Annotated in this window: 44 protein-coding genes (1 of these 44 cut by a window edge); 22 read left to right on the plus strand and 22 right to left on the minus strand. The window is 69.8% G+C overall.

What is annotated here, in order from left to right; translation table 11 throughout:
• Positions 1-150: 150 nt before the first annotated feature.
• Complete coding sequence (locus FRCN3DRAFT_RS46685) at positions 151-1,281, minus strand: ComEA family DNA-binding protein (RefSeq protein WP_007514867.1); 1,131 nt, start codon at positions 1,279-1,281, stop codon at positions 151-153.
• A 280-nt stretch (positions 1,282-1,561) separates the two neighbouring features.
• Here FRCN3DRAFT_RS46685 and FRCN3DRAFT_RS0227935 point away from each other — a divergent pair, with 280 nt between their 5' ends.
• Entirely contained in the window at positions 1,562-2,128 is a 567-nt protein-coding gene (locus FRCN3DRAFT_RS0227935) for a YceI family protein (RefSeq protein WP_007514868.1), read from the plus strand.
• Between the two features lie 300 nt (positions 2,129-2,428).
• On the opposite strand, the gene FRCN3DRAFT_RS0227940 is transcribed toward FRCN3DRAFT_RS0227935, so the two are convergent.
• The gene (locus tag FRCN3DRAFT_RS0227940) at positions 2,429-2,989 is read right to left on the minus strand and encodes a hypothetical protein (protein ID WP_051466388.1); all 561 of its coding nucleotides are present in this window, start codon (positions 2,987-2,989) and stop codon (positions 2,429-2,431) included.
• Between the two features lie 762 nt (positions 2,990-3,751).
• On the opposite strand from FRCN3DRAFT_RS0227940, the gene FRCN3DRAFT_RS46690 reads away from it, so the two are divergent.
• Positions 3,752-8,770 (plus strand): diguanylate cyclase, encoded by a 5,019-nt coding sequence (locus tag FRCN3DRAFT_RS46690; protein WP_007514871.1) that lies wholly within the window; start codon positions 3,752-3,754, stop codon positions 8,768-8,770.
• Positions 8,771-8,832: 62 nt separating this feature from the next.
• On the opposite strand, the gene FRCN3DRAFT_RS46695 is transcribed toward FRCN3DRAFT_RS46690, so the two are convergent.
• Positions 8,833-9,501, minus strand: coding sequence for an effector-associated domain EAD1-containing protein (locus FRCN3DRAFT_RS46695; protein ID WP_007514872.1), 669 nt, complete (start codon positions 9,499-9,501; stop codon positions 8,833-8,835).
• A 175-nt stretch (positions 9,502-9,676) separates the two neighbouring features.
• Here FRCN3DRAFT_RS46695 and FRCN3DRAFT_RS46700 point away from each other — a divergent pair, with 175 nt between their 5' ends.
• The gene (locus FRCN3DRAFT_RS46700) at positions 9,677-11,620 is read left to right on the plus strand and encodes an effector-associated domain EAD1-containing protein (RefSeq protein ID WP_007514873.1); all 1,944 of its coding nucleotides are present in this window, start codon (positions 9,677-9,679) and stop codon (positions 11,618-11,620) included.
• Positions 11,621-11,688: 68 nt separating this feature from the next.
• Here the strand turns inward: FRCN3DRAFT_RS46700 and FRCN3DRAFT_RS0227965 are convergent, their stop codons facing one another.
• Together FRCN3DRAFT_RS0227965 and FRCN3DRAFT_RS0227970 are read right to left on the minus strand one after the other, a co-directional pair.
• Positions 11,689-12,594, minus strand: a complete 906-nt coding sequence (locus FRCN3DRAFT_RS0227965) for an SOS response-associated peptidase (RefSeq protein ID WP_007514874.1) — start codon at positions 12,592-12,594, stop codon at positions 11,689-11,691.
• A gap of 44 nt (positions 12,595-12,638) precedes the next feature.
• Positions 12,639-13,286 (minus strand): M50 family metallopeptidase, encoded by a 648-nt coding sequence (locus FRCN3DRAFT_RS0227970; protein ID WP_007514876.1) that lies wholly within the window; start codon positions 13,284-13,286, stop codon positions 12,639-12,641.
• Between the two features lie 377 nt (positions 13,287-13,663).
• Here FRCN3DRAFT_RS0227970 and FRCN3DRAFT_RS46705 point away from each other — a divergent pair, with 377 nt between their 5' ends.
• Together FRCN3DRAFT_RS46705 and add are read left to right on the plus strand one after the other, a co-directional pair.
• Complete coding sequence (locus FRCN3DRAFT_RS46705; RefSeq protein WP_007514877.1) at positions 13,664-14,581, plus strand: lysophospholipid acyltransferase family protein; 918 nt, start codon at positions 13,664-13,666, stop codon at positions 14,579-14,581.
• A 197-nt stretch (positions 14,582-14,778) separates the two neighbouring features.
• On the plus strand, positions 14,779-15,924 hold the full coding sequence (gene add, locus FRCN3DRAFT_RS0227980; RefSeq protein WP_007514878.1) for an adenosine deaminase: 1,146 nt from the start codon (positions 14,779-14,781) through the stop codon (positions 15,922-15,924).
• A 211-nt stretch (positions 15,925-16,135) separates the two neighbouring features.
• Here add and FRCN3DRAFT_RS49910 read toward each other — a convergent pair whose 3' ends face one another.
• Entirely contained in the window at positions 16,136-16,456 is a 321-nt protein-coding gene (locus FRCN3DRAFT_RS49910) for a hypothetical protein (protein ID WP_007514879.1), read from the minus strand.
• A gap of 240 nt (positions 16,457-16,696) precedes the next feature.
• Between FRCN3DRAFT_RS49910 and FRCN3DRAFT_RS0227990 the strand changes: the two genes are divergently transcribed.
• From FRCN3DRAFT_RS0227990 to FRCN3DRAFT_RS0228010, 5 genes are all read left to right on the plus strand, one after another.
• Entirely contained in the window at positions 16,697-17,887 is a 1,191-nt protein-coding gene (locus FRCN3DRAFT_RS0227990) for an alkane 1-monooxygenase (protein WP_007514880.1), read from the plus strand.
• A complete protein-coding gene (locus FRCN3DRAFT_RS0227995; RefSeq protein ID WP_007514881.1) occupies positions 17,884-18,582 on the plus strand; it encodes a TetR/AcrR family transcriptional regulator in 699 nt (232 codons plus the stop codon). Before FRCN3DRAFT_RS0227990 ends, FRCN3DRAFT_RS0227995 begins: the two co-directional genes overlap by 4 nt.
• Before the next feature lie 214 nt (positions 18,583-18,796).
• Positions 18,797-19,699 carry a hypothetical protein gene (locus tag FRCN3DRAFT_RS0228000; RefSeq protein WP_007514882.1) on the plus strand — a complete coding sequence of 301 codons (903 nt, stop codon included), beginning with the start codon at positions 18,797-18,799 and terminating at the stop codon, positions 19,697-19,699.
• Between the two features lie 265 nt (positions 19,700-19,964).
• Complete coding sequence (locus tag FRCN3DRAFT_RS0228005) at positions 19,965-22,205, plus strand: MFS transporter (protein ID WP_007514883.1); 2,241 nt, start codon at positions 19,965-19,967, stop codon at positions 22,203-22,205.
• Positions 22,206-22,691: 486 nt separating this feature from the next.
• Entirely contained in the window at positions 22,692-23,513 is an 822-nt protein-coding gene (locus FRCN3DRAFT_RS0228010) for a polysaccharide deacetylase family protein (RefSeq protein ID WP_007514884.1), read from the plus strand.
• An 11-nt stretch (positions 23,514-23,524) separates the two neighbouring features.
• Here FRCN3DRAFT_RS0228010 and FRCN3DRAFT_RS0228015 read toward each other — a convergent pair whose 3' ends face one another.
• Complete coding sequence (locus tag FRCN3DRAFT_RS0228015; protein WP_007514886.1) at positions 23,525-24,109, minus strand: dihydrofolate reductase family protein; 585 nt, start codon at positions 24,107-24,109, stop codon at positions 23,525-23,527.
• Positions 24,110-24,236: 127 nt separating this feature from the next.
• Between FRCN3DRAFT_RS0228015 and FRCN3DRAFT_RS46715 the strand changes: the two genes are divergently transcribed.
• On the plus strand, positions 24,237-25,322 hold the full coding sequence (locus FRCN3DRAFT_RS46715; protein WP_007514888.1) for a sigma-70 family RNA polymerase sigma factor: 1,086 nt from the start codon (positions 24,237-24,239) through the stop codon (positions 25,320-25,322).
• Positions 25,323-25,537: 215 nt separating this feature from the next.
• Here FRCN3DRAFT_RS46715 and FRCN3DRAFT_RS46720 read toward each other — a convergent pair whose 3' ends face one another.
• The 4 genes from FRCN3DRAFT_RS46720 to FRCN3DRAFT_RS56595 all read right to left on the minus strand — a co-directional run bounded on the left by FRCN3DRAFT_RS46720 (position 25,538) and on the right by FRCN3DRAFT_RS56595 (position 30,064).
• A complete protein-coding gene (locus FRCN3DRAFT_RS46720) occupies positions 25,538-26,437 on the minus strand; it encodes a carbohydrate kinase family protein (protein ID WP_063630180.1) in 900 nt (299 codons plus the stop codon).
• A gap of 376 nt (positions 26,438-26,813) precedes the next feature.
• Positions 26,814-28,190, minus strand: a complete 1,377-nt coding sequence (locus tag FRCN3DRAFT_RS46725) for an IS630 family transposase (protein ID WP_007509700.1) — start codon at positions 28,188-28,190, stop codon at positions 26,814-26,816.
• Between the two features lie 589 nt (positions 28,191-28,779).
• Positions 28,780-29,892, minus strand: coding sequence for an alpha/beta fold hydrolase (locus FRCN3DRAFT_RS0228040; protein ID WP_007514893.1), 1,113 nt, complete (start codon positions 29,890-29,892; stop codon positions 28,780-28,782).
• Positions 29,893-29,923: 31 nt separating this feature from the next.
• A complete protein-coding gene (locus FRCN3DRAFT_RS56595) occupies positions 29,924-30,064 on the minus strand; it encodes a hypothetical protein (protein WP_157845267.1) in 141 nt (46 codons plus the stop codon).
• Between the two features lie 636 nt (positions 30,065-30,700).
• Between FRCN3DRAFT_RS56595 and FRCN3DRAFT_RS51955 the strand changes: the two genes are divergently transcribed.
• Entirely contained in the window at positions 30,701-32,410 is a 1,710-nt protein-coding gene (locus FRCN3DRAFT_RS51955; RefSeq protein WP_106410292.1) for an ATP-dependent nuclease, read from the plus strand.
• 374 nt (positions 32,411-32,784) lie between these two features.
• On the opposite strand, the gene FRCN3DRAFT_RS57930 is transcribed toward FRCN3DRAFT_RS51955, so the two are convergent.
• A complete protein-coding gene (locus tag FRCN3DRAFT_RS57930) occupies positions 32,785-34,467 on the minus strand; it encodes a restriction endonuclease (protein WP_007514897.1) in 1,683 nt (560 codons plus the stop codon).
• 334 nt (positions 34,468-34,801) lie between these two features.
• On the opposite strand from FRCN3DRAFT_RS57930, the gene mobF reads away from it, so the two are divergent.
• Positions 34,802-39,598: a MobF family relaxase gene (gene mobF / locus FRCN3DRAFT_RS0228050; protein ID WP_007514898.1), complete on the plus strand. Its 4,797-nt coding sequence runs from the start codon at positions 34,802-34,804 to the stop codon at positions 39,596-39,598.
• A gap of 402 nt (positions 39,599-40,000) precedes the next feature.
• On the opposite strand, the gene FRCN3DRAFT_RS57495 is transcribed toward mobF, so the two are convergent.
• Both FRCN3DRAFT_RS57495 and FRCN3DRAFT_RS56605 read right to left on the minus strand, forming a co-directional pair.
• Complete coding sequence (locus FRCN3DRAFT_RS57495; RefSeq protein WP_007514899.1) at positions 40,001-40,561, minus strand: helix-turn-helix domain-containing protein; 561 nt, start codon at positions 40,559-40,561, stop codon at positions 40,001-40,003.
• Positions 40,558-41,046: a hypothetical protein gene (locus FRCN3DRAFT_RS56605; RefSeq protein WP_232794177.1), complete on the minus strand. Its 489-nt coding sequence runs from the start codon at positions 41,044-41,046 to the stop codon at positions 40,558-40,560. Before FRCN3DRAFT_RS56605 ends, FRCN3DRAFT_RS57495 begins: the two co-directional genes overlap by 4 nt.
• A 351-nt stretch (positions 41,047-41,397) precedes the next feature.
• Here FRCN3DRAFT_RS56605 and FRCN3DRAFT_RS46740 point away from each other — a divergent pair, with 351 nt between their 5' ends.
• Positions 41,398-42,762, plus strand: coding sequence for an NsdA family TPR-like regulatory protein (locus FRCN3DRAFT_RS46740; protein ID WP_007514901.1), 1,365 nt, complete (start codon positions 41,398-41,400; stop codon positions 42,760-42,762).
• Positions 42,763-43,095: 333 nt separating this feature from the next.
• Entirely contained in the window at positions 43,096-44,670 is a 1,575-nt protein-coding gene (locus FRCN3DRAFT_RS51965) for a restriction endonuclease (protein WP_007514902.1), read from the plus strand.
• Positions 44,671-44,789: 119 nt separating this feature from the next.
• Here FRCN3DRAFT_RS51965 and FRCN3DRAFT_RS0228075 read toward each other — a convergent pair whose 3' ends face one another.
• The 4 genes from FRCN3DRAFT_RS0228075 to fxlM all read right to left on the minus strand — a co-directional run bounded on the left by FRCN3DRAFT_RS0228075 (position 44,790) and on the right by fxlM (position 48,178).
• Entirely contained in the window at positions 44,790-45,590 is an 801-nt protein-coding gene (locus FRCN3DRAFT_RS0228075; protein WP_232794319.1) for a phosphotransferase, read from the minus strand.
• 89 nt (positions 45,591-45,679) lie between these two features.
• On the minus strand, positions 45,680-45,823 hold the full coding sequence (locus tag FRCN3DRAFT_RS55420) for a hypothetical protein (protein ID WP_007514905.1): 144 nt from the start codon (positions 45,821-45,823) through the stop codon (positions 45,680-45,682).
• 4 nt (positions 45,824-45,827) lie between these two features.
• Positions 45,828-46,940 carry a radical SAM protein gene (locus tag FRCN3DRAFT_RS0228085; RefSeq protein WP_007514906.1) on the minus strand — a complete coding sequence of 371 codons (1,113 nt, stop codon included), beginning with the start codon at positions 46,938-46,940 and terminating at the stop codon, positions 45,828-45,830.
• A 14-nt stretch (positions 46,941-46,954) separates the two neighbouring features.
• Positions 46,955-48,178 (minus strand): methyltransferase, FxLD system, encoded by a 1,224-nt coding sequence (gene fxlM / locus FRCN3DRAFT_RS0228090; protein ID WP_007514908.1) that lies wholly within the window; start codon positions 48,176-48,178, stop codon positions 46,955-46,957.
• 137 nt (positions 48,179-48,315) lie between these two features.
• Between fxlM and FRCN3DRAFT_RS57235 the strand changes: the two genes are divergently transcribed.
• Positions 48,316-49,479 carry a helix-turn-helix domain-containing protein gene (locus FRCN3DRAFT_RS57235; RefSeq protein WP_158072960.1) on the plus strand — a complete coding sequence of 388 codons (1,164 nt, stop codon included), beginning with the start codon at positions 48,316-48,318 and terminating at the stop codon, positions 49,477-49,479.
• Positions 49,480-49,481: 2 nt separating this feature from the next.
• Positions 49,482-49,796: a 4a-hydroxytetrahydrobiopterin dehydratase gene (locus tag FRCN3DRAFT_RS0228100; protein WP_007514910.1), complete on the plus strand. Its 315-nt coding sequence runs from the start codon at positions 49,482-49,484 to the stop codon at positions 49,794-49,796.
• A 102-nt stretch (positions 49,797-49,898) separates the two neighbouring features.
• On the opposite strand, the gene FRCN3DRAFT_RS0228105 is transcribed toward FRCN3DRAFT_RS0228100, so the two are convergent.
• Positions 49,899-50,639, minus strand: coding sequence for a 2'-5' RNA ligase family protein (locus tag FRCN3DRAFT_RS0228105; protein WP_007514911.1), 741 nt, complete (start codon positions 50,637-50,639; stop codon positions 49,899-49,901).
• 62 nt (positions 50,640-50,701) lie between these two features.
• Between FRCN3DRAFT_RS0228105 and FRCN3DRAFT_RS0228110 the strand changes: the two genes are divergently transcribed.
• Positions 50,702-51,052 carry a MazG nucleotide pyrophosphohydrolase domain-containing protein gene (locus FRCN3DRAFT_RS0228110; protein ID WP_007514912.1) on the plus strand — a complete coding sequence of 117 codons (351 nt, stop codon included), beginning with the start codon at positions 50,702-50,704 and terminating at the stop codon, positions 51,050-51,052.
• Between the two features lie 126 nt (positions 51,053-51,178).
• Complete coding sequence (locus FRCN3DRAFT_RS0228115) at positions 51,179-51,733, plus strand: non-canonical purine NTP pyrophosphatase (protein ID WP_007514913.1); 555 nt, start codon at positions 51,179-51,181, stop codon at positions 51,731-51,733.
• A gap of 235 nt (positions 51,734-51,968) precedes the next feature.
• Here FRCN3DRAFT_RS0228115 and FRCN3DRAFT_RS0228120 read toward each other — a convergent pair whose 3' ends face one another.
• Complete coding sequence (locus FRCN3DRAFT_RS0228120) at positions 51,969-53,069, minus strand: coiled-coil domain-containing protein (protein ID WP_198536045.1); 1,101 nt, start codon at positions 53,067-53,069, stop codon at positions 51,969-51,971.
• Positions 53,070-53,442: 373 nt separating this feature from the next.
• Here FRCN3DRAFT_RS0228120 and FRCN3DRAFT_RS0228125 point away from each other — a divergent pair, with 373 nt between their 5' ends.
• The 3 genes from FRCN3DRAFT_RS0228125 to FRCN3DRAFT_RS0228135 all read left to right on the plus strand — a co-directional run bounded on the left by FRCN3DRAFT_RS0228125 (position 53,443) and on the right by FRCN3DRAFT_RS0228135 (position 55,986).
• Positions 53,443-53,733, plus strand: a complete 291-nt coding sequence (locus FRCN3DRAFT_RS0228125) for a helix-turn-helix transcriptional regulator (RefSeq protein ID WP_007514915.1) — start codon at positions 53,443-53,445, stop codon at positions 53,731-53,733.
• Positions 53,730-55,376 carry a tyrosine-type recombinase/integrase gene (locus FRCN3DRAFT_RS0228130; RefSeq protein WP_007514916.1) on the plus strand — a complete coding sequence of 549 codons (1,647 nt, stop codon included), beginning with the start codon at positions 53,730-53,732 and terminating at the stop codon, positions 55,374-55,376. The genes FRCN3DRAFT_RS0228125 and FRCN3DRAFT_RS0228130 overlap by 4 nt, the downstream gene beginning before the upstream one ends.
• Before the next feature lie 328 nt (positions 55,377-55,704).
• Entirely contained in the window at positions 55,705-55,986 is a 282-nt protein-coding gene (locus tag FRCN3DRAFT_RS0228135) for a hypothetical protein (protein WP_007514917.1), read from the plus strand.
• A gap of 163 nt (positions 55,987-56,149) precedes the next feature.
• Here the strand turns inward: FRCN3DRAFT_RS0228135 and FRCN3DRAFT_RS54365 are convergent, their stop codons facing one another.
• Positions 56,150-56,407 carry a hypothetical protein gene (locus FRCN3DRAFT_RS54365; protein WP_007514919.1) on the minus strand — a complete coding sequence of 86 codons (258 nt, stop codon included), beginning with the start codon at positions 56,405-56,407 and terminating at the stop codon, positions 56,150-56,152.
• 693 nt (positions 56,408-57,100) lie between these two features.
• On the minus strand, positions 57,101-57,671 hold the 3' end of the coding sequence (locus FRCN3DRAFT_RS0228145) for a 3'-5' exonuclease (protein WP_007514920.1). 1,820 nt of this gene lie beyond the right edge of the window; only the last 571 of its 2,391 coding nucleotides appear in the window; the start codon falls outside the window, past its right edge; the stop codon is at positions 57,101-57,103.

The raw sequence follows: 57,671 nt of genomic DNA on the forward strand, positions 1-57,671 counted from the left end.
CCCACACCGCCACGGCCGGCACCGCGAGCCGCAGGTCGAGCGGCGGCCGCGCCGCGTCGTCCCGACTGCCGCCTCCCGCCGCGGGCTCTCGATCGGGTGCTCCCTGACCGGGCGGCGCCTGGGCCGCCGGGTCCCGGTTGGGCCGCCGGCTCACAGCGCGATCAACGGGAGCAGCTCGGCCAGCCGCCGGTCCCCGACGCCGGGGACCTCGGCGAGCTGTTCCGGGGAGGCGAAGGGACCGTTCTCGTCCCGATACCGCACGATCCGCTCGGCGAGCACCGGGCCGATGCCGGGCAACGTGTCGAGCTGCTCGGCCGTCGCCGTGTTCAGGTGGACCGGCCCCGCCGCCGTCCCCGCTCCCCCGCCGGACCCGCCGCCGGCGTCGCCGGTCCCCGCCTCTGCCGCCGGCCCGGCGGGCGCGGGACCCGGCTTGCCGTCGACGAGGATCTGCTCGCCGTCGACGAGCTGGCGGGCGAGCGCGAGGCCGGTGGTGTCGGTGCCCGGCAGCACTCCCCCGGCGCGTTCGATCGCGTCGACGACCCGTGCTCCGGCCGGCAGGCGTACCACCCCGGGCTCGCGGACCAGCCCGGCGACGTCGACGACCACCTCGGCGGCCGGGCTGGGGCTTTGGCTCATGCCGCCGGGCACGCTCGCCTCGGTGGACGGCGGGTCGGCCCGCGTGGTGCCGCCCGTGGACGCGCCGGTCCCCGCCGTCACGCGCGCCGTCGCGCCGCTAGCCGCCGTGTCGATCCGGACCGGCCGTCCATGCCAGGCGAAGAAGGCGGCGACTGCCGCCGCCGCGAGGGCGACGAGCGCGAGCACCAGCGCGCCGCGCGCCGCCGGGTCCCACACGGCGCCCCGCAGCACCGCTGGCAGCCGAGCGCCCAGCTCGGCCCCCCGCCGGCGCCGCGGCGGCTGCGGCTCCAGCTCCGAGTCCGGCTCGAACGGGATGCCGCCGTCCAGCGCGTTCAGGCCGGCGCCGCCGAGCCCGCCGGTCAGGTCCCCGTCCGCCTCCGCCGACTCCCAGCCCGCCTGGCCGCCGCCCGTCCAGTCATGATCATCCTCCGGGCCGAACCCAGGTCCCGCGCCCGTCCCCCAGGCCGTCGGGCGCCGGCCGAGCAGGGCGTCGATGTCAGGCGGAACCACCCGCCCAGGGACGGATCGGCCGGGCAGCGTCCGGTCCGCCGGGTTGTCGATCGGGTTGTCGATCAGGCCACGCGCGCGGTCAATCGCCGCGGCGCGACCGGCAAGGTCAGGGCGGTCGAGATGCTGATCGGTCATGGGCCCGGACCGTAGGCCGGCGCGGCGCCACCGTGGGCCGGGCGGCGAGCGGCTGTGGACAGTGACGCCCCCGTCCACAGGTCCGTCGTTCCAGGCCAGAGCCTCGCTGGCGCGGGGAGGGTGGACGGGACGAGCGATCCACCGTCCAACGCGGAGCGGGAGCGGGAATACGCAGGCCACTCGCTATAGTTGCGAAGGCAACGATCGGTGGTAGCCAGCGCCGGTCGACGCCTCCACCGCCACCGGCGGCGGTGGAGATCCGCGCTATTGGGAGGACCAGATGTCCGAAGCCACTGTCACCACGACCGAGCTGTCCGCGCTGACCGGCACCTGGACCATCGACGCCGCGCACTCGCGCATCGGTTTCTCGGCCAAGCACGCGATGGTCACGACCGTACGTGGCTACTTCAACGAGTTCGAGGGCACCCTCGAGCTGGACGGCTCCGCCCCGGTCAAGTCGGCCGCCAACGTGACGATCCAGACGGCCAGCTTCGACACCGGCGTCCCGGACCGTGACGGCCACGTCCGCTCGGCCGACTTCCTCGACGTCGAGAACTTCCCAACGCTCACCTTCGTCAGCACCGGCGTCAGCCAGGACGGCGACGAATACACGATGGCTGGCGACCTGACCATCAAGGGCGTCACCAAGCCGGTCGAGCTCGCGATAGAGCTCGAGGGCAGCTCGCAGGACCCGTTCGGCAACACGCGCGCCGGCTTCACGGGCACCACCACCATCAGCCGCAAGGACTTCGGCCTGACCTGGAACGCCGTCCTGGAGACCGGCGGCGTCCTCGTCAGCGACAAGGTCAAGATCCAGCTCGACATCTCCGCCATCAAGCAGGCCTGACCCAACCCGGCGGGCCCACGATCCACCACCCGCTACTGGCCCGCGCCCGCGGCACCGGCGACCACACCCTCACCGCCGGGTCATGGTCTGGTGGCTTCCTCCGCCCTGCGCGGCGTGGAGGAACCCACCAGACCATGGGTGCGGGCCAGGCGGGCGCCGGGCCGCGCGCACTAGGGCCGCGAAGCCGACCTCCGCACAGTCAGCGACCTCCGGCGCCGGCGCCGCGACCGGCTCCGACCGTCATCGGCCCCAAGGCCCGCGCCTTGCGCCGCTCCGCGAGCGGGCCTCACCAGCCCGTCGCTACACGCACGCCACCCGGTCACTGCGCCGGGTTGGCACGGCCTCTCCCTGCACCGCGCTGGTGCACTGCGTAAAGATGATCAGAACACCGGTGTCCGCGACAACCAGGACGCTCTGATTGTGTCCGGTATAGGTGACCTTCGTCCTGCCCGGCTCAACGGACTGCTGGAAGTACGTATAACCGGCAGTGGGCAGTGCCTGCCGGTAATACGCCACAGCGCCCGCCGGAGTAACACCCTTGAGGACGACTGTCGCGTCGGTACGTTTGTTGACGGAGAGAACCCAAGTCGCTCCCTCGGGGAACGGGAAGCTCTCAGGAATGATCGTTCCAGTCAGCGACTCCGCGCTGGCCGATGCCGACGCCGCCACAGTCCCCGGCGCGCCGCTTGCGCCAAGATCCGTGTGCAGATTGTTGAACATGTCGGGAAGCGGCTCGGTGCGCACCGCGCTAGGCGGGTCGGTAGGCGCGACCGAGGTGGCCTCGCCCGACGCGGCCGACGTCTCGTCACCGGTCCCGCCGCAGGCTGCGACCAGGAACACCAGCCCCAAGCCGATACCCACGGTCAAAAGCCGGAATTTCGGCCTCCCAGCCCCCATCAAATCCCCCGCCCGGTCGCGCGGTAATCGCGCGCCTCGTTTACCGTTCAGATTCCTTCATTTACCCGACCATGCTGGCCCGAAATTCCATCCATGCCGCCGACCCGAACATGACGCAGACGGACGATTCCGGCGACTCTACGTGTCCCGGGCAGCAAGCCCGTTTCCCGATCATTGGATTAAATCATCACGTTCTTTACGGGGCGGCACTGGGGCCGGGGCCGCGCCATGGTCGCCCGCCGCACCCCGAGGTGCAGGATGATCAGAAAGACCTCCGTGGACGTCATGTCTTATCCGGTACGGAGGCGGGCGCCGGATCGGAATCGGGCCGGCGTCCAGGGCAGTTCGGCGGCACAGATCGAGGACTGAGCCCAAAGCACTGAGCCAGATCCGCTGAGTGCGGGCCGTATGGCACCGCCGGTCCACAAGCGGCCCGACCCGCCGCGACCCGACGCCGCGTCCAGCACCCCTCGCGGTACCCCGCGACGCCCACGCCGTCTCCACACCAGACATCACCGCTGCCATCACCACCTGCGACCAAACCGTTTCGGTACACCGCCGGCCGGGGCACGCTGTGGTGGTGGGCTGTACGCGGCGTCAGCCGGCGGCTGACCGAACGGATCTAGGGGCATGAGGCCCGGCCAGCGCGTGTCGCCAGCGGCGGCGGCATCGGCGCACCTTCCGGGGACGGCACCGCCGGAACTGCCTCATGAGGCTCATGGGACGGTGCCACTCCACGACCCGCGGTCACTCCAGGAGCCGGAGCTGCTCCACGAGACGGAACGCACCCGGGTTACCCGCCTGGTGTCCGGATCCGGCGGAGTGATCCGCAAGGAGCCGCTGGGGCCCGGAGCATCGCACCGGCTACATCGGGAGCGCTCGACCCTCGCGACGCTGTCCGGGCTCGAGGGGATCGCGCAACTGGCGGAGGGCGCGCCGTCGGCGCCTGGGTCGCTCCTGCTGGTCGACGTGGGCGGCGTCGCGCTGTCCGAGCTCCCGACGCCGCTGGACCCGGCCGAGCTCATCGCCCTCGCCGTGCGGCTCGCCCGCGCGGTCGCGGGCATGCACGGCCGCGGGGTGGTGCATCGGGACATCAACCCGGCGAACGTCATCGTCGCCGGCGACGTCCCGTATCTGATCGACTTCGGGCTCGCGACGACCGCTGCGGCGACGAAGCCGTCCCTCGCCCGGTTCGACGACATCGTGGGGACGTTGCCCTACCTGGCTCCGGAGCTGACCGGCCGGACCGGCCGGCCGGTCGACGCGCGGACCGACCTCTACGCCCTTGGCGCCACCCTGTACGAGCTAGCGACCGGAGGGCCGCCGTTCGGCGTGGGTGACCCCGTCCGGATCCTGCACGACCTGCTCACCCGGGCGCCACCACCGCCGACCACGGTGAACCCCGCGGTGCCGCCCGGGTTCTGCACGATCGTCATGCATCTGCTCGAAAAGGATCCCGACGACCGCTACCAGAGTGCCGACGCCCTTCTGCACGATCTCGATCGCCTGCGGCGCGGCCACCCCGTGACCCGCCCAGGCGAGCGGGACCTCGCCGCCCGGCCGCTGGTGCCCTCCCGGCTCGCGGGCCGCGACCAGGAGATCGCCGACCTGCGCGCCGTGTTCGACGATGCGCTGGCCGGTCGCTGCAGCGGGCTCGCGATCTCGGGCCCACCGGGAGTGGGCAAGACGTCCCTGGTCGCGCAGCTTCGGCCGATCGTGGCCGCGCACGGCGGCTGGTTCGTCTCCGGCAAGTACGACGAGTACCGCCGCGACCAGGACTACGACGGGGTCCGGCAGGCGCTGCGGGCGGCCGGGCGGATGTTGCTGGCCGAGCCGGAGGAGTCCCTGGTCGAGGTCCGGGAACGGCTGGTACGCGGGCTGGGCCCCGGCGCGGGCCTGGCGGCCGCGGTCCTTCCGGAGGTGGGCACGCTGGTGGGCGTTCCGCCGGATCCCGGGGACCCGCTGACGGCGCCGACTCGGGCGAAACACGCCGTGATCGAGGTCCTGCGCGCCATCGCCTGCCGGCGTCGGCCGATGGTGTTCTTCGTCGACGACCTGCAGTGGGCCGCGCGGACCCCGTTGAGCATCGTCGACGCGGTCTTCAGCTGCGAGGCGACGATCGAGGGGCTGCTACTCGTCTGCGCCTACCGGGACGGTGAGGTAGACGCCACCCACCCCCTCACGCCGATGCTCGCCCGCTGGGGCGCCCAGCCCATCGGTCCGCGCCAGCTGCGGGTGGGTGACCTGCCGGAACGGGCACAGGCCGACCTGGTAGCCGACCTGCTGGGCCTGGACGCCGCGCCCGCCGCCGAGCTGGCCGGCTTGATCGCGCCCACCACCCGGGGCAATCCCTACGACACGTTGGAACTGCTCGCCGCGCTGCGCCACGACGGCCTGCTGGTCCTCGGCGACGACGGCTGGCGCTGGGACCGGGCCGCGGTGCACGCCCGGCTCGACCGGGTGGACGTCACCGGGCTGCTCGCCGCCCATGTGGCCGCGTTGCCGCCTGCGACCAGGGAGCTGCTGGCCGTGATGGCGTGCCTCGCCGGCCAGGTGGCGCTGGACCTGCTGTCGGCCGCGACCGGGCTCGCGGCGACGGAGGTCGAGCGGCGGCTCGCCCCCGCGCTCGCCGCCGGCCTGGCCAACCTCGCGCCGAGCGGCCAGCGCGCCGTGTCGTTCCATCACGACCGGGTGCGCGAGTCGGTCCTGACGGCCCTGTCCGAGCCGGATCGACGGGCCACCCGGCTACGGCTGGCGCGGTGCCTGGCCACCCGTCCGGAGTACGCCACCGCGGCGGCCCAGCAATACCTGCCGGTCGCCGACGACGTGCACGACTCCGACGAACGGCGGCGGATGGGCCGGTTCTTCCGGCGCGCCGCCGACGAGGCACGGCTCTTAGGTACCTACCCGCTGGTGGAGCGGTTCCTCACCGCCGCCGTACCCCTCGTCGACCCGGCGGACCTCGACGAGGTGATCGCGGTCCATACCGAGCGGCACGCCGCGCTGCACTGCCTCGGCCGGCTGGAGGAGGCGGACGAGGAGTTCGAGGTCATCGGCCGGCTGTGCGCCTGCCCGGCGCAGCGCACGGCCGCCGTCGTGACGCAGATCGTCAGCCTCACCAGCCGTAGCCGCGGCGCCGAGGCGATGCGGCTCGGCCTCGACCAGCTGCGCGGACTCGGCATCGCCGTGCCGGACCGCGACCGCCTCGACGAGGAGATCGACCGCGGCCTGGACGCGCTCGGCCGCTGGCTCGACACAACCGCGGACAAGAACTCCGACGAGTCCTCCCGCGACACCGCCGATGGGACCTCCGACGAGACCCCCGACGACCCCGTCGTCGACGACAACGACGGCGAGCCTGGTGCGCTGGGGCCGCTCGGACCCGCTGGGAGCGCGCGGCTCGGCGCCGCCCGGATCGTCAACCGGCTCATGCCGGCCGCGTTCTTCGACGACCAGCGGATGATGGCCTGGCTGACCGTCCAGACGCTGCAGCTGTGGGCCCGCGACGGCCCGGACCCGGACCTGCTCGGCCCAGCGAGCCACATCCCCTATGTGATCATCAACCGTCGGCGCGACTATGCGACCGCGTACCGCATGATGCGCCGGCTCCTGGCCGCCGCCGAGGCGGGCAGCCGTGACCTGCCCGGCTTCGAGCGCGAGATCTGGGAGGCGCGGTTCATCTACGTCGTCAGCACCGGCCACTGGTTCGACACCCTGGAGGAGAACGTCGCCGAGGCGCGGCGCGTGCTGGAGGGCCTGACCCAGATCAGCAACCTGCAGAACGCCTGCTGGACCCACTACGTGCTGCTGTTCAACCTGCTGGACTGCGCGCCCACGCTCACGGAGTTCGCCGCCGAGGTCGACGAGGCGATGGCGATCGCCACCCGTACCGGCAACCGCCACGCCGAGGAGACGTTCCGGTCCTGCGCGCAGCTCGTGCGTGTCCTCGCCGGCGAGGCGGCCGAGCCGGCACCCGGCGAGGCCACCCAGTTACGGCTGCTCGCCGCCAACCCGCACGCCGCGGCCCACCTGCACATCACCCGGGCGCTCGCCGCGGCTCTGCTGGGTCGCCCGGCGGACCTCGCCCGGCACACGGCGGCGGTGTTCCCGTACGCGCCGGCCATCGAGGCGAACTACACGATGGCGGTCACCCGGGTGCTGCACGCCCTGGTGCTGGCCGGGCAGGCGCGCGCCGCGGCCGAGCACGAGCGCGCCCGGCCGCTGGCCGAGCTGGACGAGCTGATCGCCTGGCTGTGCGCGCGCTCGGCCGACGCGCCGACCAACTTCCGCCACCTACTGCACCTGGCGGCGGCGGAGCGGGCCTGGGCGGTGGACGACTTCCGCGAGGCGGCGTATCTGTTCGACCTGGCGCTGCGCGAGTGCCCGCCGCGGACGCGGCCCTGGCACCGCGGGCTGATCCTGGAACGCACCGCGCGGTTCTACCTTGCTCATGGCATGGAGATCGCGGGCTCCGTGCTGCTCGCCGCCGCCCGCCGCCAGTACCGGGACTGGGGTGCGACCGCGAAGCTGAGACAGCTCGACTGGGCCCATCCGTCGCTGCCCGTCGGGACCGCCCCCGCGACGCGGCCGCCCCGGGAGCCCGCGAACCGCCGGTCCACGGTCACCGCCGGCGCGATCGACCTGCTCGGGATCGTCGCCGCCTCCCAGGCGCTCAGCTCGGAGACCAGCTTCGAGGGCCTGCGCCTGCGCCTGACGGCGATCCTGCTGGAGATGACCGGCGCGACCGGCGTGCGCGTCCTCGTGCTCGGCCAGGAGCGGCCCGGCTGGCTGGTGCCGGTCGGCGCCGGCGCCGTGATCTCGCTGCGCGCGGCTGGCCGGCGACGCCTGACGCCCTCCTCGGTCGTCCGCTACGTGGAACGCACCCGGGAACCGCTCGTCGTCGCCGACGCCACCCGGGACGACCGGTTCCACCGCGACCCGTATTTCGCCGGCCTGGACCGCTGCTCGCTGCTCGCCGTGCCCATCCTGATCCGCGGCGAGCTGCGGGCGATGCTGCTGTTGGAGAACCGGATGATCCGCGAGGCGTTCTCCGTCGAGCATCTCGAAGGGATCATGCTTATCGCCGGGCAGCTGACGGTCTCGCTCGACAACGCCCTGGTCTACGCGTCACTGGAGCAGAAGGTGGCCGAGCGGACCCAGCAGCTCGCCGAAGCCAACAAGCGCCTCGAACAGCTCTCGATCACCGACCCGCTGACGGGTCTCGCCAACCGGCGCCGTCTTGAGGACGTCCTCGGCTCCCACTGGGAACGCGCCACCGACCAGTCCGCGCCGCTCGCCGTCGCCATGATCGATATTGACCATTTCAAGCGCTACAACGACCGCTACGGTCACTCCGCCGGTGACCGGTGCCTCCAGCGGGTCGCCGCCTGCCTCACCGACACCATCGATGACACCCAGCTGGCCGCCCGCTACGGCGGTGAGGAGTTCGCCATCGTCATGCCGAACACCGATACCGGCGCCGCCGCCAGGCTCGCCTGCCGCCTCCGCGCCGCCATCATGGACCTCGCCGAGCCCAATCCGTCGGCGCGGGAGCAGGTCGTCACCGCGAGCATCGGCGTCGCGGCGGCCGTTCCCGGGACGGGAAACAGCCCGGCGGACCTCGTCGAGCGCGCCGACGCCGCCCTCTACCGCGCCAAGCGTGCCGGTCGCGACCGCGTCGAGGTGGCCGGCCCCGACAGGGCACCGCGCGTACCTCCTCACGGCACAGCCGGCCGACACCACTGACCAGCACTCCTGCCGGGCGCGGGGCCCGGCCGAGCAAGCCTCCGCGGACCGCGGCGCACAGATCAGGCGGTCACGCCGGCGGCCGCCGCCGCCGCGGCGATCACCGCGTTGCCCGGCCGTTCGGCCATCGCCTCGCGCAGCACGTTCGGCCATCCGCCGACGACGGCGCCGTTCACCATCATGCGGTGGACCTCCCACCAGTACGCCTCCGCGGTGCGCGCCTGCCATCCCGGCTGAAGCCCACGCCGCAGGCCCGCCCGCTCGACGACCGGCCCGGCCGACGCGGGGTCCGGGAACTCGTCGGCCAGCGTGCCGATGAGCTCGCGGTCCGACGGAGGCGGCCCAGCAGGCCGCGCTTGCGGGGGAACTCCGACTCCGACGTTCGCGGCGGCCTCGACCTGCGACGTGGCCGCCGAACCGCGTGGCGGGCCAGAGGTGCCGCGGTACCGGTCGACCACGGCAGCCAGCTGGCCATTGCCAGGGTTCATCGCGGCGGCCTCGGCCATCAGCCGCGCCAGCCAACCCTCGGCAAGCGCGACCTTGACCACGGCGAGCACGACGTCCCGCAGTGGAACGGACTCGGCCGCGTAGAGCTCCACCTGCCGGTCGATGCGGTCGAGCAGCTCCTCCAGCCGCGCCCGGGCGGGGAAGGCCGCGAGCAGCGCGGCACGCAACGCCTGGCGCTCCCCGCCACCCATCGCGGCGACCTGTGCCTCGTCCAGCCCTGTCACGGCCGCTTCCTCATCCCGTCACCGTCCATACCGCCCCCGCGGGCCCACGCCACTGAGTAACGCCACTGGGCCACGACCTGAGTCTGCCGTGCTCGGGGGCTGCCGGCGTGGGTGACATGCTGTTCGGTAGCGTGACAAGTCGTGTCGTTCGAGTCACTCAGGGCTGGAGGGACGGATGGCGGATGGGCTGTCGGCCGCGGAGGTGCGGGCGCTCGCCGAGCAGTTCTCGGACCCGCTCTCCGCCACCCAGCTTCTGGAGTGGGCGGGGCTGCCACGAGCGCTTCATCCATGGGGCGGACGCTCCGCCGAGCAGTTCTGGCATGAGGTATCCCGGCTGCTCCAGGGGGGCGTGCCACGCCTGAGCCGGGTCAGCCTGCTGGTGGCCGCGGCCACGCGGTTTCCCGACCACGAGGTCTTCGCCTCGGCCGTAGCGCGGGAGTCCGCCACCCGGGACGACGACCGGGCCGGCCATCCGTTCGGTTTCGTCCCCAGGCCGCGCACGGCCGAGACCCCGCCGAGCCTGTTGCTCCGCCCCGAGTACGCGGTCGTTCCCTTCGTCGAGCTCGCTGGTGACCGGGCCGCGCTGCGTTCCTGGGTGGCCCGGCCGGAAGCCTGCTCGGTGCGCCTGTTGGCGGGCCAGGCCGGGTCGGGCAAGACCCGGCTGGGCATGGGGATCTGCGAGGACCTGGCCGATCGAGGTTGGCTGACGCTCCTGGTGGACGCGGTGCTGAGCCCGACCCAGCTGCACCGCCTCGGCGAGGAGCCGACTCCGGTGCTCGTAGCCGTCGACAACGCCGAGCTGCGCCTCGACGAGGTGACGGCGATCGCCACGGCCCTCGCCAACCGTGCCGCCATCGGCGGTCCGCCAAGCCGGCTGCTCCTTCTCACCCGCTCGACCGAGCGGGTGCTGCGGGAGCTGCGCGACCTCCCTGACAGTCGCGTCGCCAAGCTGTTCCGGTCAGCGGAGGCCCAGCTGACGACGCCACTCGCGGCCGGGGCAGACGCGCGGCACATGCACTTCAACGCCGCGTACGCGGCGTTCCGGGCCGAACTGCGGCAGACCGGTCCCGTCGCGGGGCCTCCCCTCCCTCTCGACGGCTGTCAGTCCGTGCTGGACGTGCACGCGGCGGCGCTGAACGTCGTGCTCGACGAGACCCGGCCCTCCCGCGCCGACGAGGCCCCGTTGGTCACGCTCAGCCGGCACGACCGGCGGCGATGGGGGTCGCTGGGCCGCGAAGGGGACGGCGATCTCCACACAGGTCTCGCCGCCCGGATCCGCACCCTCACCACGCTGCTGCGACCCGGCTCGCTCGACGACGCCGAGGCGCTGTCGACCGCGCTGCCGGGTCTGCTCGGCCTCGACGCCGACGCGGAGCGCGTCCGGGACTGTCAGCGGGCGCTCGGCGGGTTCTATCTCGCCCGATGGGCGGGCGACCCGATCCGACCCGACGCCTACGGCGAGCATCTCGCCGCCGCCGCGCTGGCCGCCGATCCGTCGGCCGCACTCGCGGTGGCGGCCACCGGCACCATCGATCAGGTCACGACCGCGCTGACCGTGCTCGGCCGCGCGCTGCCCCGCCATCCAGCCCTCACCGCGGTGATCGCGGGCATGATCCGCAGGGATCCCAACCGGCTCGTCCTCGTCGCCGCCGATGTCGCCGCGCGTCTGCCCGACCCCGAGCTGTTCACCCGCACGGTCAGCGATGCCGTGGACGACTCCGTGCTCGATCCTGGGGCGGTGTTCGGGCTGTCCGACCGCGCGCAACACGGCGGCGCCGAGCAGGACCCGCTACTTGGCCTGTTCTTCCGGTCCATGGTCGGCCTTTCGGAGCGGATGCGTCCCGAGCCCCCTGTGGACGTCAAACAGGACCCCGGCCTCGCGGCCCTGACGGACAAGATCGGAAAAATCACCAAATCGCTGACCGATCTCGGCGTAGCGGTCGTCGACCCGACGTCCGGACGCATGCCGGCGAACCCGGACGGCACGCCGGTCATACCACCCGAGAACGTGGAGATGTTGCGCGCGTTGCGGCGCATCTGGGCGGACAACCGGCGGGCGGACGATCAGCGCTCGGAGGACGACCAACCAGGCTCAGGCCGCTCCTGGAAATGGCCGTAGGCCGACGACCACGCCGGTGTCCGACCATCCGGTGTCCGGCCCCATCTGGCATCCGGCGATCCGGTTGGTCAGCGCAGGTCGTCGGTGAACAGCGACAGCTCGAGCGGGGCCCCGGCGGATGCCGAGGCCGTGGGGTCCGGGGCTTCGAAAAGGTCGGTCGGCTCGCCCGCCACCGGGGCGGGGGCGGCCGCCTGGGGGTCGGGGGCGCCAGGCGGGAGCTCGATGCGCTCGACCAGCGTGGGGCCCTGATTGTGGACGTCGCCGACGGCCGCGTCGACCGGATAGGCCTCGAACACGCCCGCGGGCGCCGGCACGAGCAGCGCGCGCAGGGCGTCGGTGTCGGCGTAGTCCGGGTCGAGCCACCGGTCCCAGGCGGCGGCCGGCAGCACGACCGGTGAGCGGTCGTGCAGGAACTCCAAGCCTACGCCCGGGCCAGTCGTAAGGATCGTGTAGGTCGTCAGAGGCTCGTCGCCGCCGCGCCACACCTCGTACAGGCCGGCGAAGGCGAGCAGCGGGCCGGCCGGGCCGATGCCCTGGTGCGGGCCGCGGTGGATGTAGTACGGCTGGCCGCGCTTCTTCTTCTCGGGCCGGTGCCACTCGTAGAAGCCGGTGACGGGGACGAGGCAGCGCCGCGCGGCGAACGGCTTGCGGAACACCGGCTTCTCGGCGACCGTCTCCGACCGCGCGTTGATCATCCGCGAGCCGATGGAGACGTCCTTCGCCCAGGACGGCACGAGCCCCCAGCGGGCAAGCCGCAGCACCCGGGAGACCGCCGCGGGGGCCGCGGGAGGGGCGCCCGCCGCGTCCTCCTTCGGGTGTCTGTCCTCCTGCGGGCGCTCGGCCGTCACGATCGGCTGGGTGGTGGTCGGGGCGACGTTGTAGCGCTCGCGCACCGCGCCGCCGGTGTCGTCACGGGCCGACATCGCGTCCGCGAGGTCGTCCGCGCTCAGCGTCTGGGTGTACCTGCCACACATGTGCTCAGCGTAGAACCGCCCTACGACGATGTGGACCGCGTGCGCTACCAGACGCCGGCGAGCAACGCGGTGCCGCCCGCCAGGCAGGCGACGCTGGCCACGGCGAAGATCGCGACCCACAGACCCGCGGGCAGTCTGGTGAGGCGAGCGAGTTGGTCGGGGTCGGAGCCGCCGCCTCGCCTCCGGCGACGGGACCGCGACACCTCGTACACGGGCCGCACGCCGCCGATCAGGAGGAACCAGGTGACATAGGCAGCGAACCCACCGCGCAGTGCGTCTGGGGCGACAATCGAGACCGCGAGCACCACCAGGATGCTCACCACCACCGACAGCAGCCCGAACCCGTTGCGGATCACCACCAGCACACCGACGAGCAGCACGACGAACAGCTGCAGCAGCAGCGCGGTGCGCCCGGTCGACACCAGCGCCGCCGCGGCGAGGCCGAGCAGCGCCGGCGCCGGGTAGCCGGCGGCGACCGTGCAGACCACCCCGGGGCCGGTCGGCCGGCCCGACGAGACCGTCACCCCGGAGGTGTCCGAGTGCAGCCGGATCCCGGCGAGGCGACGCCCGGCGCACAGCGCGACCAGGGCGTGCCCCGCCTCATGGACGATCGTGACGACGTGCCGGGCGACGGGCCAGGTGCGGCCGCCCGCGACGGTCAGCAGCGCGAGCAGGCCGGCGGCGGCGAGCACCAGGCGGCTCGGCGCCGGCTGGACGACGAGTGCGCGGTGCAGCAGGTCGGACAGGGCCGTCTCCTCGGTGGGGAGCCTCGTGGCCGGCGACGGCGCGGTGGCGTCACCGTGGCGAGCCGTCCCGATGACGGGCCATCGCGGTGATCACACGGTCGTCGGCCGCATTCCCCTACGGCCCGTTCATACCGGTTTCCGGGCAGAAGGTGCACCCCCGGCCGTCACCGCCCGGCCGGCACGGGCCGAAAGCGCCCGCCGGTGGCGGTAATGTTGGCCGGCCGACGGGCGTCGGGCGTCGGGCGGGCCGGAGTGTTCCGGCCGGTCGGAGTGCCCGGGCAGCGGAGTCTTCCGGGCGGACGGCTGACAGGAGGAGGGCACAGGTGGCGGAGTACGTGTACCGGCCGGTCATCAGCGTCGCGCTTGGGCTGTTCCGGGCTCTCGACCTGAAGCTCGACGTGCGCGGGCAGGAGAACATCCCGGCGACCGGCGGTGCCGTGGTGCTCATCAACCACATCTCCTACCTGGACTTCGCGCTCGCCGGCGTGCCGTTCTGGCGCGAGCGGGGGCGCATGGTCCGGTTCATGGCGAAGAAGTCGACCTTCGAGAGCAAGGTGACCGGCCCGCTGATGCGCGGCATGCACCACATCCCGGTCGACCGGGCCGCCGGCGCCGGGTCGCTGCGGCTGGCGACCGAGGCGCTGCGGGCTGGCGAGCTCGTCGGAGTGTTCCCCGAGGCGACGATCCACCCGCACTACTGCCTGGCACCGTTCAAGACCGGCGCGGCGCGGATGGCGCGGGAGGCCGACGTTCCGGTGATCCCGCTGGTCCTCTGGGGCAGCCAGCGGGTCCTGACCAAGGGCCAGCCGCGCAACCTGCGCGCCGCCCGGCACACCCCGGTCTCGCTCACGGTCGGCGCCCCGATCCCACCGTCCGACCTGGCGGACCCCGCCGCCGGCACCGCCCTGCTGTTCGACGCGATGAGCAGGCTGCTCGACGAGGACCAGCGCCGCTACCCGCCGCCCGCGCCCGGCGAGCCCGACTGGTGGCAGCCGGCCCACCTGGGCGGCTCGGCGCCGCCGCGCCCGAAGGACGCCGGTCCGACCCGTCCCGATGATCCGGCTCCCGCGGTGTCCACGGCTCACTCGCTGCCCGACCAGGCGTCGCCGGAACGGACGCGGACGCAACAGGCACCGGCGGAACAGGGACCGGCGCGGCAGGTGTCAGCTGAGCAGGTTCCGGCGGGCACCGAGAGCACCGCGGCCACCCCGACCGGGCAGACCGCTCCCCCGGCGGCCTGACGGCTTTCTGTCAGGCTGTTTGACGGGAGCCAGCCGCGCGGCGGATCGTCCGAGTCGCCAGCTTCGATATCGCCGGCTTCGATGCCCCGTCACCAGGACGGACGCAGCCCGCTCGCCGCCTCCGGGTGGCGGCGCCGGTGAGGTTGGCCTCCCGCGATGCCGCGCCGCCGCGCGGCCAGGACCCCGGAGTGGTTGCCATGGTGTCGCACCCGGACGTCGCCGACAGCGGCGCGATCAGGGACAGCTTGGTCAGGGACAGCCCGGTCAGGGACAGCCCGGTCAGGGCCAGAACGCCCGACAGCGGCGCCGTCAGCGACGAGGAGTTCGTCGACGCGCTGCCCAAGGTCGAGCTGCACGTCCACCTCGAGGGCTCGATGCTGCCCGGCACGGTGCTCGCGCTCGCCCGCCGTCACCAGGTAGACGACATCCCGACGTCCGAGGTGGCACTGCGCGAGTGGTACGCCTTCAAGGACTTCAACCACTTCCTGCGCGTCTACCGGACGGCGGTGCGGGTGCTGCGCGACGAGGACGACTTCGCGCTGCTCGCCCGCGAGACCGCGCTCGGCCTCGCCGCGCAGAACGTCCGCTACGCGGAGATCTACTTCACCCCGTTCATCCACGCGATGCGCGGCGTCCCGATCGAGGACGTGTTCGCCGGCATCAACCGCGGCCGGGCCGAGGCGCAGGCGGCGACCGGCATCGAGATCCGCTGGATGGCCGACATCCCCGGCGGGCTGCCCGACGTCGACATCCTCGAGGTCGCCGACCTCACCGTCGAGTACGCGATCGCCCACGGCGGTGACAGCGTCGTCGGCCTCGGCATCGGCGGCGCCGAGGCGGGCGTTCCCCGGCCGCAGTTCGCCAAGGCGTTCGCGGCGGCCCGGGCAGCCGGCCTGCGCAGCATCCCGCACGCCGGCGAGACGACCGGTGCCCGCACGATCTGGGACAGCGTCGAGTACCTGGGTGCCGACCGGATCGGTCACGGCATCCGGTCCCTGGAGGATCCGGCACTGATCGCGCGGCTGCGCGCCGACGGCATCCCGCTCGACGTCTCGCCGACCTCCAACCTGTGCACCGGCGTCGTCGCCGACTATCCGAGCCACCCGCTGCCCAGGCTGATCGCCGAGGGGCTGTCGGTCACGCTGAACAGCGACGACCCGCCGATGTTCGGCACGACCCTGCGCGACGAGTACCTGCACGCCCTGCGTGACCTGGGCCTGCCCCGCGCGACCGTCACCGGCCTGGCCGCCGCCGCCGTCCGCCACTCGTTCCTCGACCAGGACCGCAAGGATGCCCTGCTCGCCGAGCAGTGCGCCGCCGTTGACGCAATCACTGCGCGCTGACGCGCACCAGAACTCAGGGACAGCACGGATCCCCGAGCGCCGCCGCCGGGTTACTCTCGGGCGCAGGCCGACCAGGCGCGAGCGCGCGGTCATCGCACCGGATGCCCGCCGCATGCCCGCCGCGGCCTCTAAGGACGGGGCCGGGCCGCCCGAGCATCCCTCGGACGGCCCGGTTACGGGGCCGGCGCCCGGTGGCGGCGCGGCCCGCTCGTCAGCCGCCGCGAGCGGCGCGGACCATGCGGAGCCGGAAGATCCGGCTGACGACAAGATGCGTGACGAAGATCGCCCCGGCGAGCCAGTAGTTGCCGGCGCCGAACGCCCGCTGGCCGGGCAGCGGCACCAGGGTGTACGTGATCAGCGCGGCGGCGGCGGCGTAGAACAGCCCGATCGTGACCGCCCCGTACCAGGGCGGCGCGCCCGCGGAGGCGGGGGGCGCGGTGGTCGGGCTCGCGACCGGCGGGTCCGCTCGGTCGGGGTTCGAGGCTGAGCGCTCGTCGCCCGAGCCCACAGGCAGGGCCGTCGTGTCGTCCATGGTCGGCCCTTCGCCGTGATTGCCCGTGGGATTGCCGGCGGGTAGGACCGGTCCGCCCGTACGGGTGGGCCGTACGAGGGACAACGAGCTACCCGCGCCTTACACCGATCGCGAATCTTGTCAGTCTTTATGACATGTGGGACAGTCTGTGTCCAGCGGTAGGTGTCGCGGCGGTCCGACCGGGCCGCTGTCCGAGCCCGCCGCATCTCGATCTTCCGCCGCCTGTTCCGGAGGTCCGCGATGTCGGCTCCCGTCCTGGCCGCGCCCGGTGGCGTCGTCTGGCGTGACAGCCGCCGGTACCTGTGGCTGACCGGCCTGGTGCCGCCCGTGCTGCCGATCGTGGGCTATGGCCTGTGGCACCAGACCGGCAGCGACATCCCGTGGTGGATCACGCCGCTCTTCGTCTTCGTCCTGCTCCCCCTGCTCGATGGCACGACCCCGGTCGATCCGACCAACCCGCCCGAAGGGATCGGCGACCGCCTGCAGGCCGACCGCTACTACCGCTGGGCGACGTTCCTGTATCTCCCCCTTACCGGCATCTGCCTCGCCCTGGGCTGCCAGGCGTGGGCGACCGGCGGGCTCGGGCCGCTCGGCCGGGCCGGGCTGGTCCTGTCGGTCGGCACGGTCACCGGTGTCGGGATCAACGCCGCCCACGAGCTGGGGCACAAGCGCGAGCGCGTCGAACGCTGGCTGTCGAAGCTGATGCTGGCGCCGACGGCCTATGGCCACTTCTACGTCGAGCACAACCGCGGCCATCACGTCCGGGTGGCGACGCCCGAGGACCCGGCCAGTTCCCGACTGGGTGAGGGGTTCTGGCGGTTCTGGCCGCGGACCGTCGCGGGCAGCGCGCGATCGGCCTGGCAGCTGGAGGCACACCGGTTGCGGCTGCGAGGCCGGCGGGTCTGGTCGGTCCGCAACGAGGCGCTGCACTCGTGGGCGCTCACGGCCGTACTGTTCGCGGCACTGGCGGCGGCGTTCGGGCCGGAGGTGCTGGTGTTCCTCGCGCTCCAGGCCGTCGTCGGCCTCTCGTTCCTGGAGGTCGTGAACTACATCGAGCACTACGGCCTGGCCCGCCAGCGCACCGCCACCGGCCGTTACGAGAAGGTCGACCCGCGGCACAGCTGGAACAGCGACGCGGTGGTGTCCAACCTGGCGCTCTACCAGCTGCAACGACACAGCGACCATCACGCCAACCCGACCCGCCGCTACCAGGCGCTGCGCTCGTTCGACGGATCGCCGCAGCTGCCGTCCGGGTACCCGACGATGATCCTGCTGGCGCTGGTGCCACCGCTGTGGCGCCGGGTCATGGACCCCCGTGTGCTCGCCCACTACGACGGCGACGTCACCCTGGCCAACCTCGACCCACGCCGCCGCGCCGGCCTGCTCGCCCGCCACGCGCGCGACGCCGGCGAGTCGGTCTCGTCCGCGTGACGGCGGAGGGCCGCGGCGCAGTCGACGGCTCCGGCCCAGGAGGGGAGCCCGGCGCGGTCGAGGGCCGCGGCCGGCCGGGGCGCGCGCGGTTCGCGGACGCGACCCGCGACCGGCTGCGTGAGGCCCTACTCGACGCGGCTGCCGAGATCCTGCGCGAGCAGGGCGCGCGCCAGGCACGGATGGCCGACGTCGCGCGCCTCGCCGGCGTCAGCCGCCAGACGCTCTACCAGCATTACGGTTCACGCGACGCGCTGGTGCAAGCGCTGCTGCTGCGCGAGACCGGCCGCTTCCTGGATGCCGTCGGCGAGGCCGTCGTCATCCACGCCGACGACGCGCAGGCCGCCGTGGCCGCCGCCTTCGAGGTGTTCCTCGCCGCCGTCGCCGAGGACACGCTCCTGAAGTCGATGATGACCGGCTCGGACGAGTTCGCCGGTCTGCTGGCCCAGCACGGCCCGCCCCTGCTCGCCGCGGCCCGCGAGCAGCTGGCGACCTGCTTTCGCCGGGCCTGGCCGGACGGTGACCCGGCCGACGGCCAGCTCGTCGCCGACTGCGTGGTCCGCCTCGCGATGAGCTACCTCACCCTCCCGGGCGGCGCCCCCGAGCTCACCGGCCAGTCCGTCGCCCGCATCCTCGGCCCTTTCGTCCTCACCGCCACCAACACCGCCCACCGACCAGGCGCAATGCCCGGCGAATGACGGCCAGCGCGGTCGACGGCTCGCTAGGCGAATCATCTTGGCGTACAGGACGGCCTTCGACTATTGAGCCAGGCAACAGCCTGAATTTGAGAGCGGCGAACTGAATCCTCAACAAAAGCGCTCGACGAGCGCTCGACTTATTTTGGCGAGCCTTCCAATCCGCCTTTCCGTACCGGTTTGCCATATCCGGGCCGGTTTGTTTATCGTGGGCGCCATGCCGAGCGGGAAACACGAGGCGCCGATCGAGCTGGTCACGCTTGCCCCGGGCGTGGTGGTCGATCTGCTGTCGGATATATTTCTGGTCAAGGTGCCAGACTTTCGCGAGGTCACGGAGCCGAGCACGGACATGCGGATGCTGGCTCCCCGCACCTACCATGCCGACGGGGCGCTGCTGTTCAAGGACACCGAAGACCAGCCGGTGCTGGGCGTGGTGCTGGAGGTGCAGCGCGCATGGGATCCGCGAAAACACTGGACGTGGATGCTTTATGTGGCGCACATGGCCGTGCGGCTGCGAGTCAGGACGCTTCTGCTCGTGTACTGCCCTGACCCCGTCGTAGCTCGGCGTTATGAGCGGCTATACGAGCCGCGGGACCGCTACTCGCCGCAGGAGCCACTCATCTTCTCGCCGGGGGATGTACCTCGGATTGTCGACGTCGAACGTGCACGCGCAAACCCCGCGCTCGCGGTGTTCTCCGCGATCTGTCACGGCAACGACGCCGATATCGACGACTACTTCCCGGCGTTGGCTGAAGTCATGCGAACGGCCGACTTCGAAGCGGCCGCGTCATACGATGACATATTGGTGGCCGGACTACCCCATGCGGTCCGGATCAGGTGGGAGGCATACATGGACAGCGCCGTCAGGCACAGGTACTACAGCGACTTCTACCGCCAGCTCGACGCCCGGGCGCGCGCCGAGGGCCAGACCGAGGGCCGAGTCGAGGGCCGGGTCGAGGGCCGGGGGCACTCGGTGCTGACCGTGCTGGAGGCGCGCCGCGTGGCGGTTCCCGACGCCGCTCGCGAGCAGATCCTCTCCTGCACCGACCTCGACCGGCTCGACACCTGGCTACGCCGCGCCGTCGCCGCCGCCACCATCGACGACGTCCTCCAGCCCTAATCGGACACTGCGGCGCAAGGGCCGTGGCCCGGTGCTCCGCGACACGAAGCGGCCGACCTGGTGACCTACGGTGCCGGGCTCCGCCCATGGGCGCCGCGCATGCCGGTGACGCGCACATCGAACCAGATAGATGATCATCACTAATCGAGCGCCGAACGATGCCTTGCGGTAGGGCGAATGGGTTGAAAACACGTGGTGCTGCCCCTAACCTGCGCACACGCCGTCGATCGCCGGATCTGACGCCATGCCAGCGACAGGACCCGCCATGAGTACAACTGCCGCCAGCACATCTCCACAAGACGTCCCGCCTGGCGGGGCCGCTGACGAAACCGGACTCGGGGTCAGCCGGCTGTGGCGGCGGGAACTGGCGCACTACCCCGCGCTCGGGCCACGGCTGGCGGCGCTGTCGATCGTCGTCCTGACGACGATCTTGTTCTACTACCAGTACTACCTGATCAGCGGCGTCAGCGAGCAGGTGCTGACCAGTACCGGCATCTCGTTCCTGTTCTTCGTCAACATCAACGTGGTCTCCGCGCTCGCCAGTGCTCTGGCGTCGCTCGCTGGCGGAGTGTGCGACCGCTACGGCCGAGCAAACATCGTGACCGTCGGCGTGCTGCTCTGCGCGCTCATCTGCCTGTTCGGTTTTCCGAACGTCGAGTCGGGCTGGAGCGTCGGGATTCTCTACTCGTTGCTCGGCGCGATCGAGGGCACCGTGCTCGTCGCGACGCCGGCCCTGATCCGTGACTTCAGCCCGCAGGTGGGCCGAGCGTCGGCGATGGGCTTCTGGACGATAGGCCCCGTCGCCGGCAGCCTGGTCGTCAGCGTCGTGGTGAGCAACACCGCCGATCACCTCACCGACTGGCGTGACCAATACGTCATCGCCGGCTTCGCCGGGCTCGGCGTGTTCATCATCGCCCTGCTGTTCCTGCGTGAACTCTCGCCGCGGCTGCGGGACCAGGTCATGGTCAGTGAACATGACCGCGCCCTGGTCGAGGCCAGGGCGCGGGGCCTCGACGCCGCCGACCTCGAGGCGGCGTTGCGCCGGCCATGGCGGCAGATGCTGCATCTGGACATCCTCGGCTCCGCCCTCGCCATCAGCCTGTTCCTGTTCATCTACTTCGTGGCCGTCGGCTTCTTCCCGATCTTCTTCCAGACCCTGTTCGGGTTCAGCACCTCGCAGGCCAACGCGCTGGGCAACTGGATGTGGGGCTGCGAGGCGGCGGCGCTGATCCTGATCGGCTGGGTGTCCGACCGACTGCGGGTCCGCAAGCCGTTCATGGTCGTTGGCGCGGTCGGCGCGGTCATCTGCACGCTGCTGCTGATCGGCCGCACCAGTCACGCCGACACGGGCTACTACACGTTCGTCGGGATCCTCGTCCCGCTCGCGATCTCGCTCGGCCTCGCGTTCGCGCCGTGGATGGCGAGCTTCACCGAGACCGTCGAGCGGCGCAACCCCGCCCTCACCGCCACCGGGCTGGCGCTGTGGGGGCTGACGATTCGCGCGGTCGTCACCATCTCGACCTTCCTGCTCCCGTACATCGTCACCACCGTCACGCCGCTCGTGCAGGACGGCCCCACGGTCCAGGCCGCCGCGAGCGGGCAGGACCCGACGCTGGACGCTACGCAGAACGCCGTCGTCAAGGCCGTCGCGGCGGACCCGGCCATCGTCGACAAGGTCCAGGCTCTCGCGGCGAAATACGACAAGCAGCTCGCGACGGCCGCGAAGCTGACCCCGGCCACGCAGAGCGCGCTGTCCAAGGACCCGGCGAACACCGCGACGCAGGCCGCGGCGCTCAGCGAGATATCCGGTAAGCCGGTCGCCGACGTTGCCCGAGTCATCGATCTCAGCGGCCGCTACGGGGCGGAGCTCGCCACGGCGGAAACGATCGACGACCAGACGATCGTCACGGTCCTGACGAACCCGGCGGACACAGCGGCGACGGCCAAGGCCGAAGGCGAGATCGCCGCGAAACTCGGCCTCACCCCGGAAGTAGCCCACACCAGGCTCACCGACCTGCGCGCGGTACCGCTGCCTGATCTGCTCTTCATGGATGCCAACGGCGCCGCGGTGCAGCAGGCCGCCGACCAGCTCACCGCGCTCGCCGCCGTGCCCGGGGCGGACCTCGACTACCTCGACAAATACGGCACCTCGCTGCAGAACCCGAAGGTTCAGGCGGTGCTGATGTATCTGGACAAGAACGGCGCAAAGGTACAGAAGGCCGCGGCGGACTCCCCCGGCCAGTGGCAGACCTATTTCTGGATCGCCGTCGCGGGCGAGCTGGTGTTCATCCCGCTCATCTTCCTGATGGCCGGGCCGTGGCGTCCCAGCACCGCCCGACGCCAGGAGCGGGAGCACCAGGCGATGGTCGACGCCGAGCTGGCCCGCCTCAGCACTCCCACCACCGCCAGCGCGGACACCGCCACCAGCCCGGATGCCGTCGCTGGTTCGGACGCCGCCACCAGCCCGGACACGCCCGCCACCGTGGAGACGCCCGTCGAACCGTGACCCACGACGTGGCCGGCCAGGCAAGCTCTGGTCCTCCCCGCACCCGCCCTCCGGCGTCGCGGCACGCTCGACACCTCATGACGCCGACCGGTCACGCCTTGGATAATTCAGTCGGCAGATGACGCGTGACGATGGCCACAAGTCGAACCCCGGTCGCCTTGTGTGCAAGCAGGAAATGCGCCGGGTCACCGATCGAGCCCGCATCCGGTGCCCCCGATGTTTGCCCTCGGCCCAGGATCCTGTCTAACGTTGTATTCGTTCCGGCCGGGAGCACGAACCCACCGGCGCGCACGCCGGACCGACGCCGAGTTCTGCCCACGGTTCCGGCGCCCGTCATCGCATCTGTTCGCGGGGCAGAAACGGAGAACCCGCAGGCGGTCGCCGGGCGGGTACGAAGAAACATTGTTCTCGTGGACGTGGCCAACCAGCCACGGTTTCTCATGCCCGTTTCCGGGCTTCCGCAGGTGTCGTGGGAAAGAATCTATCTTGTCGATCCGGGCCAAGAGCACCCAGCGCGACGTCCGATCCCGGCTCCTGGCCTGGACCGTGGCGGGGGCCATCGGGCTGACGTCGGCGGGCATGGTCGAGTCCGCCCGGCCGGCCCTGGCGGCCGAGGCGGCAACGGCAACGGCAACGGCAACGGCGGCAACGCCCACGGCAGCGGCGACGTCGGCGGCCGTGCGGAAACGGCCGGTCTACACCGTGCACCAGATCCTTCCGCAGGCCCCGGCGAACGCGGTCGCGCTGACCCTGGACGACGGGCCAGACCCCTCCTGGACGCCGCGGGTGCTAGCGCTGCTCCGGAAGTACGACGTGCGGGCGACCTTCTGCCTCGTCGGGAGGCAGGCGCGGGCCCATCCGGACCTCGTCCGGCAGATCGTCGCCGACGGTCATGCGATCTGTAACCACACCATGACGCATCCCCAGCCGTTCGCTCACCGGTCCGCCGCCGCGATCGAGCAGGAGATCGACCAGGCCCAGTCCGCGATCACGGCCGCCGCGGGCACCGCGCCGCGCCTGTTCCGCTCGCCAGGCGGCGACTGGTCGCCGGCCGTGCTCGAAGCGGCGGCCAAGCGCGGCCTGACCCCGATCGGCTGGGACGTTGACCCCAGAGACTGGTCTCGCCCCGGCACGCAGAAGATCGTCGACAACCTGCTGGCGGCGAAGCCCGGAGACATCATGCTCTGCCATGATGGCGACGGGGACCGGTCGAGCGATACCGGCACGGACCGCTCGGAGACGGTGCAGGCCCTGGAAGTGGCGCTACCCCAGCTGAAGAGCAAGGGCTACACGTTCGTCACGCTGTAACAGACGGCCGCTCAACTCACCTTCTCTCCGCGGTCGCGGCGCAGGACCGTGAGCGCGGTCAGCGCGCCCGCGTCGGCGGGTTCGGCCGCGGTGAAGCTGTAGTCGGCGGAGGTGCCCGTGGCGAACAGCCGGTCGCCCTCTCCGACGACCGTCGGGAAGGTGATCAGCCGGTACTCGTCGACCAGGTCGGCCGCGGCCAGCGCGTGCACCAGGCTCAGGCTGCCGATCACGACGACGTCGCGCCGCGCACGCTCGGCGGCGACCCACGCCACCGGGTCGCCGTCGATGGCCGCCGAGTTCGACCAGGCGGTCGCGTCGATGCCGGCCCGGGTGGCGACGCGCTTGGGCACGGCGTTCATCAGGCCGGCGAAGTCCCCGGCCCGGCCCGGCCAGAGCCGGGCGAAGTGCTCCCAGGTGCGCCGGCCGTAGAGCTGCACACCCTGCTCCATCCGCGCCCCGAGGCGGAACTTGTCGCCGTCGACCGGCCCCAGGCCGTGCCGGAAGGCCCAGCCACCGTGGCCCGTCCCCCAGCGCCCGTCGGGGTCGGAGACCACGCCGTCCAGGGTGGTGAACTGGACGACGATGACGTCGCTCATCGCGGATCCCTCCTGCCGTGGCGGCTCTCGTCCGGCCGCCCTCACCCGACACATACCGGGCCCGGGCGGCGAACTCATCGCCCCTCGGCGCGGAGGATTCCGATCGTGGCGGGCGTAGGCTCGCCGCGTGGCCGAGCCGACGACGACGCGGAGCCGCGACGAGGCGCCGAGCCCCGATGAGGCGCCGAGCCGCCACGAGGCGCCGAGCCGCGACGAAAGGCACGAGGCCTACCGCGGCGACCTTCTCGCACACTGCTACCGGATGCTCGGCTCTCTCGAGGAAGCCGAGGACGTGGTCCAGGAGACGCTTCTTCGAGCCTGGCGGGCGGCTGACCGGTACGACCCGCGGCGGGCGTCGTTGCGCACCTGGCTGCACCGGATCGCCACCAACGCCTGCCTCACCGCGTTGGAGGGAAGGGCCCGCCGCCCGCTGCCGACCGGGTTGGGGCCGGCCGGCGACGACCCGCAGGTTCCGCTGGTGCCCAGCCTCGACATTCCGTGGTTGCAGCCGTTCGCCGACGCCCGCCTCGGCGATCCCTCGGACGCCGCGCAGCAGCGCGTAGGCCTGCGGCTGGCCTTCGTCGCGGCCCTGCAACTGCTGCCCGCGCGGCAGCGCGCGGCGCTCGTGCTGCGCGAGGTGCTCCAGCTGCCGGCCGCCGAGGTGGCACAGGCGCTGGGCAGCAGCGTGGCCTCGGTGAACAGCGGCCTGCAGCGGGCCCGGGCCACGCTGCGGGATGCCGGGCTGTCGATGGAGGGGCTGCGGGAGCCGGCCGACCCCGCCGAGCGTGCCGTGGTCGAGCGTTATCTGGCGGCGTTCGAGGCCGCGGACGTTCCCGGCCTGACCCGGTTGCTCGCCGACGACGTGGTGCTGGAAATGCCGCCGGTACCGCTCTGGCTCTCCGGCCGGGCTCACTACCGCGAGTTCATGGAACGGGTCTTCGCCATGCGCGGGCCCGGTTGGCGCCTGCTGCCCGTCCAGGCCAACGGAAGCGCGGCCCTCGCGGCATACGCTCCGGACCCCGTCACGGGCGGGGTCCGGGCGCACTCGCTCCAGGTGTTCACGGTGACGGGCGGCCTGATCCAGCACTGCGTGACGTTCGCCGACCCGACGGTCTTCGACCTGCTCGGACTCCCCGGCGTCCCGCCAGCCGCGGAGCTCCCGCAGGATTCTCCCTTCACCCAGAGTGCCGTTGGAGGTCAGACCGGCCAGTAGTACGGCAATGCCGGGTCCACGTCGCCGAACAGCGGGCCGTAGAAGTCCCGGCAGTACCTGCAGATAACCCGGGGTGACGGGCAACTGGGCGACTCCCGAGGCGATCCATGAAGGGCTCTGGTGGTCGAAGCTCATCTGGCCGGGTTCCTTCCGGACGATCTCGACGGTGATCCTGCAGATGCCGGTCACCCAGAGGTTGCCGTGCGGTTGGTGACTCATTGGCTGCGCGCGAGGAGATCGGTGACGCGTGCATCGGTGATCCGGGTTGCGGCGCCGGGGGTTCCGACCGCGCAACCAGCGACGACGACGGCACGTTCAGCCGCAGCGTTCGGGTCCCGTCCCGCCAGCAACGAGTGCAGGAAACCCGCGAACAGTGCGTCGCCCGCGCCGGTCGTGTCTACGACGCCGAACGGAGCGACAGCGGGCACCCGCCGAACGGGACGGTCGCGGACGGCCAGCAAAGCCCCGGCGGGCCCAAGCCCGATGACGACGATCTGTGCGGGGAATCGCGCAAGGGCTGTCGCCGCAAAGGAGTTGGGTTCGGTTTCGAGGCGTTCGGCGGAGCAGAACAGGATGTCCGCTGCCCGCAGCCAGGGCTGGCTGTAGTCGTCCTCGACGCCGGTGATGGTCTGGACGTCGACGGCTATGGGAACCCTGGCGCTCTTCGCGATCGCGAGCAGTGGTCGGTTGAACTCGATGGTGGAAAGCACGGCGAGGCGAGCACCGCGGAGGAGTCGGGCGAACAGCTCCGGCGGATAGACAGCGTCCGGGACGTCCTTGAGATCGGTGTGGATCTGCCGGGCACCGGCCTTGTCGACGAGAACAGCCGAGGTAGGGGTGTGGGCTGTGCCGACTATTCCGTCGCCCAGAAGCCGGAGGCTTTCCAACTCCGCCCGGACCAGGGCGCCTGCGGGGTCGGCACCCGTCATCGTGGCCAGCACGACCGGGGACCCAAGCGCCTGCAGCGTCCGGGCCACATTGAGACCGACCCCCGACGCCTCGACCCGCAGCTGGTGCGGCAGGTAGCGCACTGGCGAGTACGGGATCGGGAAATCGTCGACCGGAACGGTCTGCTGCACGTTCACGACGCCCGCGACGAGCACCGACCCCGCCATGGGCACCAAGTATGCCCGCGGCATCGGTACGATCCCGGTTGACGGCCCGTGACGCGTTGCGGGCGTCGTCCGCGTGGCGCCAGCTTCTGACCTACGGCCCCGGCAAAACGGTCGAAGCGAGGAGAACCGGCTTACGCCGAGGCAGCGACCTTCGGGCAAGCCCTGCTCAGAGCGTCAGACCGGCAACTGGCCATGGCTACGGCTACGGCTACGGCTACGGCCGCTGTCCGTGGGTCAAGGCCGTGACCTGTACTCAATGGACCCGGAACTGGCCGCCGCCAGTTTCTGCCCACCGGGCGAAGCCGGGTGACTCCTCCGCCCCTACGACACCGGCCTGACGGAGCCGGCCCATCACGCACACGTGCGCCCGGTGGGGCTAGTGTTCCCCGTCAGAAATCTCGCTGGCCAGGTTTGCCTTGTTGTTGGCTGCCGATGGGTTGATCTTGGTGAGGTAGTCGGCGAGGGAGGCGAGGATCTCGTCGGCGGTCTTGGTCCAGGTGAAGGGCCGGGGGTCGCGGTTCCAGGTGTCGATCCAGGTGCGGATGTCGGTCTCGAGGGCCTGGACGGAGGTGTGGACGCCTCGGCGGATGAGCTTGTCGGTGAGCAGGCCGAACCAGCGTTCGACCTGGTTGATCCAGGAGGAACCGGTCGGGGTGAAGTGGACGTGGAAGCGGGGATGGCGTTCCAGCCAGATCCTGATCTCGGGGGTGTTGTGGGTGGCGTAGTTGTCGCAGACCAGGTGCACGTCCAGGCCTGCCGGGACGGCCTTGTCGATCGAGACCAGGAATTTGCGGAACTCGATGGCGCGGTGGCGGCGGTGCAGTTCCCCGATGACGGTGCCGTCGGCGATGTTGAAGGCGGCGAACAGGCTGGTGATGCCGTGGCGCAGGTAGTCGTGGGTGCGCCGCTCGGGCATGCCGGGCATCATCGGCAGGACCGGCTGGGAGCGGTCGAGCGCCTGGATCTGGCTTTTCTCGTCGACGCAGAGCACGACCGCCTTCTCCGGCGGGTTGTGGTAAAGGCCGACGACGTCGACGACCTTGGCCACGAACTGCGGGTCGGTCGAGAGCTTGAAGCTGTCCTGCAGATGCGGTTTGAGGTCGAAGCGTTTCCAGATCCGCCCGATCGTCGAGGGCGACAGGCCGGTGCGTTTCGCCATCGACGCCCGCGACCAGTGCGTGTCCGCCCCGGGCGTCGTTTCCAGCGTCGCGACGATCACGTCCTCGACCTGGTCGAGCAGAATCGACGGGGGCCGGCCCACCCGCGGCTCGTCGGACAGCCCGTCGAGGCGACGTTCGGTGAACCGGGTCCGCCATCGCAGCACCGTCGACTCGTCGACGCCGAGCTCGGCGGCGACCCGCCGATCAGTCCCGCCCTCAGCGGCGCGCAGCACGATCCGTGCCCGCAACGCGAGGAACTGGGCCGTCTTCGCCCGCCGCGCCCAGCGTTCCAACTGGACCCGCTCGGGCTCGGACAGCACAAGCTCCGCGGCCTTCGACCGACCCGACGGAGCAGCATCCTCCAGACCAGCCAACCGGCCACGGGCGAACGACCGCCGCCAGCGGCCCGCCGTCCGCAACGACACCCCGACCGACGCGGCCACTTCCGGGTTCGACAGGCCCTCCGCCGCCGCCAACACGATCCGCGCCCGCTCCACGACCCGGCGATCCACATCGCCCAGCCGCCGGACCAACTCGCCACGCTCGTCCTCAGACAGGACGACCTCAACCGCAGCAGAGCCGGAACGCACCATAGCGACAGAGTAGTACTTACCCGCCTAATTTCTGACGGGGCACACTAGTGCGCTGACCACGAATATGTGCCGTCCCTAGGGCGTCGCGCGCGTGGTCTGGACCGTGGCATTTGAGCGTGCCCATAAACACGCCCATCCGACACACTCCCGTTACCCTCCGGGGATCTGTGTCATTTGGGCGTGCCTATAGAGGGGCTCATCCGCCGCGGTTCGCACTTGGTGGAGCCGTCCGGCGAGAGCGCACCACCGTGCGGGCTATGTCTGGGGTAACCCGGGACACCGGCGACCGGATTCAGCGCCACCAGGGCCGACTCAGGCGCACACGTCCGGCTACTGTCCGCAACTACGCTCGGTGTGGCGTTCGCGTGGCGCCTGGAGATCGCGGCGCTGGTGCGGATACCTGCCGAAGTGACGCCAGGCCGCCCGGCTCGGCGTTGCTGCTTCTTGGTGTCGCTGCGGACGCCGTTCACCCAGGTGATCGCCGAGCACCTGTCGCCGTCGTCGCAGATTCGGCCATATCACGGCGTTGACGACACGTTGGCGACGATCAGGGCTGCTCCACGGCGGGGCGAAGCCGGCGGACACGGCACTAGCGCAGAGGTCGGAAGAATGCCCGTACGTCTTCCACGAAGATGTCCGGCACCTCCATTGCGGGGAAGTGGCCGCCGCGGGGGAGCTCGGTCCAGTGCACGATGTTGAAGAATCGCTCGGCGTGCGGCCGGAGCGACCGGACCAGTTCTCCCGGATAGTTGGCCACGCCGGTCGGCACGGAGACCCGTCGCTGCGGCACCATCGTCTCCGGGGCCTGGCGTCGCTCCCAGTACAGCCGGGCCGACGACGCTCCGGTGAGGTTCGCCCAGTAGACCATCACGTTGGTCAGCATCTGGTCCTTGGTGAGGACAAAGGTGCCGCCGGACTGGTCGGTCCATTCGTAGAACTTCTCGATGATCCAGGCCGCCAGCCCGGCCGGTGAGTCGTCCAGCAGGTAACCGATCGTCTGCGGTCTGGTCCCCTGGATCGCGTCGTAGGCGCCGCCGGTGCGACCCATCCGCCGCGCCCACGCGGTCGGAGGAGCGGCCGCCTCGCCGCTGGGCGGCGGCACGTTCATCAGGTTGACGTGCAGGCCAAGGACGCGTTCCGGGCGCAGCTCGGCCATGTTGTAGGACACGATCGCGCCCCAGTCCCCGCCCTGGACGCCGTAGCGCTGGTAGCCGAGCCGGTCGGCGATCTCACCGAAGGCGGTGGCGATCCGCCGGGGGTTCCAGCCCGTATCCGTGGTCGGGCCGGAGAATCCGTAACCGGGCAGCGAGGGCACCACCAGGTGGAACGCATCGGCCGGGTCGGCCGGATCGGCCAGCGGGTCGATCACGTCAAGGAACTCGACCACGGAACCAGGCCAGCCGTGGGTCAGGAACAACGGGACGGCCGTCGCGTGACGCGACCGAATGTGCAGGAAGTGGAAGCGCTGGCCCTCGACCGTCGTCGTGAACTGCTCGTAGCGGTTCAGGCGGGCTTCGTGGACCCGCCAGTCATAGGAGTCCAGCCAGTAGCGGATGACCTCCCGGAGTACCTCCAGCGGGAGGCCCTGCTCCCAGCCGATGCCCGGTATCTCATTCGGAAGCCGGGTCCGCCGAAGCCGTTCGGCCAGGTCGGTGAGGACGTCGGCCGGCACGTCGACCCGGAACGGATCCAGCGCTGTCACTCGCGCGATGTTACCGAAGACGGCCCCAGGTTCAGCCCTTCAGCAGCTGCCTCGACATCACCACGCGCTGGATCTGGTTGGTGCCTTCGTAGATCTGGGTGATGTTCTCCTCAAGAGATCGACATCGCTGTGACCTGTGGACATGTTCGGCCGACGGCGGGTAGCCGTGCACGAATCCACGTCCTGTCCACGGCCAGGACTTCGAGCTGGGGTGGGAGACGTGAGCGTGCCGGACCCGCCATGGTCGGGTCTCGGCTGCCGCCAAAGCCCCGCGTCTCGGTCCGATGTGAGTGACTCGCGAATCGCCGAGTCGCGGAGTCGGGCCAGGTCGCCAACCTTCAGATCCGTAGGCTTCGGCGACCCGTCCATGAACATCCACGGACGTCCGCCGGTGCAGGTCAGGCGCCCGACTGCGTCCATGCACGTCCGCTGACGTCCGCCCCCGTTGCAGTACAACTGCCGTACACCAGTCCGCAGACGGCGGCAACGAAGCGTCGGACGGGTCGACCAGCGGGATAAGAGGAGAGGGCGTGTCGTCCATGCGCGTCCGCCGACTCGGGTACACGGTTGGGTGCAGTGCTCTGGCTGTACCCGGCCGCATCGGCTCGGCGCTCGCCCGGTCGTAGCGCCCAATCGCCTGGCACTGGTCACCGGACCCGGGAGCGTCCTCTGGCATCTGTGCGAGTGCAGCACCGTTGCGGTGTAACTTGTTGGCTGCACGAAAGCGCCGTTCGGCTCGCCGGTTATCGGCTCGAACCGCGTAAGGGAGGGCGCCGACGCCGCTACACCCCCCTGTAACATCTTCGCGGTGACCGCTCCCGCGACTGCCGGCCTGCCGGCTATCGATCTTACTTGGAACGACGTCTTCCCGGGTGCAGACCGGGGAATCGATTCCTTCATGCGACTGGAATCCTGGGATTGCCCAATCACATACTTTGTGGGCCGCAATGGCAGTGGCAAATCACGCGCTGCTCGGGCCGTATCGACGCGGGTCGAAGGAGCTAGGCTACTTATAGCCGATCGACTTCTTGGCCTGATGGCGATTACTTCATACACTTATGGCATTGAGCCAAACCAAGACCATTTCAAGGGGCTTCCGCTTGGAGACCCTGAACGACACCAGGCCGGCGTCGGCGCCAAGAGAACTGGAGTAGCCTCCGAGGAGATTTATAACCTCAGAGAAAGGCCGGAGGTGTGGCTACGAGTTGCCGCATTTATTCGGAAGACTCTCGGGCGGACGATAGAGATACATGAACAGTCCGGCTATTTGGATCCACATGTGCGAATCGGCAACTCTTCGTATTCGCTATTCCGAGAGGAAGGACATGGGCTGCGAGAGTTAGTGACGCTGCTTGCTGCCACCTATGGTGAAGACTGGCGAATTCTCGTAGTCGATGAGCCGGAGCTACACTTGCATCCGTCGATGGTGCGACTGTGGCTCGCAGAACTTGAGAAAGAGTGCAGAAACTCGGGACGACGCGCTGTCGTTGTGACCCATGAACCGAGCATGATCCAGCCCAAAAGCGTCGATGATTTGAACGGAATTTGGTACTTCTCGACGGGCAAGCCGGCCTGCCGACTCGGATCCTGTATCCTGCCAGCACAGACGAAGCGCGTTACAGCCTCCCTACAACGCTATCCTCAGCTTGTGAGTACTCTGGTGTTCTCTCCTCGACCAGTTCTGGTCGAGGGTATCGACGACGTCACCGCATTGACTGTGGCGCTAATGAGGACACAATCACCTGAGATCGTCGCTCAGACAGATCTCGCAGAGTGCGGAAGTAATGGGGGAGTCGCCCTCTGGTTTGAAATCGGAAATTCGATCGGGTTCGACGTCAGAGCAATCGCCGATCTCGACTCGTTCTTCGCGCCGGAAGTGCAACGAACAATGGATTCCTCGAGCTACGTTCGATCGCGGTATGGAAGCGATTTGGCGGCCGAACCGGCTACGACCTCGACCGCACTGCGGCCACTCATCGAGCAGATGAACAAAGAAAGTATTCTCCCGAATCCGAAGAACCGCGCACAGTGGCTAGCCCATCTCAAGGACGAAGGTGGCCACTCGGCGCGGAAGTCAAAGCTCATCGAAATTTGGCGCGGAGCTGGACTCTGGATTCACCCGCAAGGCTGCCTTGAGGACGTGCTGGGGATCACCGAGAAAGGTGCGGAACGGGCTCGTCTCGCTGCGCAAATGGCCGGCCCAATTGATGACGTGGCTGATTGGTGCGCGTTCAAGCTTGACCATATGGGTGAAGTTGAGCTCCTTCTAAATGTAGCGGTAGAGAAGATCGCTCACCAACTGATGGAGGCGATCAGGATTGATCCAGAGGCAGAATTCGACGCACCAGCTGGACCGAATGCCATCATTGACGAGCGACTAGTGCAAGTTATTTCTCTCGGCGCCGGCGAGTATGAGTTGCGAGTCAAGGCGCCGACCGCCTTCGCCGGTTGGTGGCTTCGCTTTTCACGGCAGACACCCTCGTCTGATCTGGTTCTCAAGAGTCCGAAGATAGACTGAGGTGCGGGTACGCGTAGTTGCGAATCCGCAGTTTGGGTATCTGCTTGTATACATGGGTGGCCAACGCTTGTCGGAATGCCGATTTGCTCGGTAGCGGCAGCCTGTTCCTGCGGGCCATTTGTTCTGTAGTTTCATCTGAATCATCCACGCAGATCCACGGCCGTCCAGGGAGTCCGGTTACCTCGGCCGTCACGTCCACCAGTGTCCATGAACGTTCACCGATGTCCGTCGGCTCGGCTGTCAACTTGGCTGTCAGATCCCCTCGCCTCGAAAAGATCGTCGACGATCTTCGGTGGCAAGCTGACTTGTACCGCAAGCGCGTGCCAGCGCCGAGGAGTGGAAGCGGCGCGGCGTGCTCGTCCAAGACTCACGGCTTAAATTTGGTGTGCCGAGTCACGGTTCCTGTATCTTTTGGCGGCAATTCGTCGCGACCACAGGCGTTTATGGGCTACCAACTTTCGGGAATGTCGGTACACTCGATTGAAAAAGAAGTTTCCGGCCCCAAAATACAGATCCGAGGGTAATAGATTAGTGCTCGTCAGGGTTTCGTCGGTGAATATTTGGCGCCAACCAGGCCATGCGGACCCTGATGTGGACCCACGAAGTGCCTTCACGAGACGCCGAAAGTCGGCCGAGAGGAGCGCGTTAACTATCGCTAGAGGGAGGATGAACGATATGGCAGAGATTGCCAACAGAAATACCATCTGTACTGTTTGAGGAACGAGGAAAGCTGCAACAAGGAGCGCGCATCCGGCCAAGGGGTAGATCGCAGAAAGAGAGGTGAAGATTATTTTTGTGGATAGCTTGAGGGGCTTTCGAAGCGCGACTGGAGTGTTTATCGGTGTCGACCATATAAGGTCTCGGGCAAAGTAGTTTTGAGCCTTGATGTGCCCGTTCAGGTAAAGCGTAAAGAGGGCGACCTGGTGGTCGGAATCGGACGACCAGCGAAGTGCCGGCTTCGTATACCCGGATGTGGAAAAAAATATTCGGCGCTGCCCCGGCTCAGACGAACCAACGAGGCGCTGCACCTCCGGAATTCCCACTCTATTTCGGGTCCAGAATTTGGTCTGAGCCACTGCACCCGCTGACCAGACATCGATCCCGTCATCGGTTCCGCGGGGTGTAACGACGGCGTCGCGATAGCCGAACTTTTGGAGCCAGGATGCGGATACTCGCTCCGCGTCCTCTGGAGTAATTATGGCCAGAGGCCATTCGACGCCCTCAGGGACGTAGTCGCTCGAAGAGTCGGATGGAAGTGGGGGGAGTTTACCTTCAAGTTCGACATTCGACGGGATGAAGTGTCCGATTGAGATTGTTGCCATGGCCGATATGGCTGCGACCAATAGGAGGGAGCCGCGAAGGGCTTCACCGTCCGAGAGTTGAGTCAGCAGGAGAAAGAGGCCATCGAATAGAGCAAAGATCCACGCTGATATCCAAGCACGTGGATACGTGAAACCCAGGCGATTTGTTTCCCTGGCTATTTCAGTCAAGGCGATTGGGCCTAAGGCGGCCGTGCTCCCATAGAGGACGCCGACTCTCGCCACTAGAAGAATGGCTACCGGGACGGCCAGGATAAAAGCTCCGATCCCAGAAATTAGACGTCGCGTGCGATGGTCCTTGATATAGAACCTGGCCCAGTCGTGGCGTCGAGTTTCGATCTCCGCTCGCGAAAGTAGATCTTTTGGTGGCTCCGGGCTTGCTAGATTCGCGTTCTGCGACACGGGCCAATGGTGCCATGTGGGTCCGACAAACTTGCATGACGTGAGGATCGATGCGGGTTGCGATGGCATGGCGATCGGGCACGACGCGCCGGCGAGCACGGCCCGCCAGGGCCGCGCGCAGCCGTCGCGCGGCGCGACACTTGATCCCAAATCGAGAAATTCGGCAGGCCTGCGGCATAGGCGGCGCCGACGCCCTGGTAGCAGCGGACCTGGTGGCGAGCTACAGCGGGCGCAGAGCCGACCTGTCCGCAGCCGGCGCCGAGGTCTGGGCCTGACTGCCGTGACTCGGCGGCGAGTGGCGGCCCTAGGAACCGGTGGCGTAGCCACCGGTTCCATCTGTGCCCTCGCAGCGGGGTGGCCGGATGCTAGACCGAGCGCGTCGGTTCGGGGCTCTCCTTCAGGGTCGTCGAGGTGGCGAGCTGATGAGGATGTCCCGACCGCGCTGCCGGCCTGTGCCGAGCCCAGTGCGTTTGTCGCCCGCGGCGGAAGGGCCTTGGCGGTGTCAGGCGCGATGTTCGGCGTTTCCAAGCTGACGGTGATCGCTGCTCGGTGCCTTGTGGGGATCGGGCCGGTGTCCGTCGGCCTTCGGAGCTTCCGTGTCCTGCCGTCTTCTCGTCGTCGCCTGTCTGTTCCGTTCGTGTCGTCGCGCCGCTGCTGTTCGGGACCAGCGGTGATCGCGACGCCCCGAGTTCTGCGGAAGCGGATACGGGTTCCCGAGGATCTCGGGAGGGCAGCGGGCGCGATCGTCGCCTATGTGCAGGGCGGGCAGGCGGCCGAGGCGGGTCTGGCGGGCTACTACAGCCCGGACCAAGCGCTCGGCCAGGCCCGCGGACGCTTGGCGGAGTTGGTAGGTCTCCGGGGCCAGGTGTCCGGTGAGGCGCTCGGTCGGCTCCTGCAAGGCAGGCACGCCGTGACCAACCGGCCGTTGTTGACCGGGCCTGATCCGGCAGCGCGTGCCCGGCATGCGGGCCTCGTCGTCAACAAGTCCGAAGCGTCGTCGGATTCTCCGGGCAGGGAAAGCGCCGCCGGATCCGGCCACGGCGATGATCTGCTGACATTGGTCGAGGCGGCGGCAGTGGCCGGGGTGAGCGTGAGCCACCTGCGTTCGCTCGTGAGCCGTGGTTCCGAGGCCGACGCCGCGCCCGACCGATCGGACCGCACCGGAGGCACGGCTGCCAGGCAGACGCCGTTCAGAGCTGATCACGAGCGACCCGCGGACGACAGCGACCCGTGGACGAGCGAGATGCACGAGGAGGCTGAAGGTGAAGCCAGGTCACCGGGAAACGATCAGCCGTCGGGCATACGCGGCGCGGACGGTCGTTGGCGGGTGCGGCGGGATGTGCTGGAGCGGTGGTGTGCGGCGCGGGTGCCGCGGGCGACGGTGCTCGGGTACGACGTGGTCTGCGCGGCGCCGAAGTCGGTCTCGCTGCTGTGGGCGTTCGGCGATGAGGCGTTGCGTGCGGACGTGGCGGCGGCGTTGAACGCGGCGGTCGACGCGACCATCGGCTACCTGGAGCGCCATGCGGCGTTCGGCATGGTCGGCGGGCGGAACCAGCGGGCGTTCGGCCTGGCGGTGGCGTCGTACCTGCACGACGTGTCGCGGGCCGTCGAGGCACATCTGCATGTCCACAACATTGTGATCAACGCGCTGGCGGTCCCCTCCGATCCGGCCGGGCCCGGCGGCGAGCGGCAGGGACCCAACGCCGGTCGGGTGGTGACGGGCTGGGACTGGCGGGCGGTCGACGGGGAGGTGCTCCTCGCGCACGTCCGGACGGCCGGCTTCGTCGGCGCGGCGGTGCTGCGCCACGAGTTGTCAGCGCGGCGCGGGCTCCAGTGGGGGCCAGTGCGGAACGGTGTGGCGGAGCTGGCTGACTTCCCGGTCGACCTGTTGGCGGCGTTCTCGACGCGGCACCGGGAGGTCGAGGAGGAGTTCGCGCAGCTCGTGGCCGGCGGGTTGGAGCCGTCGGGGGCGACGAAGTCGGTAGCGCAGCGGGAGTCGCGGGCGCCGAAGCGCGTAGTCGCTGACGCCGCGGTCCGCGCGCTCCAGGTTGAGAAGCTAACGGCCGCTGGGTGGAGCGTCGACGAGGTCCGCGCTCTGGCCAGGCCGGGATTTCACCGCCCTCAGCCGGTCGGCGACGCCGACGTGGCCGGGCTTTTCGATCTGCTCGCCGGACCGACGGGGATGACCGAGAAGACGACGGCGTTCGTGCGCCGAGATGTGGTGCGCCGGGTCTCCGAATGGGGCGGGGACAGGTTGGATGCGGCGGCGGTCGAGCGGCTGACCGACCGATTCCTCGCCGATCCCCGCGTCGTCGTGCTTGTCGACGCCGCACCCGGCCAGCGCCGCCGGCAGGAACCAGAGCCGATCTACACGGTCGAAGGACTGCTCGCCGCGGAGGAGCGGCTCTCCGGACTGGTCCGCGCCGGCCAGGTCGCGTTTGGCGCGGCCCCGCGCAGGCTCGTGGACCGGCGCACGCTCACTGCTCACCTTGCGGCCGTCGGCGCAACCGCTGCGAGAGGCCCGGGTAGGGGCCGAGCCAGCGTGGAGGGCGCTCCTGTCCGCGCCGCGACGCCCGGCTTCCAAGGCGCCGACGCGCACGGCGACGCGGAGCCGCTCCTGTCGGGCGAGCAGGTGGCGCTGGTGCGCCGGCTGCTGGTCGGTGAGGACCTGGTGCGACTGGCGGTCGGTGCGGCCGGCACGGGGAAGACCGAGGCGATGCGGCTGCTGACCCGCATCGTGCGGGCCACGGGGCGGCAGATCTTCGCGACCGCGCACGGCGGGCGGCAGGCCGAAGAGCTGGCCGAGCGGATCGGGATCCCGGCGCGGGTCGTGGCGAGCTGGCTGGAGAAGCTCGCCCATGTCGACGACCCGGCCACGGTGTGGCCGCCGGGCTCGGTGCTGATCGTCGATGAGGCGACCCAGGTCGGGACCCGCGACGCCGAACGGCTTCTTCACTTCGCCAGCCGGACGGGGACGGTGGTCATCCTGCTCGGTGATCCGGCGCAGCTCGGTTCGGTCGCTGCCGGCGGCTGGTTCGCTCACCTCGTCGCCCAGACAGCCGACGTGCCGACGTTGACGACCGTGCGCCGGCAGGCCGGCGCGGACCTCACCGCGGTGCGCGCCGCGCTCGGCGCGCTACGCGCCGACACCGCGGCAGGCACCCGCGTGGCCCTGGAGCGGCTCGCCGCCGATGGCAAGATCCGTCTCGTCGACGACCCGGACGCGCTGCTCGCGCAGGCCGTTGCCGACTGGTACACCGAACGCCGCCAACACAGCCGCGCCGTTCGCGCCGACCGCGGCGCGGCCGGCAACGCGAACAGCGCGGATCTGGCGGCGGCCGCGAGCCGCAGCGGCGCCGTCGGCGCGAACGCTGGCGGAGCCACGCCGATGCCTGGGCACGGCGCGCCCCGGTCGGGCCGGCGCGGGCGCGCTTCCGGTCCGGCGGCGGCGCGGATGATGGCCGAGCGGCACCGGGACGTCGAGATGCTCAACCAGGCGGCCCGCGCGCTGCTCGCCGCCGACGGAACACTCACCGGACCGGTGCTGACCGTGGCGGGGAGGGACTTCCAGGCCGCCGACGAGGTCGTGACCCTCACCCAGACCGGCCACACCCTGGTACCCGACGGCCGACCCGGCTCGGCGTACATCCGGACCGGAACGACCGGGACCGTCACCGCCGTCCACAACGATCCGGATCACCCGGCGGCGCAGTCGGTCACGGTGTACTTCCCGAGCAAGGGCACGGTCCAGGTCCCGTGGGAGTACCTCACGCACCAGTTCGCCGACGGCCGCGACGGCGGCCTCGCCCACGCCTATGCACTCACCGCCGCGAAGGCCCAGGGCGCCACGATGGACACCGCCCGCGCCATCGTCCCCGACGACACCAGCCGCGCCGGCCTGTACGTCATGCTGTCGCGCGCCCGCAGCGACGTCGCGGCCTACGTACTGCGCCGCGACGACCTCGACGCTCGCGACGACGACGAAACCTGGCTACCCGCCGAACCCAGCGCGACCGGAGATCCACTCGACCGGCTCGCGGACCGGCTCGACCGATCCGAACAGGAACGACCGGCCGGCGCGCGTGACCCGATCGCGGCTGCCGCGCACCAGCTGTCCCGCCACCACGCTCTCGCGGAGCTCACCGCCCTGCGCCTCGGCGCCCTGCCCGGTCACGGCCAGGACGGGCCCGAGTCAGCGGCGACCGGCATGGGCGAGGTGTCTGGCGCGAGCGGCGCGCGCAACGCGCCGAGCAGCACCAAGCCGACAGCGCCCGTCGCGCCGTTCGCGCCGATGCGCGCCGCGCCGGACCCGCGGTCCGCGCCGGACGCGCCGACGCCCGAAGGCCCGGCGACCGCGGCGGGCCCGGCTGACGTTCCGCGCCAGGTGCTGCTGCGCCGCGCCGAGCTGGGCGCGGAAGCGGCGCTACGCAGCGCCGCGCTCGCGGACCCGCCCGCCGGCCTGGTCGCGCGGATCGGCCCCCGCCTGGAAGCCGGCCCGGACCAAGCCGTCTGGGACGACGCCGTCGCCGCTCTCACGATCTACCGCGCCCGCCATCAGCCCACAGCTCCCGCGCATCTGGCCGGGCCGCCGCCCGGCAGCCACGCCGACGACCAGGCGCGCGATCCCTGGCTACGGCATCGCGCGCAGGCAACCCGGCTCGCCGACGACTGGGCCGCTGCCCTCCCCGCCGCGATCCGGGCTCGATTCGCCGGCCCTGGCCAGGCCGTTCCCCGAGCACGCGCCATCGCCGGGCTGCACGCCCTCCTCGACGCCGGACATCCACCCACCGCGCTGGCTGACGCACTTCGCGCTGACTCTCTTGACGGGATCCGGGCCGGCGCGCCCGTTCTCGAGAGGCGTGTCAGCGACCTCTGTCAGCAGACCGGCATCGACCCGTCCCTGTACGACCTGCCCGCACCGCGCACCGCGCAGGAGGAATGGAACGAGGTCACCGACCTGCTCGCTCTCGCCGAGACCAACCACCTCGCGACCAGGCCGACAATGGATCTCACCGCCGAGCGCCACACCCTCACCCACGCGCTCGCCGCGGCCGTGAGTGTCCCGGTGACCATCACTTCGGACGGCGTTGCCGTCTTCGCGCCAGACTCCCCAGCCCCGGAGCGATTCGAGCAAACGGCACGGCTCGCGCGGCTCGACGCGGCGCTCGACCGCCAAGCCGTCGACGCGATGGCCCGTGCCAAGACCGAACCCGCCCGCTACCTGACCGCACTGCTCGGCCCCCGCCCCACCGGCCCGGACGCAGAGACCTGGGATCAGGCGGCCAGCCGGGTCGAGCGCTACCGCCACCGCCTCGCTGGCCTGCCCTACGGAGCTCCCGCCGCTCCACACGCGGCCGATCCCGCCCGCTACGCCCTCGGCGACCGGCCTGCCGACTCCACAGCTGCCGCTGACTACGACGAAGCCTGCGACGTCGCCAGCCTGCGCGACGGGCAGCTGACCATCTGACAAGCCCTCGAACCAGCGCCACTGGCCCCGGCCGGCGGACGGCGAATCAACTGCGAGGTCTGCCTCCTGGATGACCTGGCGGACGATCGTTTCAAGATGCCGTCCGCTGCCATCAGCACAGCCGGCCCGAGCCCAGGCTGAGCGAGGTTGTCACTCGCTCACCGGGCGATACGCGCGCGGCCCGGAGCCGGGAACGCGGGTACCTGAAACCCCGAGACTTGGGCTGCCCGCTGTCATCGCGGATGGCATCGCCGGGGACATCGCGAATGACACCGCGCCGTATTCGTGCTGGTGCACGCATCGCGCGGGACATCGTCAGGGACATCGCAGACCTGGAGATGGCACGGTTGCCCGTCGGCCGGCACCGAAGCGCCGAACGAACGGCCAGCCCAGCACGCCGCGTCAGCCTGCGCGCGCCACGACCATCCCGACGGCGGCCTCGGTCGCGTCGGCACGCCCGTCGCCACCATCGATGGCCAGGTTGACGGTGGTGTCGAACGCCAACGGGCTGACGAGGCTGTGCGCCAAGCCTCGGCGAAGCGCGTACGCACGAGCAGCGGCGGGCGACTCGAACGGCAGATGCACCGCCAACGCCCGCGTGCGGCCGGGGTCGGCGAAGCTCACCACCCCGAACAGACACCCCTCACTTTCGACGCCGGACACGGCGGTCTCAGCGGCGGGCTGCTCACTGAGGAGGACCTTCAAGAGCTGGTCGCCCGGCCAGTCCAACGCCCGGGACAAAGCGGCCAGGGTGTCAGTACGGGCGCGACGGCCGCCAGCCCCGCGCTGAAGGAGACGGATCGTCGCCACCGAGATCCCCGACACCTCGGCCAGCCGTTGTTGGCTCATCCGGCGGGCCGCCATCCGCTTGTTGAGCTCCGCAGCGACCGCGGCCCAGTCCTCACCGCCGGGCACGTCAGCGGCCAGCTCTCGGACGGCCACGCCCGCCGGGGCCGGCGTCACGCGGCCACCGCCGCTGGCAAGGCATCGGCAGGGACAGCAGCGGACCGCATGCTTGCGACCCGAAAACGGTCTGTCAGCTCCCACACGACCCGCAACTGCGCCGCCTGCGGCGTCACGACCGTGATCAGGTGCGGCAGAATGATCTCGCCGGCCTGCCACGCGCACCGCGGCCGAACCCCGCTGACCACGACCGGCACCGGACCAAGCCGGCCCGCCTCCCGCGCGCCGGCGAGCAGCCGACCCACCGCGAGCGCCAACCTCGTCAGCCCCGGCGAGACCAGCGGCGGACACGCCACCAGCACCCGCTCGCCGCCCATTGCCGCCAGCGACCGCGCCGCCGACTCCGCCGGGAACGGATGCGAGGCCACGAAGGCCGGCTCTATCTCGGGCAGCCGGTCGCAGACCACCCCCGGCCGCGCCGGCAACGGGAACGGCTTCAGGTCCACCGTGGCCAGGCCGCCTGGCCCGCCGTCCACATCGATCATCACCTGCATCGGGGACCTCCCGTTCCCGCGCCAGCGAGCCTGGCCGGGCCCGCCGCCAGGGATCGACGCCGGCCGACGGCAGGCCCGCACCGTCACCGTCGCCGCACCCGGCCCGCGCCCTTCCCAGCGACTCCTGCCCGCCGGCCATCCGACGCCAGGTCGACCCTGACGTAGTCATGCGGACGACGACCTTCGGCCTGCCGTCTTGGAGACGTCCGAGTGCCTTTCCAGGGACATCAGTACGCCGACTTGGCGACGTTTCGACACGCCGCGCAGCGGAGCCGTGACAGGACGTCCGAACATCCCGATCCTGGAGATGTCCGGATCCGCCCGATACCGAGGAGGCGCGGCATGACCCAGCCGCCCGCCCCCAGAACCCGTCTCGCCGAGCTTCTACGCGAACGGCACTGGACCGTCGACGACTTCGTCCGCGAGTTCAACCGCGCCGGCCGCCACTCCGGCCCGGACCGCCGCGACCACGCGATCAGTCACCGCCAAGCCACCCGCTGGCTATCCGGCCGCCTTCCCTCCCAGCCGCACCCGGCGTCGTGCCGCGTCCTGGAAGCGATGTTCAGCCTCGACGCCGCGAGCCTGTTGAATCCACCGACAGCCACGCCGGACCGTGACCTATCGGGCGACCCGGGTGACGATGAGAACGTCCCGCCGGCACCGCTGGAAGAGGTGAGTCCGACGCGTCGCCGAGATGTCCTGTCCGCCGGCGTACTGCTTACAGGCACCGCCGCCGTCGCCAGCCCAACAGAGCAGGCCGCGCGGATCTCCCGCGCGATCGCCGCGGCTACCCCCGACCCGCTCACCCTCGCGCAACTGCAGCACGGCATCCACGAGCTGACCACCCGCTACGCGCTCACCCCACACGCCGACCTCGTCGCCCCAATCGAACGCGCCTGGACCGACGCCGAAGCCCTCCTCGACACCCGGATCACCGGCCCCACCCGCACCGACCTCGAACTCGTCGCCGGTCAATACGCCTACTACCGCGGCCAACTCGCCTTCGACATGGGCGACAACAAAACCGCACTCACGTTCCTCGTGCTGGCCGCCCAGCACGCCCACGCTGTCGGCGACACTCTGCTCGCCGGCTCGGTCGCGGTGATGCGTTCCGCAGTGGCGTTCTTCGCCGGCGACTTCGCGGCGGCCGCGACCCTCGCCGGCCGAACCCTGCCCGGCGCCCACCCTTATGTCGTGCCCACCCTCGCCAGTTCTGTGGCCCGCTCGCTCGCCCAGACCGGCGACACCGAGGGAGCCCTCCAAGCACTGCGAACCATGCACGACAACATCTGGACCGGCCCATTCCTCCCCGGCCCCGAACCAGGTGACGAGGAGACCTATGAAGCCTTCAGCGCCGTTACCCTCGGCTACGTGGGCAGGGGCGAAGACGCCGAGCGTCACGGACTTCGCTCGCTCACGCTGCTCGCCGGTACAGGCCGGTTCGTCCAGCAGGCCGGCACACAACTCGCACTCGCCCGCGCCTTCCTGCGCCGCCAGACACCAGACCCCGAGCGGGCCGCTACAGCCGTTCAGGCTGCCCTGCGTGCGGCAGCCGGCAACAGTCATCCGCGCACCACATACCGCGCCGCAGCGATCTATCGCCACCTGACTGCCAACCCGGACTGGTCTCGCCTCTCGGTTGTATGCAACCTCGCAGCCCAACTGCCTGCCGGCCCGCGCGCTCTGCCCTCGACTTCGGTGATCTGAAACCTTCAGACGCGGCAGCCCCCGTGCTGCGACGGCTGCCCGGACTCGCTGGTAAGCAAAGAATCGCGCCCCGCACGCGAACGCCATCGGCTGTGAGATACCACAGGATCGATGCAGCGTGGACGGTATGGCAAAGAGCGTCGGCGGCCGACCCGAAATCAAGATCGTAGCGGGCCTTGGACCGGCCGTGTTCCCCAGGTCGGCACCGCCGCGTGGCACGCGACGACCTAGTCGTGGGACCGACCGCGGCCCATCGTGGATCTGTGGAAAGGAGGCATCTGGACCCGTGGATCTCGCTAGAATTGGCTCCGTTACCTAGCGTAAGGGTGGCCAATGACACCAAGTCACGGGGGTCCGTCGGACTGGCAGCGACGCCAGCAGGCTGCCGCGAGAGACGCGGAGCGCCAGCGCAAGGAGCAAATCCGCGCCAGGGCGAACGCCACAAAAGAGCGCGAGCAGGCTCGCCGGGAACAGCGTGCCGCGAAGGTCGCGCAGAAAAACGTGCGTCTGAACGAGACGGTTGACGAACTCCGCGAATTTCTGCGCCGCGGCCTCGACCGTTCCGCCCGGATCGACCTAGAACGAGATCGACGAACGCTGAAGGTAGAGCCGCTCAAGCTCGGAGGCATCGCTCAGCCCGTGCCTCAGCCGCGCTGGGAGGATTTCAAGCCGGCCGAACCATCGGCGCTTTCTCGCATGGCTGGTGGAGCGGCCCGCTATGAGCGTCGAACGGCCGAATCCAAGCAGAAGTTCGAAGAGGCCGAACGCCGAGCCAAGCAAGCCGAAGAAGCGCGATTGATACAAGTAAATGCCGCTCAAGTCGAGTACGCCGCACAGCTTACGAGCGAACGAGCCGAGGTTTCGAAGCACAACGCCGCGCTCAACAAGTACATGCAGGAGCTCAGCGAGCGAGAGCCGGCCAGCGTCGAAAGATACCTGCTGCGCGTACTGCGAGAGGCGCCACTCCCAGGCAATTTCCCCCGAAACGCGGAAGTATCCTTCAGTCGGCGCGCGGAACAAGCAGTAATCAGGTTCGAATTACCTCCACCAACTGTCGTTCCGACCGTGGCCGCGTATAAGTACCTGCCAACCAAGGATGAAGAACGCGAGACCCAGCGAAGCAAGTCTGATGTAGCCGACATATACCGAGGCGCAGTCAGCCAGACGGCGCTGCTCTGCTTGCGAGACCTCTTCGACTCTGATCCGTCGCTAAATTCTATAGGGTTCAATGGGCATGCCCATGTGATAAATCCCGCAACAGGCGTGCAAGAGTACCCGTGCTTCATCAGCTTGAACGTCGGGAGATCCGCGTTTCCTCGCGACGACAATCTCCGCAACGTCACGGCGGAAAAATGCGTTCGCCACCTTCGCGCAATCGTTTCAAATCATCCATACGAACTTGAGCCGATCGAACCGATCATCGACTTCGATCTGACCAAGTTTTCTTTCGTCGAAGGGCTGGATGCAGTCTCGACTCTCGACTCTCGCCCAGACCTGATGGACATGTCGTACACCAATTTCGAACATCTCGTGAGACAAATATTTGAGGCGCAGGGAGCTGAAGGCTGGACTACACAGCAGAGCAACGATGATGGCGTGGATGCTGTGATAGTTCAGCGTCGCGCCCTCATGGGTGGCCTAACGATAGTCCAGGCAAAGCACTACAGCAAAGTGATCGGAGTCAGCCACGTACGCGAACTTGCCGGTGCCATGGAAGAAAAGAAGGCTGGGTGGGGAATACTAATCACCACATCCTGGTTTACTTCGAACTGCTGGGACAAGGCGCGCGACCATGGCCGCATGGAGCTGATCGACGGAGAGAGGCTGATCTACCTGATCAAGGAATATCTCGGCAAGGACGTTCTAATCGGTATTCCAAACCGCCCTCGTCCTCGTCCCAACCCGTAGCCTCTACGCTGCCGCGTCGGTGCAGGTAAACGGGCTGCTACCGCGGCGAGGGCGTCAGTGCCGCACAGTCGAGGCAATTCCGGCGCGGCCCCACGGGTCGACTTGTCGTCCATCGCGCGTCAGTTCGCGCGGCGGTCGGCGAGCCGGCGGGCGGCGGACGCCATGCTCTGTTTCCAGGGCTGGGGGTCTGTTTCGGCGATCTCCGTCCACATCTGGGCAAGTGCTCCGGTGAAGGCGGTGACAGCCTCCGCGCGCGCGTCGCGCCAGCTGGAGAACTGTTCGCGGCCCCAGGCGTCCGCAGCGGCGGCCAAGTGGCCGGCGTCGATGAGCCTGATGAGGAGTGCGGCGGGGTCGGCCCAGGCGGGGCCGATGGTGGGCCAGGCCCAGTCGAGGAGCAGCGTCCGGTCGGCGCTGATGAGGATGTTGTCCGGGGCGAAGTCGGTGTGGAGCAGGTGGGTGCCGCGCAGGTGGTGGCGCTGCGTCGGCGGCACGTAGGCGGACCAGCGTTGCTCGACGGTCTTGATCGTCGGAACCTGCGGGCAGGGAAGGGCTGCGAGGTCGTTCAGGAGAGCCGCGACCCGCGGGAGGTCGGCCGATCCAGGCGTGTAGTCGGCGTGGCGCCCAGGGGCGTGTTCGAAGCAGAGCAGGCTCCAGCCTGCGGTTTCGAGGTCCCACAGCAGCCGTGGGGAGAGGGTGCGAACGGTCGGGTTGATGTCTCGTTCGCGCCGCTGCGAGCCGATCTGCGGATGGTCCAGCGGGATGCCCTTGACGAAGACCGGGCCGGCGGCAGTGTGCAGGGTCGCGGCGACCGCGGAGTTCACTCCGCCCGCCACCGAGGCGTGGGCAAGTACGGGCCCGATCTTGTCCTCGACCGCGGTCTGGACCTCGTCAGGCAGGTCAGCCCAGCCGATTCGCGCCATCGACACCGTTGTTGGATCCCTCTCGGTTCGCATGGTTCGGCCCGCCCGGGCGGCGCGGACGGGCGCCCGGGCGGGCCGGTTGATCGTCTCTAGTAGGGGTTGTTGTCGCCCGCGCTGCAGCTGCACATGTCCGACGCGGACAGTACGTCCAGGTCCTCGACGAGCTGCAGCTCGGTGCTGTCCTCGTCGACAGTGGCGGGACGTGGTCCGAGTTCGACCATCACGGCCGTCATGGTGTCACCTCCCTTCGGTGTGCTGGCAGTAGGCGGACGGGGATGCCGCCGCCTTGCGGTAGAGCGTCACGAGCGGCATGCAGGTACCGCAGGTGCCGCTGAGCGTGCAGCCCGAACAGCCGCCCTGACGGGCCAGCAGGCCGTCGGCGATGCCGCCGAGGCGGACGAGCCCGTCGACGCCCTCGGTCAGCAGGTCGACGTGCGGATCGCGGCCGACCTTGCAGATCGACGCCTTGCCGTGCGGGTCGACGTGGAAGAACGTGTGGCCGGCGTTGCAGCCGGTGAACGGCTTGCGTGCCCGCAGATGGGCACTGGACTGCGCGGGCAGTGTCTCGGCGCCGCCGTAGATCGTCGGGGAGATGTTCGTGTACTCATCGAACGGCAGCTCGTAGCCCTCCGCCAAGGCGCGCATCTCGTCGACCTCGTCGGCGTTGTGCCGGGCGACGATCAGGTTGAGGTGCAGCGGCAGACCGGCTTCATGCGCGGCGGCAATGCCTTGGCGGAACTTGCGGAAGGAGCCTGGGCGGCGGGTCAGGCCGTCGTAGCTCGTCTCGGTCGCGCCGTAGACGCTGACGACGATCTCGTAGGGCCGCGCCGAGGTGAACAGGTCGAGGATGGCGGGGTTCGCGAGCCTGAATCCGTTGGTGGAGATCGTGAGCATCATGCCCAGCTCGCTCGCGAGCCGGTAGACGTCCGGGAACAGTTTGTCTATCAGTGGCTCGCCGCCGGTCAGCTGCAGCCAGAGCACCCCGGCGTCCCGCAGCATGTGCAGCATCCGTTCCCGGTCCGGCCAGGCGAGACCCTCGAATCTTTTCAGGCCGAGGTAGCAGTGCTCGCAGTCGTAGTTGCAGCCGAGGTTCAGCTCGTAGGAGGCCCGGCCGAAGCCGTAGGCGGTCTCCCGCCGGACGAGTACCGCGTCGCGGACGCGTCGGCCGCCCAGGTCGACCTGCCAGGTCTGACGGGCGGCGACCGCCAGCCAGTCCGGGCAGATCAGGCCACCCGCAGACGCCTCCGCGAGTTCGGCGTACTGCTGTCGCGGAGCTTTGAAGCCCCGCCGGGAACCGGGGCGGACGAGAAGGAAATTGCCCAAGAACGGGCTCGCGATGACCTCGTGCATCCGGCTTCCTCCGTCTATGGCCAGGACAGCACGATGCGACTGTGCCGCCTGTCGATCACGCGGCCTGCGGGTAGCTGGCTGTCCTGGGTGTTTCTCGGGTGCAGGGTGACGCGGGGACCGGGTCCGTCGCGGTGGATGTCGTTCCAGTGGCGGACCTGTGCGGCGAACTCCTCTGCGAGCGTGGCGGCCTGCGGGCCGAAGCCATGGACTTCGAACCGGAACCAGTCGTGGTCGATCTTGTGCCCACCGAGGTAGGCGAGGGTGGTGCCGTCGACCGCGGCGTGGCCCATGCCGACCGGTGGCGGAATCAGGCCGGTCGTCTTCTCTTTGTCGACGGTGAGGTGGCAGTAGCCGTCGAAGGCGGTCGCCAGCCACAACTGCAACGTCTCGAACGACACCCGATTCGGAAAGATCACCCCCGTGTCGACATCAACCCGGGGCGTGCCCAGAACACCTGCCAGCTGGTCGGGATTGTCGGGAAGGTCGTCGTCGAAGACGAGCGTGATCCGTTCGCCGTCAAGCGCCAGGGTCGGTTTGTCGTGTGCGCTGGTTCCGCGCATCGGGACAAACCCGGAGTACAGCACCGACGTGCTCTCCAACCGGTCGCCGCGGAACTCGAAGGTGACGGTGCGGTTGAGCCCGCGCAGTCGCAACGGCACGACCAGCCGCCCACCTTCGACCAGCTGGTCGGTCCACGCGGGTGGTACGTCCCAGGCCTGGGCGGTGACCAGGACGACGTCGTAACGGGCCGACGTCGGTAGGCCGTCCTCGGCGTCGGCGAGGACGACCCGCACCTGGTCGTAGCCCGCGGCGGCCAGGCAGCGGCGGGCACGGTCGGTCACATCCGCGTCGATGTCCACGGTCGTCACGGCGCCGGCCGGGCCGACGAGCTCGGCCGTCAGCGCCGCGTTGTATCCGCCGGAGCCAATTTCCAGGCAACGCATTCCCGGGCCGACGCGGGCAGACTCGAGCATCCTGGCCTGCAGCCAGGGAGCGGACACCGAGCTGAGCGTCACCCCTTGATCGTCCAGCTTCGTCCGCACGATGTGATCGGCGTACGCGGCCTCCAGCGACACCTCCGGGGCGAACAGATGCCGCGGCACCGCGCGGAAAGCCGCCTCCACCACAGGCGTTGTGATCATCCCGTCCGCGAGTAGCTTGCCAACCAACGCCCTGCGGGCCTCCCCCGCCCCTTGCTCGTCATCCAGGACATCGACGCTCTCAGCCATTCCAGCCATGCACGTCCTCCCTTCCACTGGCATGGTTCCGCCGGGGATTGCCGAGAGGAAGGAGTTCGCTGTCCGGCGCTGTCCGCGGACACCAACGGACACCCGTCGCGATGGTGGCCGTGGCGCATCGCCGGGATGATGGCGGAATGGAGACCTTCGGCGAGGCCCTGCGCCGCTGGCGAGGCGAACTACCAATCCGTGAACTGGCCCGCCGGGCGCACTGCGGAAAATCCCACATCTCGACACTCGAAAGCGGCCGCAGCTTCCCCAGCCTGCGCATCGCCGCGGCGCTCGACAAGACGCTGAACGCCGGCGGCGAACTCGTCGAACTCGCGGGCAGACCCCCAGCCGCAGACGCCACGGACATCAGCACGTCCGTCGCCAGCCCCGCCCTGGCAGCGGGGCCGGTCACCGCCCGATCCGTCGATCCGGCGGTGACCGGCTACTTCGAATCCCAGCTCGAAGGGCACTACCGGGCCGACATGTTGCTCGGCCCGCGCGACCTCATCCGCATCGTCGCGACCCAGTTCGAACTCATCGACCGGCTGGCCCGCGCCGCCGCCGCGGACATCCGCCGAGACCTCCTGCGTATCGGCACCGCCTACGCCGCCCTCGTCGGCTGGCTCTACCAGGACGCTGGCGACCTCGCCGCCTCAGCCTTCTGGCGCGGCATCGCCCAGGAGTTCGCCCTGCGCTCCCGCGACCCGCACCTCACCGCCTACGCGCTGATCAACCACGCGTCGGTCCGCACCGACCTCGGCGACGGCGCGGGCGTACTCGATCTGTGCGACGCCGCCCTCGCCACGAGCGACACCCTCACGCCCAAGGTCCGACTCATGACGTTGCAGCAGCGGGCACACGGCGCTTCGCTACTTGGCGACCGCGTCACCGTCGACACCCTGCTCGACACCGCGAACACCCTCACCGACCGCCTCGACGACGACCTGCCCTGGGGCAACGCCTGCCGCCGCACCCCCGGATACCTTCAGATCCAACGCGCCACCTGCTACGGCCGCCTCGGTCTCGCCCACGAAGCCGCAGCACTCTGGGCGCAACTCCTCATGGACATCCCAAGCACCGCCCGCCGCGACCACGGCGTCTACCTCACCCGCTTCGCCACCGCCTGCGCCCAGGCAGGCCAACCCGACCAGGCTGTCCACCTCGCCCGCCAGGTCGTCCCCATCGCCGCCGAGACCGGATCCGCACGGCTACGACGAGAACTCACCGCCCTCCGCCACGGCATGCGGCCATGGAAAGATGCCCGCATCGCCACCGACCTCGCCGAGGTCCTCGCCGCAACGGAGGCGTGACCATGTCCGACGTGCCTGCCCTGCTCACCGACGACGAGATCACCACCCAGCTCGCGGACCATCCCGGCTGGACCCGGACCGGCGACGAAATCACCCGCACGTTCCGGCTCCGTTACCACGGCTCCGTCGCACTGATCGTCCACGTCGCCGACGTCGAACGCCTCATCGGCCACCACGCCGACATCGACCTACGCTGGGACACCATCCGCTTCGCCATCACCACCCACGACGCCGGCCACCGCCTCACCGCCGCCGACTTCGACCTCGCCACTCGCATCGACGCCATCGCCACCGCCCACGGCGCTTCGCCCATCTAACTCAGCAGAACGCCCTGAGTCCCAACGATTCTCAGCTGGTGGCCAAGAGGGAGCCGTTCGCCAGGATCGGCGGACAGCAGGCCCGCAGGCTGAGCGGTAGGCCTATCCATCCGGGCCACTAAATGCGAGCGGAACTCGGGTGATGATGTCCCAGTGATAGGACCTGCCTGCACGGCGTAGCTCAACCAGCGCGACAGCGTCCACTCGGACCGTCGCCGGGGGCAGGCGGCGTAGCCTCGCTACTTCGGAGACGATCGGCTGGGCCTCGTTGGCCCCGTTGCTGTAGGCGATGCCGATGTGTGGCCGAAACCCGGCAGACCCGGCGGCGAGCCGAGAAGGGCCGAGTACGACGCCCGTGACGTCGAGAACAGCCTCGCGGACCGCGATAACTGGCTTCCACGGCTGGACGCTGAAACGGACGGCACCCGGCGACCCCGCCAGTGGACCGACCGTCAGCGTGAAAGCAGAGAAGGACGCGAGGCGCCGATGTGTCTCCAGGACGGCCGCGTCGAGGTCAGCCAGGGTGATCTGGTCAGTGAACGCGAGGCGTTGCAGCGTGAGGTGCAACCCGTCGGCCGGGACCGGGTCAAGAACGGACAGGTGAAGCCGCTCCTGGCAGCGCGCCGCAAGGGCGTGCAGCTCCGGGGCTTCTTCAAAGGTCAGCATCCAGTGGTAGGAGCGGCGGCCCGGTGTCCAGCCGGGACGGTCCCAATGATCAACAAGCCGACTGAGCCTCGCGAACCGATCCCAGTCCTCGGCGACCTCGGAAGCCATATCCGCATATTCCGTCACCCGGCAATTCTTACCTGCCGAGACATAGAATGTGTCGGCGTTCACGACCACGGCAACTCGCCCGCCTACCTTGAAACCAGCTGCCTAACCGCCAGACGGACAAAAGGACGCGCGTGCATCCCCTCGCCGCCGAGGCCAGCCTCGCCGACCTGCAGCGCTACGTCGCCGCGATGGAAGTCGAACGAGGTTTCAGCGACCAATCCGTCTACGAGCAGACCTGGCGCCTTCTGGAGGAGGCGGGCGAACTCGCCCGCGCCGTTCGCAAGAACAACGGGCAACGCACTTTGACGGGCGAGCTGATCGGCAGCGTCGACGAGGAACTCGTCGACGTCCTCATCTTCGCCTGCTCGATCGCCAACCGCCTCGGCATCGACCTCACCGACGCCATCCGGGCGAAAGAAGCCCACAACGAGACCCGTACCTGGCCCGCCACGCCACGGGAGGCCTCCACGGCAGGCTCGTGACGACGCCGGACTGTCCGCGCCAGCCGTCAAGCTGTCAGCCGGCCGGATAACCCCAGGTCCGAAGTGTCCTCGCTCCGTGCCGGTCTCATCTCGGCACCGCCTCCACTTCTCCAGAGGAATAGCCAGATGATCGAAAACGTCCTGTTGATCACAGGGAACGAAGGCAAGGCCGCCGAGTACGCCACCCTCCTGGGCATCGACGTGCAGGCCGTCAAGCAGGACCTGATCGAGATCCAGTCCCTCGACGTTACGGCCGTCGTCGAACGGAAGGTCGCCGACGCCTACGCCAAGGTGCACGGCCCCGTACTCGTCGATGACACCGGCCTGACGGTGAACGCCTGGAATGGCCTGCCCGGCGCGCTCGTCGCCTGGTTCCTCGGCTCAGTCGGTACCCAGGGCATCCTCGACATGGCCGCCGGCCTGGCTGACCGGGCCGCGACCGTCACCGCCGCCCTCGGCTACGCCGACGCGAACGGCATCCGGGTTGTCACCGGCACCCTCCAGGGCACGCTCGCCACGGAACGGCGTGGCACGGGCGGCTTCGGCTACGACGAGATCTTCATCCCCGCCGGCGGGGATCTGACCTTTGCGGAGATGTCCAGCGAGCAGAAGAATCTCGTCTCCCACCGCCGACTCGCGGTCGACGCCCTGCGCGCCGAACTCGGGCTCTCTGGCGCCTGAGGGGCATCACACCGCATCGCGACAGGCACGGTGACATGTGATCCTGCGACGAGAGTTATCCAGCCGCCGGGCCTGATAGGCCGGTGATGCGACCGGCTTGGTGTCTCGCGATGCCTTCGGCGATGCGTTCCGGAGCGGCCGGCTTTCAGCGGTGTCATGCCCGGTGACCGGCGCGGTGTGCTCCGAGGTGCGCGTCCGCGACCGCCCCGCCGGCAGGAGACCTACGCCAAGATCCTCAGGAGTCCTGCTCGGCTGGTGGCTCGGGACGTTGGATGTATGCGGCGAGGCTGGCCAGCGCATCGTCGCGTGCGTGCTCGGCAGTCTGGCGAGTGGCCTCTGACCGTGCGGCGCGGTCGATGGCGTCGCGGGCTTCGGCGCGTGCCGCGTCGAGGAGGGTGATGGCCTGATCGGCGCGGGCCTGCTGCGCGGCGGCGGTTTCTCGGGCGGCGGCGAGGAGCTGTTCGGTGGTGGCGGCCCGTAGCTGTGCGAGTTCGCCGGCCTGGCGGGCGGCGGCTTCGTCTTCCCGGGCCGTGAGGAGTTGCCGGTCGGCATCCATACGGGCCCGGTTCGCCTTGTCCCGGCTCGCTTCGGCGGCGGTCATGCGCTCCGTTGTCCGATCGAGATCGGTTTGTAGGTGCGCCCGCTCGGTCTCGGCGATCTCGGCTCGGTGAACAGCCGCTTCTGCCGTGCGTTGGGCCTGATCGCGGTCGGCGAAGGCGGCGTCCCGGTCGGCGTCGGCGAGCTGCACGCGTCGCATCGCCTCGGCTGCGCGTTCGTCGGAGGCCTGCGCCCGGAGGGTCTGCTGAGCGGCTCGCTCGGTCGCGGCGGCGGCTTCCCGGCGTGCGTCCGCAGCGTCCGCGCGGACCCGTTCGAGCTCGGCCTGCATCTCGGCCGCGGCGTCCTCGGCGGTGAGCCGGGCCTGCTGCTCGGCGGCCAGGGCGACCTCGGCGTCCGCGACCGTCTTGAGCGCCTCGGCGCGGACCGCGGCGAGTTCCGCGGCAACCGCTTCCGGGTCCGTCGCGGTCCCCAGCAGTGCCCGGGCCGCACCGGCTGCCGCCTCGAATTCGGCGAGCAACTCCGCGAGACGGTCGACCGTGACCCGCAGCGACACGGCGGCCAGGCTCGCCGGCCGGCCGGCCTGTCCCGCTGTCTCGGCCGGGGCAGCGCTGGCGGGCTTGCGTGCCCGGCGGGCACGGAACGCGGTCTGCGCCGTGTGATCCTCGCGCACGCAGTACCGCGGCGCCGGCCCGCCCGTCGCCGGCGGTGCTGCCGCCGGTTCCTCGCATCCCGGGTAGGCGCATACCTCCCGGCTCGCTTCGACCATTCGTTCGTTCATTCGTCGATGATATGTACGGACATCGCCCGAGGCGCCGAGTCGTCCACAGCCGCGCCTACGCCGGGCTCGATCCGCCGAACACGGGCACCGTGGCTGGCCCTCTCCTGGCATCACGGCGTTCTGGGGCATCAGCGTGCGGAAGCCCGACATCCCTGCTGTCCTCGCCAAGGGCATCGCTGAAGCCTCCCGATTGCCTCGCCGACAGGGATGTGCTCGCTGATGGCGTGCTCGTGCACGCAGGCGTTCGGGTGAGTCCCCGGTGACGCGGTGATCGTGGCGGTGACGTCGGCGGTGGGCCGAATGGCGTCGATGCGGTGCCCGATGGCGTCCAGAAGGCCCGGGGCGATGACAGCGATTCGGAACGTGCGTTTCCATGACCACGATCCGGCCAAACGCGGGCGTCGGTACCGGCCGGCCCGCAAGGGCGCCACGATCTGATCGATCAGCAACAGGCAATGATCAGCGAGTTCTACTGACCCTCGACCAGGTCCTCGCCGAGCTCGGCGGTCCGGACTCGCCGCTGCCCCGATCGACCTGGCGTGACTGGCAGGCCAAGGGAACCGGTCCAAAGGTCATCAAGCTGCCCAACGGGCAGATCCGGGTAGCCCGCGACGACCTGAACGCCTGGCTCGACCGCCTGACCCGCGACCCGAGCGCCCCATGAACCGCGACGCGGTCGGGACAAGCCCCAGCAACGAGGAACGCCGAACGACCTTCGACGTCCGGGTCTGGTCACTCCGCGAGGTCCCGCAGAAGAAGGGCACAAGCTGGCAGGTCCGGTGGCAGGTCGCCGGCCGGCCGAGCGCGAACACCCGTAACTTCGCGTCGAAATTCGCTGCAGACTCACGGCGCGCCGAAATTCTGACCTCGGTCCGCAAGGGCGAAGCGTTCGACGTCGAGTCCGGCCTGCCGCTCTCGGAATGGCGAGCGCTGCCGAAGCCTGCGCCGGTACCGGCGCAGGTGCGGACGTGGCTCACGGTGGCGCGCGAGTTCGCCGACGCGAAATGGGCCGAGCATCAGGCGCCAGGCACTCGACGCACGATCGCCACGACGCTCGGCATCGTCACCCCTGCCCTTTTCGACGAGCGGCCGCCGGCCTCGCTCGCCGATTTGGTCCGCGAGTCCCTGGTCGGCTGGGTGTTCCTCACCGGGAGACGCACCACGCTGGGACCGGACGGCCGATTCGTCGAGAACGAACCGCCGGCCCAGTGGACCAACGTGCTCGCCTGGATGGAAGCGCACAGCCGACCCGTCGCCGACCTCGCCAACGCCGACATCGTCCGAGCCGCGCTGCGGGCGCTGTCGCACCGCCAGGACGGCAAACAGGCCGCACCGAATACGATCAGCTCCCGACGCATGTACTTCAGCCAGGCCCTGAGCTTCGCTGTCACCCGCGGCGATCTTGAGACCAACCCGCTGCCGAGCGTCCAGTGGACCCCACCGCGCAAGATCGTCGTCGTCGACCGGCGGGCTGTTGTCGACTACCGCCGGGCGCAACGGCTGCTGGCCGCGGTCGCCGAGATCCGCCCCGACCTCGAAGCCTGGTTCGCCTGCATCTACTACGCGGCGACCAGGCCCGGCGAGACCAACGAGCTGAACATCAACCAGCTCGTACTTCCCAAGACCGGCTGGGGCGAGGCCGCGCTCGAACGCAACAACCCCGAGATCTCCCCGCGCTGGTCCGACGAGCCCGACAAACCCCGCCAGGCCCGCCAGCTCAAACACCGCGAGAAGGGCGAAGTCCGGCCTGTCCCGCTCCACCCGAACCTGGTCGCTCTGCTACGCCGGCACATCGAGGAATTCGGCACAACGCCCGATGGCCGGATCTTCCGATCGACGACCGGCGGCCCCGTCAGGATGTCGACCTACCTCACCATCTGGCGCAGGGCTCGCCAGCAGGCACTCACCCCGGCCGAGGCCGCATCGCCGCTCGCCCGCCGACCCTACGACCTGCGGCACGCCGCGGTGTCGCGCTGGCTGAACGCCGGCGTGCCGCCCACCCAGGTCGCCGAATGGGCCGGGCACAGCGTCCGAGTCCTTCTCACCGTCTACGCGAAGTGCATCGTCGGCGAGGAACAGCGCGCCCTCCGCCTCATCGACGCCTCGTTCGCCGCCGAGCAGGACGACGCCGAGCCACCGGAGACCCCGGCGGCCACGCTCAGCGACGACCCGGCTGATCATGATCGGGTCCATGCCGAGTCCACAGACACCCGGCCAGAGCTGCCTCTAGCCGGCCGCGACCGGACACCCAGCGTCACCGACGCTGCTCCCGTCACCGAGCTTCCCGACGACGATTTCGGCCTCTGACCCGACAAACGCGCCGCCTGTTCACTCTTCGGCAGCTGACGGGACATAACTACCCGCTGTATCTGGACACGCCAGACCTCCAGCAGCCGCATCGGCGTCTCCGCCGGCGCAGCCCAGCCCTCGCGCGCGACGCCGTGCACGCTCTGTTGCCTGCCGGAAACACCGCCATGTCAACCCACACCGATGATCGACGCCTTCAACTACGAGCGCGCTGACGATGCCGCCCGCGGTGACCCCAAGGATGCCGGGACCGCACAGGCTGAAGGGTTGCCTCGACCTGCTCCGCCCTGAGGTACGTCGGTACCCTGCTGCCGGAGGCGGGGAGGCCATGACAGTCATGGGACCGAGCCGTCAGGCGCCGTTGAAGGTCGACCCGGCGACCGATGAGCTGATCTCGCAGGCGGCGCACTTCTTCGACATGTCGAAGAAGGACCTCGTCGCTGAAGCGGTCAAGGTCTACGTAGAGCAGCGCCGCGAGGAGATCGGTCGAGGAATGATCGCCTCCATGCAGGTCCTCGGCGGTTACCTCTCGGCGAGCGTCTCGGCGCTGACCGGGCTTTCCCCGGATCGGATCGAGCACCTGGGCGGCGCCGGAGACTGGGAGACCTGACCTCCATGCCCGTCCGATGCCCGGGCGGCTATTACCCCGGAGCACTGTTATAGCCGACTGCGCCTCACCCAGAAGTATTCGCCAAGGGGCGCGCGCCTCGCTCGACCGGGCGACGCTCCGCATTGTGAAGGCACCGACCGCAGGCGCTCGTTCCGGTAGAAATTCACACGGCCGCGTTGACGATTGATTGCAGAGCGATTCCGGTCCATCCGCGGGCGACAGGCTCGGCTTGAGCATTGCTGACGATGGTGCCACGGCCGCCCGGATGATAATGTAGACCGGTGTAACGTACTGTTTGATACCGCCCACCCTCGCGGGAAAGCTCGACGATGTTCCCGGTGCCAGGTGCATCGACGAGCTTCTTGTATGCCTGCGCACTGGCCTCGTCAGGCATCTCTACCCAGGAGATAGCGATGAGCACCGTGTCGCCTTTCCGATTCTTCAGCTCAAGCTGTGCTCGGTAAAGATCCGTGCACGGCTGTCGCTCGAAGAACGTCTGTACCAGACCGTAGGCGTGCTCGGCGCACGTAGCACCGTCATGCTCCAGTCGGCCATTGCCGTGCAGGCCTCTACGGGCGAGTTTGGTCTCGATAGACTGGAGGTCTTCCGTGCTGATCTCCAGGGTGGGACGCTCCGCGGATCCCCGTGAATTTCCTCGACCAGCTCTGTCTGCAGAAGTCGACGAGCCACCCGCGGTTCCGCTGGCCGTGACTGTGCCCGTCGTGGTGATCCCACCGACAGCTACCGCTACAGCCACCGTCACAGTGACGGCGACCCCCGGCCGACCCGCCCGTTCACTTCCCCCGTCGGGCCCACCTATTCGCCTGCCAGCCATGCTGACCCCCGTTCTGGCTTCGCTAAATAATACGGCCCGGAACTGAACGCCCCGGACCGGCCCCCGCCGCGACTGCCCGCTCTCGGGCCGCGTCGCCGGTCGAGTCCGTTCGCGAATCTCGGGTACTGCAGGACGAGGTCAGCACTCCTACTCGTCGGAGTGCTGGGGCGGTCCGGCACCGGGCCCGATCGTTGGGCCCACTCACGGAGGTTGGCTAGCTCGTTTGCCACTGCGACTGGCGGCCGGTTGACGTTCTCAAGCTGGCGGCGTGTCGACGGGCTAGCGAGGCAGAAACGGTGAGGGTGCGCCGGTCCAAAGGACGACGAGGGCGTCGCGGGCGCGAGACGCGGCGACATAGAGCAGGAAACGTTCGCGGGCCTCGCGGTCGGCGCGTTCGTCGGTTGTCTCGCCCGCCAGCGCCTGGGCCGAGGGGAGGTTGTCGCGGTCGACGCCGAAGAGGATGACTCGGCTGAACTCGAGGCCCTTGGCGCGGTGCATGGTCATCAGACGGGGGGCATCAGCGCGGCCGCTGTCCTGACCGGCGACTACCTGCACAGGAATTCCCCGGTCCCGCAGGCCCTGGGCGACCGTGTCCCGCTGCGCTGCGCCACGGGTCAGGATCCCCAGACTGCCAGGCTCGACCGCGGTCCCAAGGGCAGAGTCATCGCCCGCGGCCGCGTCGGTGCGCAGGCTCAGCCAGGCGCGCAGCGTGGCAGCGGCGAAGTCGAGTTCATCGGTCAGGCCGGTGCAGGCGCGGAGCACCGGGGCCGGGCCGGACATGGCTGACCGGTATCCGGCGACGCTGTCACTCTCGTCGTCGAGGTCGGTGACGGGCGCGTCGCCGAGGATG

Origin of the sequence: Pseudofrankia saprophytica (genome assembly GCF_000235425.2) — a bacterium.
Taxonomy (GTDB): Bacteria; Actinomycetota; Actinomycetes; order Frankiales; family Frankiaceae; genus Pseudofrankia; species Pseudofrankia saprophytica.

Coding starts and splice junctions, on each gene's coding strand:
- FRCN3DRAFT_RS46685 (WP_007514867.1), bottom strand. CDS start 1,281: ATGACCGATCAGCATCTCGACCGCCCTGACCTTGCCGGTCGCGCCGCG.
- FRCN3DRAFT_RS0227935 (WP_007514868.1), top strand. CDS start 1,562: ATGTCCGAAGCCACTGTCACCACGACCGAGCTGTCCGCGCTGACCGGC.
- FRCN3DRAFT_RS46700 (WP_007514873.1), top strand. CDS start 9,677: ATGGCGGATGGGCTGTCGGCCGCGGAGGTGCGGGCGCTCGCCGAGCAG.
- FRCN3DRAFT_RS0227965 (WP_007514874.1), bottom strand. CDS start 12,594: ATGTGTGGCAGGTACACCCAGACGCTGAGCGCGGACGACCTCGCGGAC.
- add (WP_007514878.1), top strand. CDS start 14,779: ATGGTGTCGCACCCGGACGTCGCCGACAGCGGCGCGATCAGGGACAGC.
- FRCN3DRAFT_RS49910 (WP_007514879.1), bottom strand. CDS start 16,456: ATGGACGACACGACGGCCCTGCCTGTGGGCTCGGGCGACGAGCGCTCA.
- FRCN3DRAFT_RS0227990 (WP_007514880.1), top strand. CDS start 16,697: ATGTCGGCTCCCGTCCTGGCCGCGCCCGGTGGCGTCGTCTGGCGTGAC.
- FRCN3DRAFT_RS0228000 (WP_007514882.1), top strand. CDS start 18,797: ATGCCGAGCGGGAAACACGAGGCGCCGATCGAGCTGGTCACGCTTGCC.
- FRCN3DRAFT_RS0228005 (WP_007514883.1), top strand. CDS start 19,965: ATGAGTACAACTGCCGCCAGCACATCTCCACAAGACGTCCCGCCTGGC.
- FRCN3DRAFT_RS0228015 (WP_007514886.1), bottom strand. CDS start 24,109: ATGAGCGACGTCATCGTCGTCCAGTTCACCACCCTGGACGGCGTGGTC.
- FRCN3DRAFT_RS46720 (WP_063630180.1), bottom strand. CDS start 26,437: ATGGCGGGGTCGGTGCTCGTCGCGGGCGTCGTGAACGTGCAGCAGACC.
- FRCN3DRAFT_RS46725 (WP_007509700.1), bottom strand. CDS start 28,190: ATGGTGCGTTCCGGCTCTGCTGCGGTTGAGGTCGTCCTGTCTGAGGAC.
- FRCN3DRAFT_RS57930 (WP_007514897.1), bottom strand. CDS start 34,467: ATGGAACCGGTGGCTACGCCACCGGTTCCTAGGGCCGCCACTCGCCGC.
- FRCN3DRAFT_RS56605 (WP_232794177.1), bottom strand. CDS start 41,046: ATGATCGATGTGGACGGCGGGCCAGGCGGCCTGGCCACGGTGGACCTG.
- FRCN3DRAFT_RS46740 (WP_007514901.1), top strand. CDS start 41,398: ATGACCCAGCCGCCCGCCCCCAGAACCCGTCTCGCCGAGCTTCTACGC.
- FRCN3DRAFT_RS51965 (WP_007514902.1), top strand. CDS start 43,096: ATGACACCAAGTCACGGGGGTCCGTCGGACTGGCAGCGACGCCAGCAG.
- FRCN3DRAFT_RS0228075 (WP_232794319.1), bottom strand. CDS start 45,590: ATGGCGCGAATCGGCTGGGCTGACCTGCCTGACGAGGTCCAGACCGCG.
- FRCN3DRAFT_RS55420 (WP_007514905.1), bottom strand. CDS start 45,823: ATGACGGCCGTGATGGTCGAACTCGGACCACGTCCCGCCACTGTCGAC.
- FRCN3DRAFT_RS0228085 (WP_007514906.1), bottom strand. CDS start 46,940: ATGCACGAGGTCATCGCGAGCCCGTTCTTGGGCAATTTCCTTCTCGTC.
- fxlM (WP_007514908.1), bottom strand. CDS start 48,178: ATGGCTGGAATGGCTGAGAGCGTCGATGTCCTGGATGACGAGCAAGGG.
- FRCN3DRAFT_RS57235 (WP_158072960.1), top strand. CDS start 48,316: ATGGAGACCTTCGGCGAGGCCCTGCGCCGCTGGCGAGGCGAACTACCA.
- FRCN3DRAFT_RS0228100 (WP_007514910.1), top strand. CDS start 49,482: ATGTCCGACGTGCCTGCCCTGCTCACCGACGACGAGATCACCACCCAG.
- FRCN3DRAFT_RS0228115 (WP_007514913.1), top strand. CDS start 51,179: ATGATCGAAAACGTCCTGTTGATCACAGGGAACGAAGGCAAGGCCGCC.
- FRCN3DRAFT_RS0228120 (WP_198536045.1), bottom strand. CDS start 53,069: ATGAACGAACGAATGGTCGAAGCGAGCCGGGAGGTATGCGCCTACCCG.
- FRCN3DRAFT_RS0228125 (WP_007514915.1), top strand. CDS start 53,443: ATGACCACGATCCGGCCAAACGCGGGCGTCGGTACCGGCCGGCCCGCA.
- FRCN3DRAFT_RS0228130 (WP_007514916.1), top strand. CDS start 53,730: ATGAACCGCGACGCGGTCGGGACAAGCCCCAGCAACGAGGAACGCCGA.
- FRCN3DRAFT_RS0228135 (WP_007514917.1), top strand. CDS start 55,705: ATGACAGTCATGGGACCGAGCCGTCAGGCGCCGTTGAAGGTCGACCCG.